Genomic DNA, 57,671 nt, shown 5'->3' with positions numbered 1-57,671 from the left:
CTACCAGATGACCACGGATATTGGCAGTAACGCGAAACTGCGCGAAGATACTACGCCTTTTTTAACACAGTTACGCCAAAGCGGGCGACGCACCATCCTGCTAACCAATGCGCATCCGCACAGTCTGGCGGTGAAGATTGAGCACACGGGTTTAGACCAGCACCTTGATTTATTGCTTTCCACCCACACATTTGGTTATCCGAAAGAAGATCAGCGCCTTTGGGCTGCCGTCCAGCAGCAAACCGGTTTTGATCCGGCGAGGACGCTTTTTGTAGACGACGGCGAACCTATTCTTGATGCAGCGAAGGCCTACGGGATCCGCTACTGTCTTGGTATAGAAAATCCCGACTCTACGATGGCGACAAAGTCATTTCAGGGTCATCCTTCAATCAGTGATTACCGCAGTCTGTTACCTTTGGGTTAACCGGCGCGGCCTCAGCAGATTATGCCCCTGCCCGAAACGGGAGGAATCATGAAGGCAAAAGCACAGCAACAGGATGATAACGCCGTTCGTCTCGACAAATGGCTGTGGGCCGCGCGTTTCTATAAAACCCGCGCCCTCGCCCGAGAGATGATTGAAGGCGGCAAGGTTCATTACAACGGCCAGCGCGGTAAGCCCAGTAAACTGGTCGAGCTTAACGCTGAGATAAAACTGCGTCAGGGCAATGACGAAAAAGTCGTGGTGGTGCTAGACGTCACCGACCAGCGACGCAGTGCAGAACAGGCTCAAACGCTTTATCAGGAAACGGAAGCCAGCGTGGCCAATCGGGAGAAAATCTCTCAGGCCCGCAAGATGAATGCTCTGACGATGCCGCATCCCGACAGGCGTCCGGACAAGAAAGAACGCCGCAGCCTGATTAAATTTAAATATAGCGATCAAGAATAACGTCCTCTGCGTTAACCGCTGCAAGGGCACGATCGCCAAAAAGAGAACGTAAACTATGTCTAATAAAGATCAATTACACCGTTACTTATTCAATCATCACGCCGTGCGCGGCGAGTTGGTATCCCTGAGCGAAACCTTTCAGCAAATCGTAGATGGCCATGATTATCCTGCTGAAGTTCGCACGCTGCTGGGCGAGCTGCTGGTTGCGACCAGTCTGCTGACCGCCACGCTGAAGTTCGACGGTGACATCACCGTGCAGGTTCAGGGCGATGGTCCTCTGAAGCTGGCGGTTATCAACGGCAACAATCTGCAAGAAATGCGTGGCGTAGCGCGTCTGCAGGGTGACATCGCCGAAGGCAGCACCCTGAAACAGATGGTCGGTAATGGGTATATGGTTATTACCATTTCCCCAACCGAAGGCGAGCGCTATCAGGGCGTGGTGGGCCTCGAAGGGGAAACCCTGGCAGAATGTCTGGAAGATTACTTCCTGCGCTCAGAGCAGCTGCCTACGCGCATCTTTATCCGCACCGGCGAGTCGGAAGGCCAGCCAGCGGCGGGCGGTATGCTGCTTCAGGTTCTGCCTGCGCAGGAAACCGATGCTGAAGAGTTCAGCCACCTGTCTCAGCTGACAACCACCATCAAGGCGGAAGAGCTTTTCACCTTGCCAGCCAACGAAGTACTGTATCGTTTGTATCACCAGGAAGAGGTGACGCTGTACGAACCACAGGACGTTTGCTTCAAGTGCACCTGCTCTCGTCAGCGTTGTGCTGACGCGTTGCTGACGCTGCCGGATGAAGAAGTTCTGGAAATGCTTGAAGAAGATGAAAAAATTGATATGCACTGCGACTATTGCGGCAGTCATTACGTGTTTGACGCGATGGACATGGTATCGATTCGCTCGGGCGCAAACAGCAGCAATGACAGCATTCACTGAGTAAATCCCGCATAAAATTCCACCTGAGGAGCAGTTTAATAGCTGCTCCTGTTACATTACTCCGTGCTCTACATCTCAAATCTACCAAAAATGTTCCAATAGCTTCAATTATTTGGTGACTCCCGTGTAAAAGGACTATTGTTCTCCCTACAATATCGCGCAGACAGACGATGTATATAAAGGAGCAGGGATATGTCTAGTACACCTTTTTCAGCTGATGAGCTGGCCCAGTACGGGATCACTCAAGCTAATGAAATCATTTATAATCCGAGTTACGAAGTGCTTTATCAGGAGGAGTTGGCTCCTGGTCTGGAAGGATTTGAACGCGGTCAATTGACCGAGCTCGGCGCTATTAACGTTGATACGGGTATCTTCACCGGCCGTTCGCCAAAGGACAAATACATCGTCCGTGACGACACGACCCGCGACACCGTTTGGTGGGCAGATCAGGGCAAAGGAAAGAATGACAACAAGCCGTTGAGTCAGGAGACCTGGCAGGAGCTGAAGCAGTTAGTTGGCCGTCAGCTTTCTGGAAAACGCCTGTTTGTTGTCGATGCTTTTTGCGGCACCAACGAGAATTCCCGTCTGAAAGTTCGCTTCGTCACTGAAGTAGCCTGGCAGGCACACTTTGTCAAAAATATGTTCATCCGTCCTACCGATGAAGAGTTGGTCGGTTTTAAGCCAGACTTCGTGGTGCTGAACGGCGCCAAGTGCAGCAATCCACACTGGAAAGAGCAGGGTCTGAACTCCGAGAACTTCATCGCGTTCAACCTGACTGAAGGCGTTCAGCTAATTGGCGGCACCTGGTACGGCGGCGAAATGAAGAAAGGCATGTTCGCCGTGATGAACTACCTGCTGCCACTCAACAACATCGCCTCTATGCACTGCTCCGCAAACGTTGGCGAGAAAGGCGACGTGGCGGTGTTCTTTGGCCTGTCAGGGACCGGTAAAACCACCCTGTCTACCGATCCTAAACGCAAGCTTATCGGCGACGACGAGCACGGCTGGGATGACGAAGGCGTGTTCAACTTTGAAGGCGGCTGCTACGCAAAAACCATTAATCTGAGCCACGAAGCCGAGCCAGACATTTTTGCCGCCATCAAGCGCGATGCGCTGTTGGAAAATGTTGCCGTCAATGAGCAGGGCATCATTGATTTCAACGACGGTGCTAAAACCGAAAATACCCGCGTGACCTACCCGATTTATCACATCGATAATATCGTCAAGCCTATTTCTAAAGCAGGTCATGCGACCAAGGTCATCTTCCTGACCGCCGACGCCTACGGCGTGCTGCCACCGGTTTCCTGCCTGACCGACAAGCAGACCGAATACTACTTCCTGTCTGGCTTCACCGCCAAACTGGCCGGTACCGAGCGCGGCGTAACCGAACCGACGCCAACCTTCTCAGCCTGCTTCGGCGCGGCCTTCCTGACGCTGCACCCTACGCAGTATGCAGAAGTGCTCGAAAAACGCATGAAGGCGTCTGGCGCGAAGGCTTATCTGGTCAACACCGGCTGGAACGGGACCGGTAAGCGCATCTCGTTGAAAAATACCCGTGCGATTATCGACTCCATCCTCAGCGGTGAAATCGACAATCAGCCAACGACTCAGCTGCCAATTTTCGACCTGGCGGTTCCACAGTCGTTGCCGGGCGTTGACACGCAGATCCTTGACCCACGCGACAGCTATTCAAGCGCAGAGCAGTGGCAGAGCAAAGCTGAAGATCTGGCCACGCTGTTTGTTGAAAACTTCAGCAAATACACTGACACCCCGGCCGGTGCCGCTCTGGTAAGCGCGGGACCTAAGCTGTAATGGCGACGCTGACGATTCGCAACCTTGATGACGAAGTCAAAGATTTGCTGCGACTCTCGGCTGCAAAAAACGGGCACTCCATGGAAGAGGAGGCCCGGATCATTCTCCGCCAGGCGCTGCAAGGCAGCCAGCCGAGCTATGGTTTAGGCAGCAGACTGCAACAGCGTTTCTCGCAGAGCGGTGGCGTTGAGTTGGCTTTACCACAAAGAAGTGAAGCATCTCGTCAAAGAGACAATGACGAATGATTGTGCTTGATACGCCGGTGATAGCGGAAATAATGCGGCCAAAACCGCACAAATATTTGCTGGAGTGGCTGAACGCGCAGGACGCGCAGCAGCTGTTCCTGACCGCTATCTCCGTCGCGGAACTGTTTGCCAGCGCGGAATGCCTGGCAGACAACCGCCAGAAAGCGCAGGTTTCGACGTTGCTCCTCGAGATGCTTAATCAAGACTTTGCCGGCAGACTGCTGGCCTTCGATGCGCCGAGCGCGTTGATTTACGCCCAGCTTTACGCTGAGAATCAGGCGTACCCTACCCCATTGAATTACAACGAATTACAGACCGCGGCGATTTGCCGACACCATCAGGCGCGACTGGCAACCTCCGAGGTTGCGCGCTTCTCGCAGACCGGCATTGCGCTGCTCAACCCATGGGAAAACCAGGGAAGCCCGCGCTGGCGCGAAGAAGCAGCCGAATACTTTATCATGAGTCGCAAATCTTAATCCCTTACGGGCTAGGTGCGGGCGATCAAATGCCCATTGAAGCTGTCGAAGCGGAGCGGAAAAGTTCCTCGGAGTCCTATGAAGCCGACCTCCGAGGCCTTTGCTTTTAAGACTCTGTCGTTGATGCCGCCATCGGCTCCCGAGTCACCCGCGGAAGATAAGCCCTAAACCGCAGCCCACCGCGCGGACTCTTGCCGATATCCAGGCTGCCGGCGTGTGCATCAATGATACGCTGCACGATAGCCAGACCCAGCCCGGTTCCACTGATGGTACGCGCACTGTCGCCGCGTACGAACGGCTGGAACAGATGTGCCAGCTGGTCAGGCTCAATGCCCGGACCATCGTCCTCGACCTGGAACCAGCTACGATTCAGCTCATGACCACTGCTGACCTTGATCCAACCATTACCGTAGCGTGCCGCATTGACAACCATGTTCACCGCTGCTCGTTTGATGGACAACGGATGCACGTTGACCAGCACGTCGCCATCGACCAGGTCAGTTTCAATCTCGCGCTCGTAGCCGCTTTCTGCTGCCACCACTTCGCCCAGAATCGAGTTAAGATCGCAAACTTCAGTCTGCATCTCCTGCCCCGTGCGCAGATAATCAATAAACTGCTCGATAATCGCGTTACTTTCTTCGATATCTTTATTGATTGATTCAGCGAGGTAACCGTCTTCACTGCTCATCATCTCGGTCGCGAGACGTATACGCGTCAGCGGCGTGCGCAGGTCGTGGCTAACGCCAGCCATCAGTAGAGTTCGGTCATCTGCCAGCTGTTTGACGCCCGCGGCCATCTGGTTAAACGCCCGGGTCACTGAACGCACCTCCGAGGCACCGTATTCGCGCAGCGGCGGCGGAATAATCCCCTTACCAACCTGCAACGCGGCGTGCTCCAGTTCAACCAAGGGTCGGTTCTGAATACGGATAAACAGCCAGGCACCGCCGATAGCCAGCAGCATAATCGCCAGCGTGTAGCGGAACAGCGGCGAGAAATCGCCCTGATGGATCTCGGTCAACGGCACGCGCACCCAGATGTCAGGCGACAACCAGGTTTTGAGCCATACGACCGGGGTATTTTTGTTTACTTCGACACGAACATCGGTGGGGCCACCAAGTTGCTGAGCCATTTGCTGGCTCAGAAACTCGTAGTGCTGCGCCCAGCGTAAACCACTCTCTTCGGCAGCAGAGTTAGTGTACAGCGAGATGCCCAGCTCTCGGTAAATCTCACGGCGAAATGCCGGAGGCACTTCCAGTAGTGTGCCGTCCTCAAGCTGCAGCTTGTCGGTCATCAGCATACGGACTTCGTAGGCCAGGACTTTATTGAACTGCTGCAAACTCGGCAGGATAGCGAAATTCAGCACCACCAGATAGGTCGTCACCAGGCTGACAAACAGCAGGGTGACGATTAAAAGCAAAGTACGGGCAAAGGAGCTACGCGGTGAAAAGCGTATTTTCCTCATGCCTTACTGCCGTCCGGTACGAACACATAGCCCAGGCCCCAAACGGTCTGGATATAACGCGGATGCGCCGGATCTTCTTCAACCATGCGGCGAAGACGCGAGATCTGTACGTCAATAGAACGTTCCATCGCACTGTACTCACGGCCGCGAGCCAAGTTCATCAGTTTGTCACGAGACAGCGGCTCACGTGGATGGCTTACCAGCGCTTTCAACACGGCAAATTCACCGCTGGTCAAAGGCATAGGCTCGTCTTCACGGAACATTTCACGCGTGCCGAGATTAAGTTTGAACTTACCAAACGAAATCACCGCTTCTTCCTGCGAAGGTGCACCCGGCAGTTCATTGGCCTGACGGCGCAACACGGCACGGATACGCGCCAACAGCTCGCGCGGGTTAAACGGTTTTGGAATGTAGTCATCGGCACCAATTTCGAGGCCAACGATACGATCGACTTCTTCACCCTTCGCGGTCACCATGATGATCGGCATTGGGTTGCTTTGGCTACGCAGGCGGCGGCAGATTGACAGGCCGTCTTCACCTGGAAGCATCAGGTCAAGCACCATCAAATGGAAGGATTCACGCGTTAATAAACGATCCATTTGTTCAGCATTGGCAACGCTTCTCACCTGGAAGCCTTGCTCGGTCAGATAACGTTCTAAAAGTGCGCGCAAACGCATGTCATCATCAACTACCAGAATCTTGTGATTCTCTTGCATTTTCTTACTCCCAAAGGCGCTAATACCTGAAGCCGGTATTGTTAAAAAAGCTGGCTATAACCAACAGCTTTTAATGGTATATATTCTAGTCGAAATTGTAACAATGCTTATGGTTTGCCCAATTTATCAATAAATTTTAGGGATTTCACGCCTTCTTGCAGCAAAAACTACGCCGCTAAGGGGTCTGTTCATATCTTTATGCTTTTTACACTTTTGGGCGCACTCTCCTTTTGCAGGCAAAAATCTCGGCAATAGAGGGTTTCCCTGATGCGTTTCGCTGAGTTATTCTGCCCTGATAGACAAAAGCCGGATAAATTCCGGTGAACACTGTTTCCACCTCCTCAGATAAAAACGAAGAAGCCGATGAAAACCAAGCTGATAACTCGCGAAGGCTACCAGAAACTCAAGCAGGAACTCGACTTTCTCTGGCGGGAAGAGCGTCCCGAAGTCACCAAAAAAGTGACCTGGGCAGCCAGCCTTGGCGACAGAAGTGAAAATGCCGATTATCAGTATAATAAGAAACGCTTACGCGAAATCGACCGCCGGGTGAGGTATCTCACCAAATGCATGGAACAGCTGCGCATTGTCGATTACTCGCCACAGCAGGACGGCAAAGTGTTCTTCGGTGCCTGGGTCGAGATTGAAAATGACGACGGCCAGACGATGCGTTTTCGTATCGTCGGCTATGATGAAATCTTTGGCCGCAAAGACTATATATCCATCGATTCACCGATGGCCCGTGCCCTGCTGAAAAAAGAGGTCGGAGACAGCACCGTCGTCACCACGCCGGTCGGCGATGCCGTCTGGTACGTCAACGAGATTGACTATACTCAAGGCGAATGACCTTCCAAGTTTCTCAAAACGCCGGTCACCACGCGTGGATGGCTGGCATTTTGGGCGTTCAAAACGTATAACTGTCCCCCTGTTTTCACGTCATCTACTTATACCCAAAGTAAGATAAAAAACTTATGAATGATCAACTGAGCCGCATTATCGCGACAGAATTGCAGGTACGTCCGGAGCAGGTTGCTTCTGTCGTCCGCTTACTGGATGAAGGTAATACCGTGCCATTTATTGCGCGGTATCGTAAGGAAGTCACCGGCGGGTTGGATGATACCCAACTGCGTCAGTTGGACACCCGCCTGGGTTATTTGCGCGAACTGGAAGACCGTCGGCAGACTATCCTCAAGTCTATCGAAGAACAGGGCAAGCTGAGCGATGACCTGGCGAAGGCCATTAATGGCACGCTGAGCAAAACCGAGCTTGAAGACCTCTATCTTCCGTTTAAACCAAAGCGCCGCACGCGTGGCCAGATTGCTATCGAAGCCGGTCTCGAACCGTTGGCCGACTTGCTGTGGCAGGACGCACAACAAGAGCCAGAGCAGGCCGCCGTCGCCTTCGTCGATGCCGATAAAGGCGTAAGCGACGTGAAGGCCGCCCTTGACGGTGCCCGCTACGTTCTGATGGAACGCTTCGCCGAAGACGCCTCTCTGCTGGCGAAAGTACGTGACTATCTGTGGAAAAATGCCCATCTGACCTCGCGTATGGTCGAGGGCAAAGAGCAGGAAGGCGCGAAATTCCGCGACTATTTCGATCATCATGAACCGATTTCTCAGGTGCCTTCACACCGTGCGCTGGCGATGTTCCGCGGCCGCAATGAAGGCGTCTTACAGCTGGGCCTGAATGCCGATCCTCAGTCTGATGAACCGCCGCGCGAGAGCTATGCCGAGCAAATCATCATCGACCACTTGGGCCTGAAGCTCAACAATGCTCCGGCTGACGTCTGGCGTCGCGCGGTTGTCAACTGGACCTGGCGTATCAAAGTGTTGATGCACCTTGAAACCGAGCTGATGAGCACCGTGCGCGAACGTGCCGAAGACGAGGCTATCAACGTATTCGCCCGCAACATGCACGACCTGCTGATGGCCGCTCCAGCGGGGATGCGCGCCACCATGGGTCTCGATCCGGGTCTGCGTACCGGCGTTAAGGTCGCCGTGGTGGATAACACCGGTAAACTGGTCGGCACCGACACCGTCTATCCCCACACCGGTCAGGCAGCGAAAGCAGCCCAACAGGTCGCTGCGCTGTGCATTAAACACAACGTCGAGCTGGTGGCTATCGGTAACGGCACTGCCTCACGCGAGACCGAACGCTTCTTCATCGAGCTGCAAAAGCAGTTCCCTGAAGTTAAAGCACAGAAAGTTATCGTTAGCGAAGCCGGAGCCTCGGTCTACTCGGCCTCTGAACTGGCGGCGCTCGAGTTCCCGGATCTCGACGTCTCTATTCGCGGCGCCGTGTCTATCGCCCGCCGCCTGCAGGACCCACTCGCCGAACTGGTGAAAATCGACCCAAAATCTATCGGCGTGGGCCAGTATCAGCACGATGTCAGCCAAAGTCTGCTGGCCAAAAAACTTGATGCCGTAGTGGAAGACTGCGTAAACGCCGTCGGCGTGGACCTCAATACCGCTTCGGTTCCTCTGTTGACGCGCGTTGCGGGACTGACCCGCATGATGGCGCAGAATATCGTGAACTGGCGCGACGAGAACGGCCAGTTCCGCAACCGTGAACAGCTGCTAAAAGTCAGCCGTCTCGGGCCTAAAGCCTTTGAACAGTGCGCGGGCTTCCTGCGTATTAACCACGGAGATAACCCGCTCGACGCCTCGACCGTTCACCCGGAAACCTATCCGGTAGTTGAGCGAATTTTGGCGGCGACTCAGCTGGCGCTGAAAGAGCTGATGGGTGACTCAAACGTACTGCGTGGGCTGAAGGTCAGCGAGTTTACCGACGACACCTTCGGTGTGCCGACCGTCACCGACATCATCAAAGAGCTCGAAAAACCGGGTCACGATCCGCGTCCTGAGTTCAAAACCGCGACCTTCGCCGAAGGCGTCGAGACCATGAACGATCTGACGCTGGGCATGGTGCTCGAAGGCACAGTGACCAACGTCACTAACTTCGGTGCTTTTGTTGATATTGGCGTACATCAAGACGGTTTGGTGCATATCTCTTCTCTGGCGAACAAGTTCGTAGAAGATCCGCATACGGTGGTGAAAACCGGCGATATCGTGAAGGTTAAAGTCATGGAAGTTGACCTGCAGCGTAAGCGTATTGCGCTGACGATGCGTCTCGACGAACAGCCGGGTGAAGGCCCAGCGCGCCGCAGCAGTGGCTCGCCTGCACCGGCCACGGCCAAAGGACGTGAAGCACCGAAACGCGGGAACGCGGCACCGGCCGGTCGTGGCAACGCCAGCGCGGGCAACAATGCGATGGCTGACGCTCTGGCTGCCGCCTTCGGTAAAAAACGCTAAACAGAATAGGGGGCAGCGATACGCCTGCTCCCTTATTTTTCCCTTATTTTGCCTTAATTTCCCCTTCTTACCCCTTTTAACCTGAGCTACATCAATAAACGCCCTTCCCCTGAGGATTAGCATACTCACGCACCGAAACTATTCTTCGCTGCCGGACTGCCTCACCCCTTCCGCAAATCAGTAATGATTATTATTAGCCTTACTGTTCAATAAGTTATGCAAACAGGATGCAAAACTTTGGTCCCAAAGGACACTACAGAGGTTCACCATGCACTTTCAGACTCAGCGCTGCTACAAAGTCATCGGCTTCTCTCGTGATATCAGCCCCGCCTACCGGCAAAAACTGCTGTCGCTCGGCATGCTGCCTGGCTCCGAATTCAACGTGCTGCGCGTCGCCCCGCTGGGTGACCCTATGCAGATAGAAACCCGACGTACCTGCCTCATCGTGCGCAAGAAAGATTTGCAGCTGCTGCATGTCGAGCTGCAGGAGCAAAGATAACGCCATGAAAGCAATGACAATAGGCCTGATTGGAAACCCTAATTCGGGTAAAACCACCCTTTTCAACCAACTTACAGGTTCACGCCAGCGGGTGGGTAATTGGGCGGGTGTGACGGTTGAGCGTAAGGAAGGCCATTTCCTGACCGGCGAGCACAGGGTAAAACTGGTTGACCTGCCCGGCACTTATTCGCTGACGACTATCTCCAGTCAGACCTCGCTCGACGAGCAGATTGCCTGCCACTACATATTAAGCAACGACGCCGACCTGCTTATAAACGTTATCGACGCCTCCAGTCTTGAAAGAAATCTTTATCTGACGCTACAAATCCTCGATCTAGGTATTCCCTGTATCGTGGCGCTCAACATGCTCGATATCGCCGAAAAACAAAACATCACTATCGATATCAAGATGCTCTCTGCACGCCTCGGTTGCCCTGTCGTCCCTCTGGTTTCAACCCGCACCGACGGAATCGCGGATTTAACAGCCGCGATAGACGGCTTCCCACAGGCGCTCCCACTCCAGCGCGTCAATTATCCTCCGGCGCTGATGCATGCCATCGTTAATTTGGCCGAAGCCATGCCTGTCGATCTGCCGCATCAAAGACGTGACTGGCTCGCGGTACAGATGCTCGAAGGCGATATCTACAGCGCGACGCACGCCGGTGATGCCAACACGCGACTGCCTGAGGTGCGGGAAACTCTCGTCGAGGCCAATGTTGCTGACCCCGCGCTGGCGATTGCCGAAGCACGCTACATCTCCATAAATGCGATAGGTGCCGCCGCCAGTAACGCGCATCTGAGCTCGCCTCATAGGCTGACGCAGGCATTGGACAAAATCATCCTCAATCGCTTTCTCGGCGTGCCCCTCTTTTTGCTGGTGATGTACCTGATGTTCGTACTGGCTATCAACATCGGCGGCGCGCTGAAGCCGCTGTTTGAAATAGGTTCAGCGACGATATTTGTCGACGGCATTCAGTGGATAGGCTATTCACTGCATTTTCCGGTCTGGCTCACGCTGTTTCTGGCGCAGGGCATTGGCGGTGGAATAAGCACCGTGATGCCGCTCATTCCACAAATTGGCATGATGTATCTGTTTCTTTCCTTTCTCGAAGACTCGGGATACATGGCCCGCGCGGCATTCGTTATGGACCGACTGATGCAGTCGCTCGGTCTGCCAGGCAAATCTTTTGTGCCGCTGATTGTCGGTTTCGGCTGTAACGTTCCGTCGATTATGGGCGCACGCACCCTCGACGCCCCGCGTGAGCGCCTGATGACCGTAATGATGGCACCGTTTATGTCTTGCGGCGCAAGGCTCGCCATCTTTGCCGTGTTTTCTGCTACCTTCTTTGGGCAACACGGTGCTTCGGCGGTCTTTTCTCTTTATCTGCTCGGAATCACCGTCGCCGTCATGACCGGTCTGGTCATGAAGCATACCCTCATGCGCGGCGAGGCTTCGCCGTTCATCATGGAGCTGCCCGTTTACCACATTCCTCAGTTGAAAAGTTTGCTGAAACAAACCTGGCAGCGCCTAAAAGGCTTCATCCTGCGTGCGGGTGGCGTTATCGTCATTGCCTGCGTATTTATTGGTGCACTAAACAGTTTCTCACTGAGCGGCAGGGCGGCCGACGGCCTTGACGACTCGGCGCTGGCAAGCGTCAGCAAGGTCCTGACGCCGGTGCTATCGCCTATAGGCGTGCATGCTGACAACTGGCAGGCCACGGTCGGCCTGGTCACCGGCGCGCTCGCCAAAGAGGTAGTTGTCGGTACCTTAAACACGCTGTATACCGCCGACAGAATGAAGTCAGAACCCTTTGATGCCAACAGCTATGACCCTGCAAGCGCGCTGCGCAATGCCGTGCGTGAAACCGGGCAGAGTCTGGTCGATACCTTTAGCCTGAGCGTACTGGCGAACCCTATCGAGGCCAGCAAAGGTGACAGTGAAATGGCCGCCAGCGCGATGGGCGTAATGAGCGCCAAATTCGGCTCCGCCATCTCGGCCTACAGCTATTTAATTTTCGTGCTGCTCTATGTGCCCTGTGTCTCGGTGATGGGCGCCATCGCCCGTGAAACCAGCCGCAGCTGGATGGCGTTCTCCATTCTCTGGGGACTTAACGTTGCCTACTCACTGGCAACGCTGTTTTATCAGGCGGCAACCCTCCCCGAACACCCTCTTCAAAGCCTGACCATTATTGGCGCAGTGATCGTCGTTAATGGTTTTATTCTTATCGGATTACGCCGTTCAAAAAGCCGGGTTTCGAACAGGGTGACAGACATCATCGCAGTGAGTAAACCGCGGGTATCAAGTGGCTGTAAAGGGTGTTCAGAAGGGAAAAAATGCGGAATATCTTAAAAAAACTCATGACATTCAGGCGTTGAAATCAGCATCAGAGTTAGGTTTATGACATGAGGGTAAAGCAAACAGCTACCCTCATGTCGATGAGGTGACGGTTATTTAAACACTTCTGCCGTCGCACTGATTTTATTATCAGTGTCAGCAGAGATGACAACAAAATATTTACCGCCCTTCTCATCGGCCAGTTTAGAAATAGCCTTTTTCGCATCCATTGGCGCCGTCTGCTCATTATCAATAGATACGGTGCCCAGACTGGTGTAGTTATTTTTCTGCGCATCTTCTCGGGTGATTTCCTTGGCCGCCATCGCGCCGGCAGAGAAAGTACCCACTAACAGAGCAGCAACAACCATTTTCTTGTAATTCATGGCATTACCTCTTTTATTAGGTGAATTATTTTTAAAAGCAGTCAAGATAACGCACGCCAGACCCTCTGCGTCGGCAGTGAACTTCCCGCCCAAATACCGCAAACTCTCCCAGAGACACAGACGCCGATAAAGCGCATACAGTCGCGTTTCATCAACCATCCGGCGTTACCTTATTGAGTATTAATCACCGTGAGAAATTATCCATAAAAGAGGTCACGACCCGCCACTTAACCTTTATTTTGTGAAGTGGCGCATTGTTTTAGAGTATGAAATTGAAACGTTACATCAGATGATTTTCGTCAAGAAAATCCGTAACTAATGCACTGAAGGCATCAGGATGTGACACAAAAGGCGCATGCGAGGCTTTTTCAACGATGGCGGAACGCGAATCTGGCCATCGGGCGTCCAGCAGAGGCACAATTTTACGCGGCACTAAACCGTCCAATGCCCCGTAAATACGCAGGAACGGCATCTCAAGTGACGCTAGCGCTAAACGCAGGTCCTCCTGGTTGAGAATATCCAACCCTCCTGCTAAAACCTCAACCGGAGGAATGGGCAAGTTCAGCACCATCGACTTCAACAGTTTGGCGTCCTGACGTGCGCTTTCACTGCCTAGCGTTTGCAGGGCCAGAAAACGTTCTACCGTGCGCTGAAAGTCTTCGCTCAGCTGCTGCTGAAAGCCATGAAGCACCTCATGACGAATGCCCGGCCACTGCTCGTCATCGCGTGCGGCAAAGCACGGTGAGGAAGAAACGGTAATCAATGCGTCAACTCGCTCTGGGGCTGTTAACGCAGCCTGACTCGCCACCAGCCCGCCAAGCGACCACCCCATCCACACCGCTTTTTTTGGTGCCTGTGCCAGCACGACCTCGGTCATTTCCGCCAGCGAAAGCGCACCGAAATCTTGACTACGGCCATAACCGGGTAAGTCCACCAGATGCAGGCGAAAATGCGGCGCCCATCGCTCAGCGATGTAACGCCACACTTCGGCGTTCAGTCCCCATCCGTGAAGCAGCACAATATCGCGCGATCCTTCACCTAAAGTCTGCCAATAGAGACGATTCATACTGTAGTGTCCATGTCTGTTGTTCGAAAATCAGCGCCGACCTGCGAGAGGCAGCTCGGCGATTTCATCAGGGATGATTTCATTATCATGGTCATGATAGCGAGTATGTTAACCATTGCCAGCCGCTGTTGGCTATGCCAGCAGCCGCTGCATATTGCCCGACATGGCCTATGCAACCTGTGTATCAGGCACTTCCCGCCCCTCCCTCTTTGCTGCCCACGCTGTGGATTACCGAGCGGAAGCGCGCTTCAATCCTGCGGCCGCTGCCTGATTAAGCCACCCGCGTGGCAGTCGCTAATTTTTGCTGGTGTCTATCTGCCGCCGCTCAGCACACTGCTGTTGCGTCTGAAATTTTCCTCTACTCCTGAGTTGGCCGAACCGCTGGCGAGGCTGCTGCTATTGCGCTGGCTGGAGCGCTGGCGAGACGGCAACGTTGTCAGGCCGAACACCATCCTCAGCGTGCCTCTGCATTTACACCGTCATCGGCAACGTGGCTACAATCAGGCAGAACTGCTGGCCCGCCCTCTTGCCCGCTGGCTCGGCTGTGAATATCTGCCCTATGCGCTTGAAAGGTGTCGCGCTACGCCTCCCCAGCAACAGCTTTCGGAAACTGAAAGGAAACTTAACCTAAAGCGCGCTTTCTGCTGCAAACAGGACCTGGAGGGAAAGCATATCGCGCTAATAGATGACGTGGTGACAACCGGTAGCACGATTAGCGAAGTCAGTAAGATACTGAATAAAAACAATATTGCCTCATTACAGGTTTGGTGCATTTGCCGCACCTTGTAGTCAGTCTGTTAAAGGGCGTATTATGACCAATTAGAGTAGTCAACTATTGAGCCAATGCTATGATCATTATTACCGATGCTGCCCAAGAGCACTTTGCCAAACTTTTGGCAAACCAGGAAGAAGGCACCCAGATCCGCGTATTCGTGATTAACCCAGGTACGCCTACTGCCGAATGCGGTGTTTCTTACTGCCCACCCGATGCCGTGGAATCCACGGATACCGAGCTAAAATTTGAAAGGCTGTCAGCCTTCGTTGATGAGCTTAGCGCACCTTATCTGCAAGAAGCAGAAATCGACTTCGTGACCGATCAGCTCGGCTCTCAGCTGACCCTGAAGGCACCTAACGCCAAAATGCGCAAGGTTTCAGACGATGCCCCTCTGATGGAACGCGTTGAATATCTCCTGCAGGCGCAGGTTAACCCGCAGCTGGCAAGCCACGGTGGCCGCGTGTCACTGATGGAAATTACCGAAGACGGTATCGCCGTTCTGCAATTCGGCGGCGGCTGTAACGGCTGTTCAATGATTGACGTGACGCTGAAAGACGGTATCGAGAAAGAACTGTTGCAGGCCTTCCCTGAGCTTAAAGGCGTTCGCGACCTGACCGAGCACCAGCGCGGCGAGCACTCTTTCTACTAAGTCATCTTGCTGCAAAACACCGTGCCTCCCGTTGGCACGGTGATTCATACCCTTCTGCGCCGCTTGTCCACATCCTTCAGCAGTAAATTAATCCTTTCATCGGCAAACATCTCCTCGAGCGACATCGTGAGCTTTCTGCGCCAATTCGGGTATTCGGAACTGGTTCCGGGCACGTTGACCGGCGTATTCATATCCAGCCAGTCTTCAGGCTGTAGCCCGAGCAAAGCACTCGCGCTTTCGGCCACGTAGCGCTGTAGCCCGCGATTCAATGCCGGACTCATCGGCATGCGTTCAGCGTGGGTTCCCAAACTTTTTGGTACACAGTGATGACGATGCAGAGCATCGAGCAACGCCTGTCGCGTTAGTGCTCGCTCGCGCCGCAGATGCGCCAGCACTGCCTCATCGGGATAAATGCCCAGCTTCTCGCCCAGGCTTAAATCGTCGTCCTGCCAATAGCCGCGCAGCGTCGGCAAGTCGTGGGTGGTGATAGTCGCCATCGCCTGTACCACATAGTCTTCAGGCGCACGGTAGTGTAAGTCTTTATCGTGCTCAAAATAGAGCACCTTGTAGGAATAGACCCCGCTGTCACGCAGGCTAGCGACTATCTCCTTGGGCACCGTGCCCAGATCTTCACCGATCACCATGCACTGGTGGCGCTGGCTTTCTAACGCCAGCACGCCAAGAAGATCGCGCAGCGGATAGCTAACGTAGGCACCAAATCCAGCGTGCTCGTCTTTTGGGATCCACCACAGCCGAAGCAGCCCCATCACGTGGTCGATACGCAGCGCACCGCAGTCGCCCATATTGCTGCGCAGCAGATCGATGAAGGGCTGGTAGGCTCTGGCACGCATCACGTGAGGGTCAAGCGGCGGTAATCCCCAGTTCTGCCCCTGCGGCCCAAGGATATCCGGTGGAGCACCGACGGTCGCGCCCATGCAATAAAGAGAACGATTACACCAGGTTTCGGCACCGCCTTCGGCCACCCCTACCGCTAAATCACGATAAAGGCCGATCGGCATCTCGAGCGCGAGGCTGGCCTCATAGCATGAGGCAAACTGCACGTGCGCCAGCCATTGCAACCAGAGATAGAACTCCACCTCATCGTAATAATGTTCAACAAATTCATGTACCCCGGGGTGATGAGGATCGCGATAAGGCTTCGGCCATACCGGCCATCCCCACTGTCCTTCTGCCGTCTGATTGAGGTGCACGTGCAGGGCGTCAAACACCGCTTGCTGCTTCAGGCTCTCTCCGCCCAGCAGGACGAAAGCGCGGAAATCACGCTTTCGCTGGCTGGCCTCGGGAATACTCCGGAACGTCTGCCACGCCAGTTCGAGCGCGGTGATTTTCAGCCGCATGACCTCGACGTAATCGACATAGTCAACGCTGCGCACCTGTTTTAGCGCATCACGGGTGGCGGTACACTGCCACCAGCTTTGGGCGCTCTCAGACTGCTGGAACTCCTCGACCGCGTTAACGTCAACGTAGACTACGTTGAGCCAGCGGCGAGAAGACGGGCTGTAAGGGCTGGCGCTGAGAGGATTCGCCGGGTAAAGCGCGTGAATCGGGTTGAGGCCCACAAAGGCTCCGCCACGCTGCCCCAATTGCTCAACCATCTGTTTCAGATCGCCAAAATCGCCTACTCCCCAGTTATTTTCAGAACGCAGGGTGTAAAGTTGCACGCAGGCGCCCCAAAGCTTCTCACCGCTTTTCAACGCCTCAGGCTCGTAGCAACGCTCCGGCGCAACAATAATCCGACACCCCCACTGCTCCTCTCCCCACTTCAAGGTGAGGTGGTGATAGCCGGTCATGTAGTCGTCGCCCAGCTCCAGAGACTCGCCAAAAATGCCGGTCCCTTCTGAGATATCGCCGTTTTCCAGCGTCAGTTGCCACCGATACTGACCTTCCCCGCGCGGGGAAAGATCGACCGGCTCACCAACGATAAACACTTTCACGTGAGAAAGGGGGCCGACGTCAGGCTCCTGCTCGTCGCGCCCCATCGCTTCTAACAATGCCTGCTTGGTCTCTGCAGAGACGGATTGCACCTCGTCAACCATATTGATAAAGCTGTCCAGAATACCAGCCCGTTTTGCTGCCAGTTCGAGTTGCTCGCCCCGCATGCTTGCTCCTTAACGTTTAGCCTGCCAAATGCGCTGCTGGTAATCGCGAATCGACCGGTCTGAACTGAACATCCCGACCCGCGCGGTGTTAAGCACCGTGCGTTTTGTCCATTCATCGCGGTCGCGGTAAAGCTTGTCGACCTTGTCCTGAGCCTCGCAGTATTCAGCGAAGTCCGCCAGCACCAGATAGGGATCGCCGCCGTCGAGCAGGCTATGCAGCAGAGGTTCGAAGGCTTTTTTGTCGCCGTTGCTGTAGAAACCGCTCGCCAGCTCATCAAGAATAGCTTTGAGTCCTTTGTCCTTTTTAAGCCACGTTTTCGGCTTGTAGCCTTTTTTCACCAGCGCCTTCACTTCATCGACCGTGTTACCGAAGATGAAGATATTTTCGTCGCCTACCTGCTCGGCGATTTCAACGTTAGCGCCATCCAGCGTGCCGACGGTCAATGCGCCATTCAGCGCCAACTTCATATTACCGGTGCCCGAAGCCTCTTTACCGGCAGTCGAAATCTGCTCTGAGACGTCCGCAGCGGGGATCATGACCTCGGCCACGGAAACCCGATAATCCGGAATGAACACCACCTTGATACGGTCAGCTACCAGGGGATCGTTATTGATCTTCTCGGCGACCTGATTGATCGCATAAATAATATTTTTCGCCAGATAGTAGCCTGGGGCTGCCTTGGCGCCGAACAAGAACACGCGGGGCACAATGTCGAGCTTCGGATTGGCGCGAATCTGGTGATAAAGATGAATGATGTGCAGCAGATTCAGGTGCTGGCGTTTGTATTCGTGCAGGCGTTTAATTTGCACGTCGAAGATGGCCTCTGGATTAAGCTCAATCCCGACATGATGTTTAACGTACTCAGCCAGACGCACCTTATTGTCGTACTTGATCTGTCGATAGCGTTTGCAGAATTTCTTGTCCTTGACGCTGGCTTCAAGCCCTTTCAACGCGTCTAAGTCCGTCACCCATTCAGTTTTCAGCGTCTCGTCAATCAGCGCTGAAAGTTCGGGATTACACTGCTTGAGCCAGCGTCTTGGGGTAATACCGTTGGTGACGTTGTGGAATTTCTCCGGCCACAGCTGGTGATATTCCGGGAACAGGTCTTTCACCACCAGATCCGAGTGAAGTGCCGCCACGCCGTTGACCGCGAAACCTGCCACCACGCAGAGGTTTGCCATACGGACCTGTTTATCGTAATGCACGGCCAGTTTGGCCCATACTGCCTCGTCTCCCGGCCAGTGTTGGTCGACCAGTTTCTTAAAGTTGGCATTTATCTGTTTGATAATCGCAAAGTGGCGCGGCAATAGGCTGCGTACCAGCCTTTCATCCCAGGTTTCCAGCGCCTCAGGCATTAACGTATGGTTGGTGTAGGCGAAGGTGCGGCTGGTGATGTGCCAGGCGTCGTTCCAGCTCATCTGGTGTTCATCGATAAGCACGCGCAGCATTTCCGGGATGCCAATGGTCGGATGGGTATCGTTGAGCTGAATGACCTCGTAATCCGGCAGTTCGTGGATATTACGGCCCAGGAAATGATGGCGGCGTAAAATATCGGCGACCGAACAGGCACACTGAAAGTACTGCTGCATCAGCCTGAGGCGTTTACCTTCCTCATGGTTATCGTTAGGATACAGCACCTTAGTCAGCTTGGCAGCGTCAATCCCCTGCTGTTCTGCCTGCAGGAATTTGCCGTCATTGAATTTTTCGAGATCGAACGGGTGAACGTGGGTCGCTTCCCAGAGGCGCAGTGGTTGAGTCACGCCATTTTTATAGCCGATGACCGGCAGGTCCCAGGCTTCGCCGCGCAGGTTAAAACCAGGCTTCCAGTAAGACTTTCCGCCTTCCCCTTTCACTATCTTGCCGCCCACGCCGACGTCAACCGCAAGCGCGCTATTGTGGCGGAACCAAGGATAATCATTGCGATGCCAGTCGTCCGGCGCTTCATGCTGTTTTCCTTCGACGAAGCTCTGGCGAAACAGGCCGTACTGGTAATTCAGGCCATAACCAATCGCCGGTTGGCCGACGGAGGCCATAGAGTCGAGATAACAGGCGGCAAGTCGCCCCAACCCGCCATTGCCTAAAGCAGGATCCACCTCTTCTTCGAGCAGATTGGTCAGATTAATATCATATTGTTCGAGCGCTTTTGCGACCTGATCGTACCAACCCAGGTTAATCAGATTATTGCCAGTCAGGCGGCCGACCAGAAACTCCATCGAGATGTAGTTCACGTGGCGCTTAACCTTACTGCTGCCTTTACCGCTGTCGGGTCGCGGCGGCAATTGCTCTGCTACGGCGGCGCTCACGGCGTGCCACCACTGGTGCTGGGTCATATCCTGGGCTGAAGTGAGTCCGAAAGCTTGCCACTGGCGAGTCAAAGCCGCCAAAAAACTGTCCTGCTTGAAAGTCGGTTTTGGCATAGGGGAATCTCTTTCCTTTACGACGAGGGAGGTAATGTGATCTCTGACACTTATATGTATAAACCCTATACGAGAAATTTGCTCATAGGTTAATCAGCTAAAACTCCTGACAGCATCATGAGTTAAGGAAATTTGAGTGGCTATTTGTCTGAGATTTTCATAATTTTTCGCATCAGCACGGGCGATTTAACGAAAGCCCGCACATTCTGTCTGGTCTTGCCGGACAAAGAATTGGTTACAATAGGACTGAATATTTCTTAATAGACGCATCCCGTCATGACGAGGCAAAAAGCAGCATGGAACAGTTTGAAGCAATCAGCGTTGAGCAGGCCCATAACCGCCTGAAAGAAGGGGGTGCAGTGATGGTTGATATCCGTGACATTCAGAGCTTTAACAACGCCCACGCACCCGGCGCTTTCCATTTAAGTAACGAAAGCATCGGCGCATTTATGCAGCAAACTGAATCCACCACGCCGGTGATGGTGATGTGCTATCACGGCATCAGCAGCCGCAGTGCCGCACAATATCTGCTGACCCAGGGATTTGATTCGGTATATAGCGTCGATGGTGGCTTTGAAGCCTGGTCGAAAACCTTCCCTCAGGACGTTGAGGTATAAGATTTTTCTCGCGGAGGAGCGACGCTGAATGGGCCGCTCCTCTCACCCCCCACGCGCTGTGGCAAAAGGGCTTCTCTGCTAGGTCTTTATTTCTGCATCGTGACCTGAATCGGTTTTTTCACGAATAGGCCGTAGCTCAACGCGCCCAACGTCAGTAGCCCCGCGCCAAGGAAGAACACGTTAGTGAACTGCCCCGTGGCGTCGAGGATGACGCCGGTAACAATCGGTGCACAGGCGGCCCCAAGAAATCCTCCAAAATTCTGGATAGCCCCCATCGAAGCCACCTGCTCTTTCGGCGCGATGTCGGAGGCCAGCGTCCAGATAACGCCCTGTGGCAGCTGTGAGAAGAAATAACCCACCGACAGCAGCCCAATACTCAGCGCGGTGCTGTGCACGAACGGAACCGGCGCAACGAAGCAGGCAGCCATGGCGGCACCGACGACAATGGGCACTTTACGTGCCGTAATGGTATTCACACCGCGACGAATTAATCGGTCTGAGATAGAGCCGCCGCACAGCACGCCCAAAATCCCCGCAAAGAACGGAATTGCCGCCAGCCAGCCGGTCTGTTTCAGGCTAAAGCCCAGTGATTTCTCGAGATAGCCCGGCAGCCAGGTCAGATAAACCCAGATGGTAAACATGATAGAGAAGTTGCCGATCACCATGAACCAGGTGGTTTTATGTTTGAACAACGCCGCCCAGCTCGCCCTGTTGTTGCCGTTAGCCTCAACGACCGACGGCTGCACTCGTTGAGCGTTGGCGTGGATCGACTGCTCTTCACGCTCGGAAGGGTTTCGATAAAACTTCAGCCACACCAGCAGCAGCGGAATGCCCGCCAGGCCGATGGCGATAAACATACCGCGCCAGCCGAGAGTCAGCAGCAGCACGGTGAGAATCGGTGGTGCTACGGCGTTTGCAATCTGCGAACCGGTGTTAATGATCGAGGTCGGCAGCGCACGCTCTTTATCCGAGAACCAGCGGTGGGTTATCTTGATGCCAGAGGTAAAGAACGGCGACTCGGAAATGCCCAGCAGCACGCGCAGCGTATAAAACATCGAATAACCGTTCACAAAACCGGCCATCACTGTAAAGGTCGACCACAGGCCGACGCCCCACGAGAACATTTTTTTCGGTCCGAAACGGTCGACCAACCATCCCGCAGGCAAGTTTGCCAGCGCGTAAGGCCACAGGAAGGCCGACAGCAGCAGGCCCATTTCAGTCTGACTAAAACCAAACTCCCTGGCGATGGTCGTATTGGCAATACTGAGATTGGCACGGTCGAGATAATTAATGACCGCCGCGATAAGCAGAATAAAAATAATACCCCAGCGCAAGCGTGAAACAGCCGGAGCCGCCTTTTTTACCAGAGGTACATTGAGGGAAGAGGTGACGTCTTTCATAATTTTAATTATCCACTAGGGGTTATTCATAAATAAGCCATCGTCAAACAGGCTCAGGTGAATTTTAATCACGGCTTTACGAATAAAAGACTCGCTATAGGTATGACAACACGGGCGATGTAAATCTTGCGGAAAGAAAACAGCAAACATGCCAGGCACTAAACGAATCAGCGATTCATTATTCGTTTCCTGATAAAATACAATATCGTGATTCTCGGCACGGTCTTCGACCACCTGATGCTGTGCCGCACCGCGCGCCACGCCGATGGTTTCTTCGCCCTGCAAGAGAAACTGGATATCGACAAACTTAAAGTGTGACTCAGCTCGCATTTCATTCGCGGGAACGGTATTCATTTCCTGTAAAAGACAAAACATCTTTCCCGGAATAATGTCTATTTTCCCTGGCGTCAGCGTTGAAAAATCGGTTTGAGTAATAAATTTGATACCTTTATTAATAATCGGATGGAGAGCAAACTTTTCACGCTCCCAATCACGCAGGCAACATACGATCATGTTGAATAATCCTTTTATATTTTTTATTCCGAAAGTCGAGGCACAGAATGGCGATAAAAATTAATTCGCCTGATGCCACTTTCAGTCTGGGATATTCAAAAAGCGGATGAGGTCGAGACTCATCCACACGTCATAGCGGCTTAAACGGCCGCGATTTTTTTCTGCCACAGCGCGGTGCCGGTGCTTATCTGGTCCAGCAACACGGTGAGCCCCCAGAATTTCTCCAGCACATTGTCTTTGTTTACCCGACAGAACTCGCTATCAAAGGTGCCCAGACGCTGATGATAAATTTTGGCGTTTTTCGGGTAACCCAGCGTTTCTGTCACCGCTCCTAACGACAGGAAAATCGCCAGCTCTTCGGCCAGTTTCGGATGCGTAGCGGCCTTGTGATACAGCCAGCCGTAAAGTTCCGGGTGGAAGTTGGTGAACACGCCGCTAAAGCCCTTCGAACCCGCCAGCATCGCCGGATAGGCGATCGCCGCATTGGCATTGATAATATTCAGTGGCGTCTGTGCCACCAGTTTCACGCGACGGGTCACGGTAGACAAATCGCAGCTCACGTCTTTAAGCACCACAAAACGCCCCGTGTTGGCGCAGTACGTCAGCTCTTCGTCGGTCAGCAGGCGGCGATACGGCGCCGGACACTCATACAGCCCCAGCGGCATGGATTCGGGTAACGCACTCAGCAACTGGTCGAGCGTGGCAAAGAAGGTCTCACTGCCCTGATTCTTCGGATCCAGGTGATTGGTCACCAGCACCAGCGCGTCCGCACCGGTTTTCGCCATCGCGGTCAGCTCGTTAATCTGCTGTTCGATATCGTCACTGATATGGCCCGAAGCAATCACCGGAATACGCCCTGCCACCTTATCGACCACAAATTTGGCCAGCGCCACGCGCTCGTCGAGGGTCAAGAACTGCATTTCGCTCGACTGACACACGGCAAACAGCGCGTCGACACCCTTCTCGAGATACCAGTCGATCAGGCGGCTGAGGCCCGGATAATCAATCTGGTTGTCTGCGCTGAAAGGCGTCAACATCACCGGCACAATGCCCTCAATACTTTTACTCATCACTACTCCTCACAGTGCCCGTAGGCATCAGACGTAATCGATTACGCGGACGCTAAAAAAGTTATTTAAGGCAGCGACCGCCACAGGAAACTCAACAGTGAACGCAGCATTTAACGCTGCGCCAGGCGCGCTAAAACTTGCGCGTTATCAGGCATGTTCGATGCACCTTCACGCTCGACCGCCAGTGAGGCAAACGCGGCCGCATAGGTTGCCGCCTGCACCAGACTCTGCCCGTTGGCTAGGCTTGAGGCCAACGCGCCGTTAAAGGCATCGCCTGCACCGGTCGTGTCGACGCTCAGCGCCGGAAAAGCCGGGATATGCTGGAACTGATGGCCGTCGAGCAACAGGGCCCCGCGTGACCCCATAGTGATGATCACCCGCTGTGCACCCTGACTCACAATCCGCTGCGCCGCCTCTTTGGCACTCGCCAGATCCTGCACGTCGATACCTGAAAGCTGCGAGGCTTCGGTCTCGTTGGGCGTGATAACATCAACGTATTCGAGGCACTCAAGCGCATGGCTGGAAGAGGGGGCAGGGTTGAGTATTACCGTTACTCCCAGCGCTTTCGCCAGCTTCATCGCGCTCAGCGTGGCGGCAAAATTATTCTCGAGCTGCACCAGCAGCACGTCGGAATCTTCGAGTTCAGGCGCAATAGCCACCACCTCGTCTTCGCTAATGGTTTTATTGGCACCGGAATAGATGGCAATCATGTTCTCGCCATTCTCCTGCGAGACATAAATAATGGCGTTGCCAGTCGGTTCTGTTTCCGATTGATAGAGCGTAAAAGAGTGGATTTCTGAAGAGGTCAGGTGCTCATAGGCAAATTGACTGAACTGGTCTTTACCCACCTTGGAAACGAAATGCACCTTGGCACCCGCACGGCTGGCCGCCGTTGCCTGGTTCGCTCCTTTACCCCCCGGTCCAAGCGTACTGCCTAACGCCAGCAGGGATTCTCCGCCCTTCGGAAAACGTTCAACCTTTGCGACAATATCGACGTTGAACGACCCCAGAATGCAGACCTTACCTTTCATGTCCTTTCCTTTATGTTGCTGCACGGCCTGCTTTCTTTTCTGAATTTGCAGGCGCTCAAGCAACACTTCGAAGTTGCCACCGGTGTCGGTAATCAGCTTTGACTGCAAACTCCGGCGAATCACCATTGCCCCACCGTGGCAGCGCTGCACCAGCCTTTCCTCAGCCAATGCGTTGAGATCGCTACGAATGGTTTCACGGGTCACCGAAAATAATGACGCCAGGACCTCAACCTTTACCCGCTCGTATTTATCCAGATAATCCAGAATTTGCTGCCGACGCTCTTCAAGAAACATAGTCATCCACCTTTTCTATTCTCAGAATAAATGCGCTCGGCCAATTAAAGAGTGATGCTGCTCATAGGTTGATTGGCAAAACGGAAGCAAACAAAAATTGCAGTTTATGATGTTGCGTCAGACACATTGCGCCGAATTTCTCTGGCATACAGCGAGGGAAGCTAACGTTATAATCGATAGCTCGAAGACTTGGCTCACCGCAGGTCATTGCCAGGAAGCAAGATAATAAATCTTTAAATCAGATAATTACGGGACCAGCAGAACACTATGATAAGAATTATCAGCCTGTCTAACCCCCGCATTGCGCAGGCGTTTGTCGACTACATGGCAACACTTGGGGTCCAGCTGCAGGTGAAACATGATGGACAGGAAGTCCAACTCTGGCTGGAGGATGAGTCACAGTTGGAAAAGGTCGAGCCTGAGCTCAACCTTTTTCTGAAAGATCCGCTGCATGCACGCTATCAGGCGGCCAGCTGGCACACTGGCAGCACCCAGGCCAACCTGCAATACGAACGTTACTCCTACTGGCAGCGGATCCGCAGCCAGGCGGGTCCGCTGACGATGACCGTGATGGTTATTTGTATTTTGGTCTATATCCTTCAGCAAATTTACGGCGACCAGACGGTGATGGAGTGGCTGGCATGGCCCGCCGACCGAAGCCAATATAGTGAACTGTGGCGCTGGTTCACCCCGGCATTCCTGCACTTTTCCATCCTGCACATCCTGTTTAACCTGATGTGGTGGTGGTATCTCGGCGGGCCGGTTGAAAAACGCCTCGGCAGCGGCAAACTGTTTACTATCGCGCTCATCTCCGCGCTGTTAAGCGGTTGGGGACAGTCCCTGTTCAGCGGCATCTATTTTGGTGGCCTCTCCGGCGTAGTTTATGCATTGATGGGCTACGTCTGGCTGACCGGCGAGCTAAAACCTGAACGTCAGCTCTCTCTGCCGCGCGGATTAATGGTGTTCGCTATTGCCTGGCTGGCGCTGGGATACTTTAATGTGATGGGTCTGGCGATTGCCAATGCAGCCCATGTATTCGGTCTGGCCGTGGGACTTATTATGGCCTTTTGCGATACGCGTACGCCGCGTAAGAAAAGCAGTTAGGGGATTTCGGTGAAACAAACACAACGTCATGACGCCATCGTCGAGTTGGTCCGCCAGCAGAGCTATGTCAGTACTGAGGAGCTGGTGGAGCATTTTGCCGTCAGCCCGCAAACTATTCGTCGCGATCTCAATGATTTAGCCGAGCAGAACAAGATTCATCGCCATCACGGTGGGGCGGCGCTGCCGTCCAGTTCGGTGAATGCTGCCTATAACGACCGCAAGATCATGTGGTCAGATCAAAAGGCACGTATTGCCGCGCGCGCGGCGAGCCATATTCCCGACGGGTCTACGCTGTTCATAGACATCGGCACCACGCCGGAGGCCGTTGCCCACGCGCTGATTAACCATTGTGACCTGCGCATCGTGACCAACAACCTCAATGTTGCCACCCTGCTGACGCCGAAAGAGGACTTCCGTATTCTGTTGGCCGGCGGTGAAGTACGCAGCCGTGACGGCGGTATCATGGGCGAGGCCACGCTCGACTTTATCTCCCAGTTCCGCCTCGACTACGGCATTTTAGGCATCAGCGGCATCGACATGGACGGTTCATTGCTCGAGTTCGACTACCATGAAGCGCGAATCAAGCGCGCAATCATCGAGAATTCGCGCAATGTGATGTTGGTTACCGACCATTCCAAATTTGGCCGCAACGCCATGGTCAACCTCGGTAACATGAGCCTTATCGACTCGATGTTTACCGACCAAAGACCGCCAGAAAGCGTAATGGCGCTGATTAACAAGTACGAAGTCCACCTCGAACTCTGCTAATACCCCGCCGGGCGATGCCTGCTTATTGCCCGGCAACCTCTCCCCACCTTCTTTCTATTTCGACCTTCGTTTTCCCTGCATCCCTGCCCAACCCTCCTCCCAAAACGCGCAATAACGAAAAATGAGGATAAAAAGTCATCTTCTCGTCATCCTTACCCGGTTAAATCGGGGTGAAAATGTTACCTCCATCACGCATGAATGTTTTTATTTGGTTAACTCTTGGCTTGTTTGTTGGTTATCGATTACAATCATGAGCGAAAACGAGCATTAAAGAGCTATTACGAACATCTGGAGGAAGATGACGTGGAAACCAAAGACTTGATCGTAATCGGTGGCGGTATTAACGGTACCGGTATCGCTGCGGATGCAGCTGGCCGTGGGCTATCCGTTCTGCTGCTTGAAGCGCAAGACTTGGCCTGCGCGACCTCTTCGGCCAGTACTAAATTGATCCACGGTGGCCTGCGCTATCTGGAACACTACGAATTTCGTCTGGTGAGCGAAGCCTTGGCCGAACGTGAAGTCCTGCTGAAGCTGGCCCCACACATTGCGTTCCCGATGCGCTTCCGCCTGCCTCACCAGCCGCACCTGCGTCCGGCCTGGATGATCCGCATCGGTCTGTTCATGTATGACCATCTTGGCAAACGTACCAGCCTGCCGGGCAGTAAAGGGTTAAAATTTGGCCAGAATTCGGTGCTGAAGCCCGAAATCACGCGCGGATTCGAATATTCAGACTGTTGGGTTGACGACGCCCGTCTGGTGGTACTCAACGCACAGGAAGTGGAAGAGCGCGGCGGCGAAGTTCGTACCCGCACTCGCGTTACGCGGGCATGGCGAGAAAACGGCCTGTGGATGGTTGAAGCACAAGAGATAGACAGCGGTAAAACCTTTACCTTCCGCGCCAAAGGCCTGGTTAACGCTGCCGGTCCGTGGGTGAAAACCTTCTTTGATAATGGGTTGAAGCTGAAATCACCTTACGGTATTCGTTTAATCAAAGGCAGCCACATCGTGGTGCCGCGCGTTCATAACGAGCCGCAGTCTTATATTTTGCAAAACGAAGACAATCGTATCGCCTTCGTGATCCCGTGGATGGACGAATTCTCGATCATCGGCACCACCGACGTTGAATATAAGGGCGACCCTAAAAACGTCAAAATCGATGATAGCGAGATCGACTATCTGCTGAAAATCTACAACGAATATTTCAAGAAACAGCTGACGCGTGAAGACATCGTCTGGACTTATTCCGGCGTGCGCCCACTGTGCGATGACGAGTCAGATTCAGCGCAAAAGATCACCCGCGATTACACGCTAGATGTGCACGACGAACAGGGTCAAGCGCCGCTGCTGTCTATCTTCGGCGGCAAACTGACCACCTATCGCAAGCTCGCCGAGCACGCGATGGAGAAACTGTCGAAGTACTATCCTGATGCCGGTCCAGCGTGGACCAAAAATGGCCTGCTGCCGGGTGGTAAGATTGGTGAAAGCCGAGAGAGCTACGAGGCAGAACTGCGTCGTCGCCACAGCTGGTTGCCAGAATCTTTGGCACGCCGTTATACCCACACTTACGGCAGCCAGACTGAGCTGATACTCGCTGGCGCGACAGCTCTGGACTCGCTGGGCGAAAACTTCGGGCATGATTTTTACGAAGCGGAGCTGCGTTATCTGGTCGAGAAAGAGTGGGTCGTCGAGCTCGATGATGCCATCTGGCGTCGCACCAAGCTCGGTATGTGGCTGACAGTACCTCAGCAGGCGCGCGTCGCCGAGTGGTTAAAAGAACACCGTCAGGCGCGTAAAGGGTTGTCTCTGGCTTCTTAAGCCTTTATCAAACATCCTCGTCCCCCGCTTTTCAGCGGGGGACATTTTATCCCCTCAAAGCTTGACCGGTTTGATATTCCAAATCTTCTCAGCGTATTCGCTAATCGTCCTGTCCGAAGAGAAATACCCCATATTGGCAATGTTAAGCAGCGCGCGACGTGACCATTCGTCCTGCTGTTTGTACAGTTCATCGACCTTATCCTGCGTATCGACATAGCTGCGATAGTCTGCCAGCAGCTGATAGTGGTCACCGAGGTTGACCAGGCTATCAAACAGGTTGTGATAGCGTTTCGGGTCACCCGGGCTAAACGTACCGGTCGCAATCTGGGTTAGTACCTTGTGCAGCTCGGCATCGTTCTCATAGTATTCATGCGGGTTATAGCCGTTGTTACGCAGCGCCTCGACCTCCGGCGTCGTGTTGCCAAAGATAAAGATATTCTCCTCACCCACGTGTTCCAGCATCTCGACGTTTGCCCCGTCCAGCGTGCCGATGGTCAATGCACCGTTGAGCGCAAATTTCATGTTACTGGTGCCGGAGGCCTCGGTCCCCGCCAGCGAGATCTGCTCGGAAAGATCCGCTGCGGGAATGATCATCTGCGCCAGACTGACGCTATAGTTGGGAATAAACACCACCTTCAATTTGTGATGCGCCCGAGGATCGTTGTTGATAACCGTGGCGACGTCATTAATCAGGTGGATTATCTGCTTCGCGGCATAGTAGGCCGACGCAGCTTTACCGGCAAAAATCACCGTGCGCGGTACCACGTTCGCATCGGGATCGTCGATAATGCGGTTATAGCGGGTTATCACGTGCAGTACGTTTAGCAACTGGCGTTTGTACTCGTGAATACGCTTGATCTGCACGTCAAACAGACTGTGCGGATCGATAACCACCTCGAGCTTTTCACCGACGTAAGCCGCCAGCCGCTTTTTGTTTTCATACTTGGCTTTTTGCAGAGCCTTGAGGAAGCTAGGATAGTCGATGTCCTGCTTCAGCTCGGCCAACTGGCTGAGATCGGTACGCCAGGTGTGACCAATCGCATCGTCGAGCAGCGCCGACAGCGGTTTGTTGGCCAGCCCCAGCCAGCGACGCGGCGTCACGCCGTTGGTCATGTTGCAGAATCTACCGGGGTAAATTTTCGCGAAGTCGGCAAACAGCGACTGCACCATCAGGTCCGAGTGCAGCGCAGACACGCCGTTGACCTTATGGCTGGCAATCACCGCCAGCCACGCCATACGCACCCGGCGGCCGTTGGTTTCGTCGATAATCGAAACCCGGCTTTTCATGGCATTGTCGCCGGGCAACAGTTCTTCGACGTAGTTAAGAAAGTGTTCGTTAATCTCAAAGATTATTTGCAGATGACGCGGCAGAATTTTGCCGAGCATGTCCACCGGCCAGGTTTCCAGCGCTTCGCTCATCAGCGTATGGTTGGTGTAGGAGAAGACGCGACTCACTGTCTCCCACGCAGAAAGCCAACTTTTTTTATGTTCATCAATCAGCAGGCGCATTAGTTCGGGAATAGACAGCACCGGGTGGGTGTCATTCAAGTGGATAGAGATTTTATCCGCAAGATTGTCGAAGGTTTTGTGGGTGCTGTAATGGCGATTGAGGATATCCTGCACCGTCGCCGAGACTAGGAAATACTCCTGGCGCAGACGCAGTTCGCGGCCCGAATAGGTCGAGTCGTCGGGATACAGTACCCGCGACACGTTTTCAGAATGGTTTTTATCTTCCACCGCCGCGAAATAGTCGCCCTGATTAAACTTACCGAGGTTGATTTCGTTACTCGCCTGCGCGCCCCAGAGCCTGAGCGTGTTGGTGGCATCCGTATCGAAACCGGGGATGACCTGATCGTAAGCGACCGCAACAACCTCTTCGGTTTCGAGCCAGCGGGTCTTCGAGCCTTCGTGCTGCAAACGTCCGCCGAAGCGCACTTTGTAGCGGGTATTGTAGCGCTGAAACTCCCACGGATTGCCGTATTCAAGCCAGTAGTCCGGCGACTCTCTCTGCTCGCCGTCGACGATGTTCTGGGTAAACATGCCATATTCATAGCGGATGCCGTAACCCCGTCCCGGCAGGGCCAGCGTAGCCAGTGAGTCAAGGAAACAGGCCGCCAGTCGCCCCAGACCGCCGTTGCCTAAACCGGGGTCATTTTCTTCACCAATCAACTCCTCGAGATCCAGCCCCATCTCGTCAAGCGCCTGCTTGATGTCGTCGTAAATGCCCATCGAAAGCAGCGCGTTCGACAGGGTGCGACCAATGAGAAACTCCATCGACAGATAGTAGACCTGCCGCACGTCCTGCGACAGCTGTGCGCGGTTGGCGCGCAACCAGCGTTCGACCATACGATCGCGCACCGCGAACAGCGTGGCGTTCAGCCAGTCGTGCTGGTTGGCAACGGAGGGATCTTTACCAAGAATAAACATCAATTTATAGGCGATGGAATGCTTTAGCGCATCAACGCTGACGGTAGGTGAGGTGTAGTTAATCGGTGAAGTCATAGCATTTCGTCCCCAATCTGGTGAGTGGTTCAAAGCCGTTGATACAGATTCTGATATGCCTGTGCAGCCACTTTCCAACCAAAATCAATGCCCATCGCGTGGTGCTGCACGTGTCGCCAATGCTTGGGGCGACTCCAGAGCACAAACGCACGTCGAATGGCGTTACTCAACGATTTACCGGTACTTTCCTCAAAAACAAATCCGCTGGCCGTGCCATCGGCCAGGTTTTCCAACGCACAGTCGACCACCGTGTCCGCAAGTCCGCCGGTGCGCCTGACCAACGGCAGCGTGCCGTACTTCAATCCATAGAGCTGCGTCAGTCCGCAAGGCTCAAAACGGCTTGGGACCATAATGACATCAGCACCGGCAATAATGCGGTGCGAGAAGGCTTCGTGATAACCGAGCTGAACGCCGACCTGCCCGGGATGTTCGGCTGCGGCGGCCAGAAACGCCTGTTGCAGCACGGCATCACCGGCACCCAGCACCGCGAGCTGACCGCCCTGCTCAAGCAGGTCTGGCAGGCCTTCGAGCACCAGGTCCAACCCTTTCTGATTAGTCAGTCGGCTCACCACGGCAAACACCAGACGCGAATCGTCTACGTCCAGCCCCATCGCCCGCTGTAGGTAAGCCTTATTGACGGCCTTAGCGCGGAGGTCCTCCGCACTGTAGCGCGCAGAGAGCAGGACGTCGGTCCTGGGTTCCCAAATCGCCTCATCTACACCGTTGAGAATGCCGGTCAGTTTACCTTCGCTCTGCCGCTCTAGCAGCAGCGCCTCCATGCCATAGCCGAACGCAGGCTGGGTTATTTCTTTGGCATAGGTTGGGCTGACGGTGGTCACGTGATCGGAATAAAATAGCCCGGCCTTGAGGAAGGAAATTTGGCCGTAGAATTCGAGGCCGTGCATCTGGAAGAACTCGGGTGGGATCTGTAGCTCCTGCAAATGCTGGGCAAAGAACAATCCCTGAAACGCCAGATTATGCACGGTGAAAACGGTCTTCGCCGGACGCCCGCGCGCGACGATATAGGCCGATGTCAGGCCAGCATGCCAGTCGTGGGAATGCACCACCTCCGGCTTCCAGTTAGGGTCAAAACCGCACGCCAGCTCGCACGCCATCCAGCTCAGCAGCCCGAAACGCAGATGATTATCGACGTAGGCGTTTGAGGCCTGATCGTGATATGGACTGCCGGGGCGGTCATATAATTTTGGTGTATCAATAAGATAGATGCCCACGCCCTGATACAGGGCATAGCGCAGCTCAACGTGTCCGGCAAACGTGTCCAGCGAGCCTACCAGATGAGTTTCCCCGATGCCTTTTTTGACATCGGGGAAAGCAGGAATCAAAACGCGAACATCATCTCCCTCGGCAATTTGCGCGGCGGGGAGCGCACCGGCGACGTCTGCCAGGCCGCCGGTTTTTAACAGAGGAAACAGCTCGGAACAAACATGTAAAACCTGCATTCTCGCTCCTGAATTTTCATCGCGCCAAACACGTCGAATTGCGCGAACCGAAATAAGTTAAAAATTCGATCTCTTCGGCAGGCTTTATAACTTCGCCAACATGCTGCGCGTTACCAGCACTATCCCGCTTTCCGATCGATAAAAACGTTTGCTGTCTTCCTCTGCATTTTCCCCGATGACCATGCCTTCCGGGATGTGGCAGGCTCTGTCTATTACGCAACGGCGCAGGCGGCAGGACCGGCCAATATTGACATCAGGTAATAGAATGCTTGAGTCGATATTGCAAAATGAATTAATGCGTACACGTGGAAAAAGCACCGAATGCACCACGACCGAACCCGACACAATACAGCCACCCGAGACCAGTGAGTTCATGGTCATGCCGTGACTGCCGGACCTGTCCTGCACAAATTTAGCGGGCGGCAGCGGCTCCATGTGGGTACGAATCGGCCAGTTGGTGTCGTACATGTCTAACTCCGGCGTCACCGATGCCAGGTCCAGATTCGCGCGCCAGTAGGCATCTATTGTGCCGACATCGCGCCAGTATGGCGGCAACTCATTGTTCGAAGTCACGCACGACAAACCGAACGGATGCGCCCACGCCACGCCCTGACGGGTAATTTTAGGAATCAGATCTTTCCCGAAATCGTGGCTGGACTCTTCGCTGGCCATGTCCTCTTCCAATAGCTGGAACAAATAGTCCGCATTGAAAATATAGACGCCCATGCTGGCCATTGCCTTATCGGGTTGACCAGGAATCGACGGCGGATCCTTCGGCTTCTCAATAAATGACTTGATCTGGTAGTCCGGGCCGATGTCCATGACGCCGAACTCGCTGGCCTCCGCCAACGGCACCTCGAGGCAGGCCACGGTGCATTGCCCGCCCTTCTCGACGTGGTCGATCAGCATGCGGGAGTAGTCCATTTTGTAAATATGATCCCCGGCAAGAATCACCACATACTCGGCACGATAACGCCGAATTATGTCCAAATTTTGATAGACCGCATCGGCGGTTCCCTTATACCAATGCTCGGTGCTCTGACGCTGCTGCGCCGGAAGCAGGTCAACGAATTCATTCATCTCTTCATTAAGGAACGACCAGCCGCGCTGAATGTGCTGCACTAACGTGTGCGACTGATACTGCGTGATCACGCCGATCCGCCGGATCCCAGAGTTGAGACAGTTCGATAATGCGAAATCGATAATGCGAAACTTACCGCCGAAATGAACTGCGGGTTTAGCACGAGTGGCGGTCAGATCTTTTAAACGCGATCCTCTGCCCCCGGCCAGGATCAGCGCTACCGACTTGAGAGGTAATTGCCTCGCCAACATCATGCGGTCATTGAATTCTAATGTAGCCATAGCTGAATCCTTCCTGTTGCCCTGCTAGCCTTGGGTCATCACGCAGAGCGTTTTTGCCGTCGCTCGCCAAGGCGAGCCTTCCCTGACGTTTTGTTGTTCATTGTCAAAAGGCGCAACACACAGCCAGCGGCCCTCTGGTAATGCCATTTCAACGTCATTAAGTGATGAATTGACCACCAGCAACCAGCGGTCAGACAAACGTATTTGCAGGCACTGCTGCCCGCTTTGCTCCCAGCTTGTTGTTGTCATCGGCTGTCCGGCGCCGTCGAGCCACTGCACGTCTTCCGGCATTCCCTGCCACCAGCTGTTCTGCGTCAACGCAGGAATTTTTTTGCGTAAAGATATAAGCGCGCTTACGTACTCGGTGAGTCCCTTGTCCCCGTCCCGCCAGTTGAGCCAGGTCAAGGCATTGTTCTGACAATACGCGTTGTTGTTGCCCTGCTGGGAGTGACCGAACTCGTCCCCCGCCAGCAGCATCGGCGTCCCCTGCGATAAAAACAGCGTGGCGAGCAGCGCTCGCTGGCTGAGGCGGCGCTGCTTTGCGACCTCTTCCGACACCTCCAGCCCCTCCTGCCCGTGATTCTGGCTGTAGTTGTTGTCGTGTCCGTCGCGGTTGTCTTCGCCGTTGGCCTGATTGTGTTTGTCATTAAAGCTGACCAGATCGCGCAGATTGAACCCATCGTGCGCGGTAAGCATATTCACAGCGGCGGAAGGCAGTCGGCCATCGTGATCGAAAATATCGGCAGATGCGGCAAAACGGGTTGCAAAATCGCCTATCGGCAGCGTTCCATAGAGCCAGAATCTGCGAATGTCATCGCGCCAGTGGTCGCTCCATTCGGCGAAAGGCGCAGGAAAATTGCCAACCTGATAGCCATCCGGTCCGATGTCCCAAGGTTCGGCAATCAGCTTGCAGTGTCCTAGTACCGGATCGGCCTTGATGGCCTTAAACAGCGCCGAATCAGCGTGAAATTCGGGTGTACGACCCAGCATAGTGCCAAGATCGAAGCGAAAGCCGTCGACGTGAAAGCTCTCTACCCAGTAGCGCAGGCTTTCCAGCGTCCAGGCGACCACCTCGTCGTCGACCAACCGCATAGCATTGCCGCAGCCGGTCAAATTGTTGTCACTGCCGTCGTCGTTCAACCAGTACCAGCTGCGGTTATCCAGGCCGCGTAGGGAAACCGTCGGCCCTTCGACGTCCAGCTCGGCGGTATGGTTGAACACGACGTCTATCAGGACCTCAATCCCGGCCTGATGCAGCGCCCTAATGGCGGTCTTGAACTCGTGAGCGGCACTGACGCCGTTTACGCCGCTGGCATAGCTAGGTTCAAGTGCACAGGGTGCCAGTACGTTGTAACCCCAGTAATTGCTCAGCCCCATGTGTTGCAGGCGAGGTTCATCGGCATGATGCTGCACCGGCAACAATTCCAGCGCGGTAATACCGAGACGCTTGAAATAATCCAGCATCACTGGATGCCCGAGCGCCGCGTAGGTCCCACGGAGAGCTTCAGGAATATCCGGATGAAGCTGCGTCAGGCCGCGAACGTGTGCCTCATAAATCACGGTTTCGCCCCACGGAACGGCCGGAGCGGCGTCATCCTGCCAGTCAAAATGATCGTGGGTGACCACCGATTTTGGCACCAGGTCGGCGCTGTCACGCGGGTCGGCAGCCTTTACACCGCCGCACAACCGAGGGTCATCGCCAAGACCGCCCTCCAGCGCATGAGCGCTGGGATCGAGCAATAATTTCTGTGCGTTGAAACGCAGCCCCTTAGCCGGATCAAAGGGGCCATGGGCGCGAAAACCGTAGCGCAGACCCACCTGAGCGCCCGGCAAATAGCCGTGCCACAGATTGCCGGTGCGCGACGGCAACGGCAGGCGCGCTTCCGCCCCCTTCTCGTCAAAAAGGCAAAGTTCAATCTTTTCAGCACCGGAGGAAAAAACGCAAAAATTGACGCCATCTCCATCGAAACTGGCACCAAACGGCGCTGGCTTACCGGGCTGAAGAGAGGCCATTAGACGTCCTCCCGCCGCAAATAAATGGTGGCCAGCGGCGGGATCACCACCGAGAGCGAGTGTTCGCGGTGATGGCTGGCATAAGGCTCGGTGTAGACGTGTCCCTGATTACCCACGTTGCTGCCGCGATAATAGTGAGAATCGGTGTTCATGATTTCGTGATAGCGGCCCGGACGACTGACACCAATGCGATAGCCATAGCGAGGAACCGGCGTAAAGTTACTGATAACAATCAGTTCGTTACCCTGCTCATCGCGGCGGGCGAAGGCGAAGATCGAGTTTTCGTAATCATCCACCACCAGCCACTCGAAGCCGCGCGGGTTGAAATCCAGCTCATACAGCGCCGACTGATCGCGATAACAGAAGTTAAGGTCGCGCACCAAATGCTGCACACCTTTGTGCCAGCCGTAAGGCTCTTCAAGCAGATGCCAGTCGAGACTGTAGTTAAAGTCCCACTCGCGTCCCTGAGCGAATTCGCAGCCCATAAACAGCAGCTTTTTACCCGGATGCGCCCACATAAAACCGTAATAGGCGCGCAGGTTAGCGAACTTCTGCCAGGCGTCACCCGGCATCTTGTCGAGCATCGAGCCCTTGCCGTGCACCACTTCATCGTGAGAGATAGGCAGGATAAAGTTTTCGCTGTAGGCATACAGCACGCCAAAGGTCAGCAGGTTGTGATGATATTTACGGTGCACCGGATCAAGCTGCATATAGCGCAGCGTGTCGTTCATCCAGCCCATGTTCCACTTGTAATGGAAACCCAGCCCGTTGGCCTCTGGCGGCATCGTCACGCCCGGATAGTCGGTAGACTCTTCGGCGAGCGTCACTGCGCCGCCCAGCTCACGACCGATGGTCTGGTTGGTATAGCGCAGGAACGAGATAGCCTCAAGGTTCTCGCGACCGCCGTAATAGTTCGGGATCCATTGCCCCTCTTTGCGACTGTAGTCGCGATAAATCATCGAGGCGACGGCATCAACGCGCAGTCCGTCGATGCCGTAACGTTCAATCCAGTAAAAACCGTTGCCCGACAGGAAGTTGCGTACCTCGTGGCGACCATAATTATAAATCAGGGTATTCCAGTCCTGATGGTAGCCTTCGCGCGGGTCGGCATATTCGTACAGCGCGGTGCCGTCAAACTGTGCCAAACCGTGGGAGTCGCTCGGGAAATGCCCCGGCACCCAATCGAGGATCACGTTCAGCCCGGCGTCGTGCACCGCGTCAATGAACGCCTTGAACTCTTCCGGCGAACCGTAGCGCCGCGTCGGCGCGTACATGCCGAGCGGCTGGTAACCCCAGCTGCCGTCAAACGGGTGCTCGTTAATCGGCATCAGTTCAATGTGGGTGAACCCCATCCATTTGACGTAGGACACCAGCTCTTGGGCCAGCTCACCGTAGCTCAGCCAATAGTTGTTGGCAGCATGACGACGCCAGGAGCCGAGGTGTACCTCATAGACGGAAATGGGCTGGTTGAATTGATTGGCCTTCCGGCGATCGTCAGAAAACGCCACCGGCGCAGGAAGTTGACGCACCACAGAGGCGGTTTCGGGGCGCATCTGCGCCTCAAAAGCGTAAGGGTCGGCGCGCAGGCTCAGGTTGCCGCGGCAGTCGATAATTTCAAATTTATAAAGCTGACCTTCGCGAACGGCGGGGATAAACAGTTCCCAAATACCGTTTTCACGGCGCAGACGCATCGGATGGCGACGTCCGTCCCAATAGTTGAAATCACCCACGACGGAAACGCGGGTCGCGTTCGGTGCCCAAACGGCAAACATCACACCTTCAACGCCGTCGAGCGTCAGCGGATGTGCGCCTAATTTTTCATAAGGCCGCAGGTGGGTGCCCTCAGCCAGCAGCCAGATATCCAGCTCCTCAAGCAAAGGACCAAAACGATAGGCGTCATCAATAACATAACGGTTGTCGCCCCAGCGCACCTCCAGCTGGTAGCTGAAAGATTTTTTCCGGCGGGGCATCAAGCCCACAAAGAATCCACGGTCGTCATAGCGCCGCAGTTCGGCAACGCGACTCTGCTTTTGGGTGTCGATAACCCAAACCTCGTCGGCATCCGGTAAAAGTGCACGCACTTCCAATCCCGCAGCGACCTCATGCATTCCTAAAAAGGAAAAAGGATCGGCGTAGCGACCGGAAAAGATTTGGTTAATGACGTGCTGGTCGGGAAGTACTGGCATGGTATTTCATCCTGTGATCAATTAATCAACAAATCCAAGAACAATCATTCTGTCGGCCCGATCGTTTTTTCCTTTAGCGTCGCGTTTTCATCCCTGAAAAGACCCATTTGCCAGATTTAACCCGAGAAAAATACTCCGCTCCTGACTCACTACTCTGCGCCGAACTAGCCGGCGAAGATTGGCTGTACTCACATTTTTAAAAAAAGCAGATAAATGCCCTACTAAATTTCCAAAATCTTCTCTACTAAGCATAGCTAAAGCTTTCTGAGAACAAGGCCTGAATTAAAAGAAATTTTTCGTAAAGATGAGAAGCGTGGGAATGGTCAAAAAACAGACTAAAAGGTGACGGTAAGACAATAAAAAAGGGATGCCAACGGGCATCCCTTAACGTTTTTTTGCTAAAGCAGATTACAGCAGGATACGCAGCATGCGGCGCAGCGGTTCAGCTGCGCCCCACAGTAGCTGGTCACCTACGGTAAAGGCCGACAGATACTCAGGCCCCATATTAAGCTTACGCAGACGACCCACCGGCGTGTTCAGCGTACCGGTTACCGCAGCGGGCGTCAGCTCACGCATCGACAGCTCGCGATCGTTCGGGATCACGCGAACCCAGTCGTTGTGCGTTGCCAGCATCTGTTCGATTTCTGGAATCGACACGTCTTTTTTCAGCTTCAGCGTAAACGCCTGGCTGTGACAGCGCAGCGCACCGATACGAACGCAGAGACCGTCGACAGGAATGACGTTGGAAGTACGCAGGATTTTGTTGGTCTCTGCCTGGCCTTTCCACTCTTCTTTGGTCTGGCCGTTGTCCAGCTGCTTGTCTATCCATGGGATCAGGCCACCGGCCAAAGGTACGCCGAAGTTGTCGGTTGGCAGCGTGCCGCTGCGGGTCAGCTCGGTGACTTTACGCTCGATGTCGAGAATGGCCGAAGCCGGATTCTGCAACTCGTGCGCCACAGAATTGTGCAGCATGCCCATCTGGGTCAACAGTTCGCGCATGTGGCGAGCACCGCCGCCGGAAGCCGCCTGATAGGTGGCAACAGACGCCCATTCGACCAGGTCGTTGGCAAATAGACCGCCGAGCGACATCAGCATCAGGCTCACGGTACAGTTACCGCCAACGAAGGTTTTGACGCCTTTGTCGATGCCTTCATGGATCACGTTCTTGTTAACCGGATCCAGAATAATAATCGCGTCGTCCTTCATTCTTAAAGAAGAGGCGGCGTCGATCCAATATCCCTGCCAGCCGCTTTCACGCAGCTTTGGATAGATTTCATTGGTATAATCTCCGCCCTGACAGGTAATAATGATGTCGAGCGCGCTAAGTGCGTCGATATCAAAGGCGTCCTGCAGCGTACCCTGATGCCCACCGAAAACCGGTGATGGCTGGCCGTGCTGCGAGGTAGAGAAGAATACCGGGCGAATGGCGTCGAAATCACGTTCTTCTGTCATGCGTTGCATGAGCACAGAACCGACCATACCGCGCCAACCGATGAAACCTACATTTTTCATAATATCTGTCCTGCCGTGAGGGTGATTACTGCAAATATTGCGCGTTTGCACCGTTTTGGCACAATTCACCCGTCAAAAATGGATAAAAGTGCGATGTACTGCCCTATGAGCGCGCGAGCCTATACCTTACAAAATGTACGCTAAGTGGCAAGTGAATTTAATCGATACCAGGCGCTTTGTTAGCAGCGCTGCTTATATATAAATAAAACCTGAGGGATTTGCGGTTATGACTGAAATGATTTCGGCTACGGTTTTGTTGTTTCTGATTATGGATCCGCTGGGCAACCTGCCGATTTTCATGTCCGTACTCAAGCATCTGGATCCCAAACGACGCCGCGTGGTGTTGATCCGAGAAATGTTGATCGCCTTGATCCTGATGCTAATTTTCCTTTACGCGGGCGAGAAGATCCTTTCGTTCCTGAATCTGCGTACCGAAACCGTCTCGATTTCCGGCGGTATTATCCTGTTCTTAATCGCTATCAAGATGATTTTCCCGTCGCATGAAAATAACAGCAGTGGGCTTCCCGCGGGCGAAGAGCCGTTTTTAGTGCCGCTAGCTATTCCGCTGGTTGCGGGCCCTTCCATTCTGGCAACGCTGATGCTGCTTTCACACCAGTATCCTAACCAGATTGGCCACCTCACGCTGGCGCTGTTCATCGCCTGGGGTATCTCGATGGGTATTCTGCTGCTGTCCAACCTGTTCCTGCGCCTGTTGGGCGACAGAGGGGTCAGCGCGCTTGAACGCCTGATGGGATTAGTGCTGGTCATGCTCTCGACGCAGATGTTCCTGGACGGCGTGCGGGCCTATTTGAAGATTTAGAACGGTGCTCCGCAGGGAGCACCGTACATTAGGCTAAATAAAATACCGACTTAAGCTCCTGACTCACCGGGCTGTTGTCCGCATTCGACGGCATCAGCTCGCACATCGACTGCCACCAACGTTGACACACCTCGGTGCTGGCCACCGCGTCCCACCGCGCCTGCGACTCAATTTCCACCACCGCGAACAGCAAATTACGTTCCGCGTCCAAAAAAATACTGTAATGGTGGGCGCCATGCGCCTTGAGCGTCTGCTCCAGTTCAGGCCAAATCGGCGAGTGTCGGCGCTGATATTCGGCGTGAGCGTCAGGATATACCTGCATCACGAAGGCTTTACGCAACATTGCGTTTGTCCAAATGCAATGCCTCCTGCCACGGATTAACGCCGAAACGCTTGCCGAGGGCGATGAGCTCCTGCGTGGTAATCGTCTGCTTCATGCCGCCCATCGAGATAACCTTCACCAGCACTTCCGAAGATTTTTCGGCAGTGTCGATCAATCCAAAGGTCTCGTCCAGCGTCGGGCCTGCGCCGAAAATACCGTGGAACGGCCACAGCACAATGCTGTGCGACTTCATCTGCTCGGCGGTCTTCTCGCCAATGCCGTCGGTGCCAGGCACCATCCACGGCACAATCCCCACGCCGTCCGGGAACACGACCAGACACTCGGTGCTGCCTTCCCAAAGCTGGCGCGTAAAGCTCGCCGCGTCCAGCTCCAGCACGTAGCTCAGCGCCATAAAGTTCGTCGCGTGACAGTGCATGATCACGCGGTCGGTGCCGTTGGTCAGCTGTTTACGCACGCTGTGCGACTGGAAATGCGACGCCAGCTCGGAGGTTGGCACACCGCCGTTCACCAGTCCCCAATGGATTTTATAAGACTTGCCGTCTTCGCTGACCTGAAGCAGCACCAGGCTGTCTGCGGGGTCAAGCTGCACATTGCGGAAAAATTTTCCGGAGCCGGTCACCAGGAACCAGTAGTTAGCCAACAGTGGCGCGGGTTGGCTTAGCTCGATATGGCGCGGTGCGGCCACAAAATCGGACTTGAATGGCGCGACCTCGTCCTCCAGCAGGCGCAGGCTGATGTTGCCGCCGTTGCGCTCGTCCCAGCCCTTCAGCCACATGTCGCTAGTTGCCTTCACCATTCCCTGCACAAACCAAGAGGAAAGAATGCTTTGCATGATAAATCCTTAACGTTGACTGAGTATTTGTTGTTCATAACGGCGCACGTCGGTAATCCAACCGGCATCGGCGGGCACGTCATTGCGCAGGCAGTAGGTTTCCCACACTGCCTGCCACGGCAGCGATTTCTGCTCCTCGAGCAGCGCCAGACGCAGCGTATAGTCGCCCTCATTTTCGGCCTTGCGCAGCTGATCGAGTGGCTCCAGCAGGGCACGCAGCAGCGCTTTCTTGGCGTTGCGGGTGCCGATAACCCAGGCGGCGATACGGTTGATGGAGGCGTCGAAGAAGTCGAGGCCGATGTGGACTTTGTCGAAGAGATCGTTGCGCACGATTTCGTTGGCGATGGCCTGCGTTTCATCGTCGAGAATGACCACGTGGTCACTGTCCCAGCGCACAGGGCGGCTTACGTGCAGCAGCAGGCGCGGCACGTACAGCATGGCGGTCGAAATTTTGTCGGAAATCACTTCGGTCGGATGGAAGTGACCGGCATCCAGCGTCAGTGCGGTTTGGCGACTGGTGGCATAGCCGAGGAAAAATTCGTTGGATCCCACGGTATAGCTCTCTGCGCCAATGCCGAACAGCTTGCTCTCGACCGCGTCAATGTGGTGCTGCGGATTCAGCTTCTCGCTGATGATTTCATCCAGTGCGGTCATCAGACGCTGGCGCGGCCCGAAGCGGTCGACGGTCAGGTCTTTCATGCCATCTGGCACCCAAATATTCATCACCGACGGTGTGCCAAGCTGCTCGCCGAATGACGCAGACACCTTGCGGCTTGCCTGACAGTGTTCAATCCAGAACTGGCGGGTCTCAGGATTTGCGCTAGAGAGCGTAAAGCCGTCGGCGCTCAGTGGATGCGAGAAGCAGGTTGGGTTGAAGTCCAGGCCAAGGCGATTCTTTTTGGCCCAGTCGACCCAGTTGCTGAAATGCTTGGGTTCAATCTCGTTACGCTCGACCGGGCTGTCGCTTTCAAGATAAATCGCGTGCAGATTCAGGCGTTTTGGACCCGGGATCAGCGAGAGGGCTTTATCCAAGTCGGCGCGCAGCTCCACGGCAGTGGTCGCACGGCCCGGGTAGTTGCCGGTTGCCTGAATACCGCCGGTCAACGCGCCCTGAGGGTTTTCAAAGCCGCGCACATCATCGCCCTGCCAGCAGTGCATGGAGACAGGCAGTTGATCGAGTTTGGCCAGTGCGGCCTCAACGTCTACGCCCACGGCGGCAAAACGCTGTTTCGCAAGGTCAAACGCCTGATCGATAAGCTTGGTCATAAGCAAAATTCCTTATTAGGTTGGCTCAGCGCCTGAAAACGTGGCCAGCTGGCCGCGATTGCGCTATTGGAATGAGGTTCAATGCGATGTAACGGGAAATGTTCTGCCACCCGCTGGCGAAACGCGCCGACGTCTTTGATGTCACCCAGCGCAATCAGCTGACAGCCGATGTTGCCGAGCGTCGACGCCTCAATCGGTCCGGCAATGACCGGCACATTGCAGGCATTGGCGCACAGCTGGTTGAGGAAATGGTTCTGACAGCCCCCCCCGACAATATGTAGCTGCGTGAAGGGTTTACCGCGCACGTTGCCCAGTTCTTCGAACACCTGGCGGTACAGCAGCGCCAGGCTGTCGAAAATACAGCGCGCAAGTTCGGCGGGGCTGTGTGGCTGCGGCATGGCGTTTTCGACGCAGGCGTCCTGAATCTCACGCACCATGCTGGCTGGGTTGATAAAACGATCGTCGTTGGGATTGATAAGCCACCGGCAGGCGGTCTGACGCGCCGCATCGTCAATCAGCGCGCACAGGTCATCGATGTGCAGCTCCTCGCAGACGCGCTGTAGCAGCCAAAGCCCCATAATATTTTTCAGCACCCGATAACGCCCTTCAACGCCGCCTTCGTTAGTGATATTGGCCTCCAACGCGGCGCGGCTGTTGTAGGGCGTCTGACTTTCGAAGCCCATAAGCGACCAGGTGCCCGAGCTGAGATAGGCGGCATCGGCGTGGGCAAGCGGCGTACCCAGCACGGCGCTGGCAGTGTCGTGCGTTGCGACGGCGATAACCGGAACACCCTTGCCGCGCGGGCTTTTCCATTCGCCTACTGTGTGGCCGGGCTGGGAAGGACGGCCAAACCACGCGGCCTTGGCGCCTGCCCAGTGCAGCAGCTTGCTGTCCCACTCGCCGCTCTCGATATTTAGCATCTGCGTCGTGGTCGCGTTGGTGTATTCCCAGCACAGCGCGCCGGTGAGGCGATAGTGCAGATAATCGGGGATTTGCAGCACGTGAGCGATGCGCTCGATTAGCTCCGGCTGGGCCTGCGTCAGCGCCCGCATTTGGTAAAGGCTGTTAAACGGCAGGAACTGAATGCCGGTCTGTTTATAAATCGCCTCGCAGGTCAGCTCACGCTGCGCCTTCGCCATCACACCGTGAGTGCGCTTATCGCGATAAGAGACAGCGGGTGCCAGACGTTGGCCGTTGGCATCCAGCAGCACAAAATCGACGCCCCAGGTATCAATGCCGAGGCTGTCCAACGCAATACCTTCATCGTCCAGCTGCTGTAAACCGGCGCTAATGGCCTGCTCCAGCGCGTCAACATCCCAGCATTCATGTTCATCGATTTGCACCAGATGATTGGAGAAACGGCTGACTTCCCGCAGGGTCAGCGTGCCCTGTTGGAGGTCGGAACGGGCCAGCATAATGCGGCCGCTGGAAGCACCGAGGTCGATAGCGACAATATGACGAATGGTCATTGGATTTCAGTCCCTGCTGATTCAATGCCTACAGTCTAAAATCACTGAAATTCGCCGCCTTTTCGTTACTGCCAGCGCCAAACGCTTGCTGGCAATTGCGCAAAGATGAGCTTGAACCAGCTCACACTTTTTTCTTTTGCCGTTTGCCCTGCAAGCTGTGACCGCTGCCGCATTTCTGAATCAATTTTGGGTCATTCTTAAAAAATCCGTCCCCCAAAAGGATTTCGCGGTCAAAAATTCAAGGTAAAGTTGTGGCGGGATTACTACCATCGGTTAAGAATTTATTAATGAGGTGTTAAAAATGACCGTGTTACACAGCGTTGATTTTTTCCCCGCCGGTGGTTTCTCCATTGCCGTTGAGCCCCGCGCGCCGCAGGGCGCCTTTCCCGAGCATCATCATGATTTTCATGAAATTGTTCTGGTAGAACAAGGCAGCGGTATTCACGTGCTCAACGGCCAGCCACAGACGCTGTGCGGAGGCTGCGTGTGCTTTATTCGCGATCACGACCGTCATCTGTATGAACAAACCGACAATCTGCATCTGACTAACGTGCTCTATCGTGGCCCCGACGCATTCCGTTTTCTCTCCGGCCTGCGCGATCTGCTGCCACAGGAAAAAGACGGCAACTATGCTGCCCTCTGGCGCATCAATAACAAGGTAATGGCGCAGGCCAAAGCGCTGATTGATCAACTGCCGCGCAGCGCGACGCAGTTTTCACTCGAGCAGCAGGCCGAGCAGGAGCTACGCTTTATGCAGCTGCTGGTGCTGCTACGCCAGGGCCGCAACACGCAGGAGGACAACGGTCAGGAGAGCCGACTGCGCCACCTGCTAGACTGGCTAAACGAACACTACAGCGAGGAGATTGACTGGGACGAACTGGCAAACCAATTCTCGCTGTCGCTGCGTACGCTGCATCGTCAGCTAAAGCAGCAAACCGGCAGCACGCCACAGCGCTACCTGAATCGCCTCAGACTCCTACAGTCAAGACACCTGCTGCGCCATAGCGATATGCGCGTCACCGATATCGCATTTCACTGCGGTTTCGGCGACAGTAACCACTTTTCGACGCTTTTTAAGCGCGAATTTGGTTATGCCCCGCGCAACGTTCGCCAGCATATGAATTAACTCAGAGGCCCTATGACACTTCGCCTGCCCAAAGCCGACTATATCCCCTCAGACCTGATGCCGGTGGCGGTCGCCGATCGGGCGCCTCAGCCCTCGTTTCCCGCGCACACGCACGAGTTTTGCGAGATTGTGATTGTCTGGCGCGGTAACGGGCTGCATGTGCTCAACGACAGGCCATGGCTGGTCACGTGCGGGGATATTTTTTATATTCGCGACACCGACTGTCACAGCTACGATGCGGTTAACTGTCTGGTACTCGACAATATTATTTACTGCCCAGAACGTTTCAAACTCGGGCTGGACTGGTCAGAAATGTTGCCGCGTGATGAGGAGGACAGCCCGACCCATTGGCGACTGACGACGCGCGGTATGGCGCTGGCGAGAGGGGTGATTTTGCAGCTGGTGCAGGAAAGCAGAAAGACCGACGTGCTGTCGTTGCAGTTAACCGAGGCGCTTTTTTTACAGCTGGCGCTGGTGCTGCGACGCCATCGTTACGCCGCTGACAGGGCCTACGCCCTGCCGGAGGGAGAACAGCTGGATCTGCTGATGTCGGCGATTCAGGTCGACGTAGGCACCCCTTTTTGCCTGACGACATTTTGTCATCAACATCAACTGGCCGAACGCGGATTGAAGCAGCTTTTTCGTCAGCAAACCGGCATGAGCATTGGACACTATCTTCGTCAGCTTCAGCTGTGTCAGGCGAAACATCTGCTTCGCAGCAGCGATCGCCTGATTGGTGAGGTCGCCGCCCGCTGCGGCTTTGACGACAGTAATTATTTCTCGGTGGTGTTTACGCGGGAGACCGGCATGACCCCCAGCGCCTGGCGTCAGCAGTTTAGGACGCCATTCCAAGACCGACAATATTCGCTGCCATCACGATAACCAAACAGCCAATGCTCAGCACGCCGACCGGACGCTGACCCACATTTTTCCACTCTTTCATGATAAGTCCGACCAACCCGCCGCACAGCACGTAGAAGCTCATGTGCAACATCCAGCTGATGAAATCGTACTGCGCAGGAATTTGTGCGTGGCCCCAGGCGTAGAAGAAGAACTGCAGATACCACATGGTGCCACCGAGCAGGGCAAACAGCACGTTTGCCACCAGCAGCGGTTTCGCAACCGAGAAGTCCGCTTTCACCGACAGCTCTTTCTTGGTCGCCAGACGGATGAAACAGTAGGCCAGATTGACGATGGCACCGCCGCCCATAATCACCACATAGCTTGGCAACGCGACGTACAGCGGATTAATGCCCAACGCCGCGGCGGCCTCATGCATCGGTTTTGCCGCGTCCATCGCAAAAGACATGCCGGCAGAGAAAATCCCGCACATCACCGCCAGCAGCAGGCCTTTCTTCAGGTTAAATTCCTGCGCCGTGACGCCCATCGCCCGCTCTTTCAACAAACCGGCACGAGAGACAATCGCGACACCTACCACGGCGACCAGCACGCCGAGCAGCGTCAGTCGTCCCCCCTCAGAGCTGAACAGTTCGACGAAGCGGCCTTGCAGCAGCGGGGTCATCAGCGTACCGACCACCAGCGTGACGCCGATGGCGATACCAATTCCCATCGACATGCCGAGATAGCGCATGGTCAAACCGTAATTAATGTTACCGACGCCCCACATTGCCCCGAACAAAAACACCGGCAACAGCGTAGAGAAACTAAACGAGCCGTAGTAGCTCCAGAAGTTCGGCAGCAGAATGGCACTGACGACCCACGGCAGGATAAGCCATGACATCACACCACCGACCGACCACATGGTTTCCCACGACCAGTGACGCACTTTCTTAAATGGGGCATAGAAACAAGCCGCACTGGTGGCGCCGATAAAGTGCCACATGATGCCTAACAGGATTGCGTTATTCATTTTTATTAATTCCTTCGTAGAGTTGAGGCGAACAGGAAATAAGCGGCTTCCTGCATACGAAGGAGTCTAAGGAGTTGTCACCGCAAACAACCTCTGTATGGTTGCCCACCCAGCGGTTTTTCTGGCTAAATCGAGGAGATTTCACCGACCGCGATCACAAATTTCTTTTCTGCCCTTAATCGGCCCTTTTTGCCTAAATCACCCACCAACCCTGCTATCACTGGCTTAATTGCAAATTTGCCGGGTGGATCCGGCCAGTACGCTCATTTTTGCCAACCTGCCCGTTTCTGTGGCAATGGCGAAAAGGTGATGCCGGGAAAACTGCGTCACGCTTGAATAATGAAACAATTTTAACCCACTTAATTAACAAATAAGTTTCATTAACAAACTTATGTGACACATCACTCGATCCCAGCGATAACGGAGAATCTGCAAATGACCATTGTTCAACAACGCATGTATATCGACGGACAGTTTGTTGAAAACCAAAGTGATAAATGGATAGACGTCATCAACCCGGCGACCGAGCAGGTTATCTCGCAGGTTCCTGAAGGCACCACGGCCGATGCCAAACGCGCCATCGATGCGGCGCAGGCCGCGCAGGACGGTTGGGAGGCTCTACCAGCGGTTGAACGCGGGGTTTGGCTGCATAAAATTGCCGCTGGCATTCGTAAGCGCGAAGCCGAGCTGACCAACACCATTATCGCGGAGGGCGGCAAGACGCGCGGGCTAGCGCAGACCGAGGTGCTGTTTACCGCCGACTATCTCGACTACGTGGCAGAATGGGCGCGTCGCTATGAGGGCGAAATCGTGCAGAGCGATCGTCCGAATGAAAATATTCTGGTGTTCAAAAAGGCTATCGGCGTCACCACGGGTATTCTGCCGTGGAACTTCCCGTTCTTCCTGATTGCACGCAAGGCGGCACCCGCACTTTTGACCGGCAATACCATCGTCATCAAGCCCAGTGAACTGACGCCGAATAACGCGATTATCTTCGCCGAAATCGTTGACGAGATTGGCCTGCCGAAAGGCGTCTTCAATCTGGTGACGGGCTATGGTCCCGTGGTCGGGCATGAGCTGGCCGCCAACCCAAAAGTCGGCATGGTCAGCCTGACCGGCAGCGTCAACGCCGGTATTCAGACCATGATTGCCGCCGCGCAGAACGTGACCAAAGTTTCGCTAGAACTCGGCGGCAAGGCTCCGGCCATCGTGATGAACGACGCCGACCTGGATTTGGCGGTCAAGGCCATCGTCAGCTCACGCGTGATCAATACTGGGCAAGTCTGTAACTGCGCAGAACGTCTTTACGTGCAGGAAGGCGTTTATGACGAATTCATGACCCGACTGAGCAAGGCGTTTGAGCAAGTCAAATTTGGCGATACCGCGGATAACAGCGACCTCGATATGGGCCCACTGATCAGTGCCGATGCCTTGAAACGCGTGGAAGAAAAGGTCGCAGCCGCGGTGCAACAGGGCGCGAAAGTGCTGCTTGGCGGTAAGCGCGCGGGCGACAAGGGTTTCTTCTTCCAGCCGACCATCCTCACCAACGTCACTCAGAAGATGGACATCATGCAGCACGAGATTTTTGGCCCGGTACTGCCGGTCACCACCTTCAAGACGCTGGACGAGGTTATCGCGTTGGCCAACGACAGCGAATATGGCCTGACCTCGGCGATTTATACCCAGAACATCAACACCGCGATGACCGCGCTGAAGAAACTCAAGTTTGGTGAAACCTACGTGAACCGCGAGAACTTCGAGGCGATGCAGGGCTTCCATGCGGGCTGGCGCAAGTCGGGGATCGGTGGAGCGGATGGACGTCACGGGCTGGAGGAATATCTGCAAACCCACGTCGCTTATCTGCAGTATCAAGGGTAACGGACTGACAGCGGGGGCGTTTTCAGAACCTTGAGTGATTGCGAAATAACGTCGTCAGACCCTATGATGACGACGGCGGACAGATTTTCCGCATCAGGCGCGAAGGCATTGCGCCACCCATGATTGATAGCAAACCACAAGGAATCAGCAATGAAGACCCCCGCTCTGCTTGCCGCGCTAGTGGCGCTGACGCTTACCGGATGTGCAGCCACGCACCCTGCGCCTCAGGCTCCCTTCCCGCCGAAGGCGGTAGAGGCGCCGACCCCGCAGCCAGCGCCGCCGATTGTCTGCAAAACCGGTAACCTGATGACTCAGACCACGCTGTACTTCGGGCTGAGCCGCCACAACGCTGCGCCAGTGAGCGCCGCCCAGTGGCAGTCCTTTGTGGATAAAGATGTGACACCGCGCTTTAAAGACGGCCTGAGTGTGTTTGACGCGAAAGGGCAATGGCTGAGAAGTGAAGGCGTTGTCATCAAGGAAAACAGCAAGGCGTTGATGCTGATTCATGCTGCCGACCCGCAGGAGCAGAAAAAAATCAGCGAGATACGCGATATCTATAAACAACGCTTCAAGCAGGACTCGGTTATGCAGGTCGATAACCCGGCGTGCGTGGATTTTTGATAAAAAAACCCGGCAACAGGCCGGGTTCTTTTTTTAAAATCTGGAAGCTTAAAGCACCAGACCGGCGAATGCCGCAGAAAGCAGACTGACCAGGGTTGAGCCATACACCAGCTTCAGCGCGTAACGCGATACCACGTTGCCCTGATTTTCGTTCAGGCCTTTAATCGCTCCGGCCACGATGCCGATAGACGCAAAGTTGGCGAACGAGACCAGGAACACCGACAGAATGCCCAATCCACGCGGCGAAAGCTCCACCGCAATCTTCTTCAGGTCAATCATCGCCACAAACTCGTTAGTCACCAGCTTGGTCGCCATGATGCTGGCAGATTTCAGCGCATCAGGCCCCGGAATGCCAATCAACCACGCAAACGGGTAGAACACGTAACCCAGAATCTGCTGGAAGCTGATCCCAAAGATAGCGGTAAACAGCGCATTCACGGCCGCAATGATGGCGATAAAACCAATCAGCATCGCCATGATAATCACCGCGACCTTGAAGCCAGCCAGAATATACTCGCCCAGCATTTCAAAGAAGCTCTGGTCTTCATGCAGCTTGTCGAGCTTGATTTCCGGCTCGTCACCCGGCGGTGTCGGGTTAATAATCGACAGGATAATAAAGGTGCTGAACATGTTCAGAATCAGCGCCGCGACCACGTACTTTGGCTCAATCATCGTCATATAGGCACCCACGATAGACAAAGACACGGTCGACATCGCCGCAGCCGCCATCGAGTAAAGTCGACGCGGGGAGATATCCGCCAGCACCCCTTTATAGGCGATAAAGTTTTCCGACTGGCCGAGGATAAGCGTGCTAACCGCGTTGAAAGACTCTAGCTTTCCCATGCCGTTCACTTTCGACAGCAAAGTCCCGACAATACGGATCAGCAGCGGCAAAATGCGCAAGTGCTGCATAATGCCGATTAACGCTGAAATAAAGATAATCGGACACAGCACACCGAGGAAGATGAAAGCCAGACCCGCCTTGCTCATTCCGCCAAAGACAAAGTCTGAACCCTGGGCCGCATAGGTCAGCAGGTTTTCAAAGAATCCTGAAACGGCAGTCACTACCGCCAGACCACTGCTGGCATGCAGGAAGAACCACGCCAGCAAGGCTTCAATCACCACCAGCTGGAGGATCACGCGCGGGCGAATTTTCTTGCGATCGTTACTGAAAATGAACGCCATAAAGAAGATGACTACGAGAGCCAGTATAAAGTGCAACACTGAGGGCATGGGGGAGTGTCCGGCAGCAAAAATTATTTGGCCGGTATTGAGCCACAATTTTGGGCGGCTTTCACTCTTCTTGAGTATTTATTTACGCAATCAGGCGAGCAGGTTCCTGCCACCGTGCGGCGCAGGAACCTGATGAGTCGAGAAACGTGGCAGAATATATTAGACGATGTGAGACAACGCCAGGCAACCGACCAAACCACAGACAGAAATAATGGTTTCCAGAACGGACCAAGATTTCATGGTCTCGCCAATGGTCAGATTGAAATACTCTTTAAACAGCCAGAAACCCGGGTCGTTGACGTGAGAGAAAATCACACTGCCTGAACCGACGGCGATAACCATCAGCTCCGGGCTGGCACCGGTGGTCGCGATAAGCGGTGCCGCGATACCGCCGGCGGTGATGGCAGCCACAGTCGCCGAACCCAGCGCGATACGCAACACGGCCGCGATAGTCCAGGCCAGCAGGATTGGAGAAAGCGTGCTGCCCTGCATGAGAGCGGCGATATATTTATCAACGCCGCTGTCTACCAGTACCTGTTTGAACGCGCCGCCACCGCCGATGATCAACAGCATCATGGCGATAATCTTGATTGAGTCGGTGATGGTCCCCATCACTTCATCCATTTTACGTCCACGGTTCAGACCAAAGGTGAAGATAGCAATCAGCACGGCGATAAGCGTCGCCATCACCGGGTCACCAAAGAACTCGGCGTAGGAGAGAATCGGGTGGCCTTTCGGCACAATCATTTCGGTAATGGCTCGGAAGGCCATCAGGATAACCGGCACCAGAGAGGTCGCAACGCTCACGCCGAAACCAGGCATCTCTTCTTCGGTAAAGGTTTTCGGGTTGAACAGGCCCTGAGGAACCGGCTTATCAATGCCTTTCAGGAAACGCGCATAGACCGGACCGGCCAAAATCACGGTCGGCACGCCTAGAATCGCGCCATACAGCAGCGTCTTGCCCATGTCAGCATGGAAAATGGTCGCGATAGCGGTTGGGCCTGGATGCGGAGGCAGGAAGCCGTGCGTCACGGACAGCGCAGCCGCCATCGGTACGCCAACGTAAAGCAGAGGTAAACGCGCAGAGGCCGCAACGGAGAACACCAACGGCAGCATCAGCACAAAGCCCACTTCGTAGAACAGCGCGAAGCCGACGATGAAACCGGTCACCACCAGCGCCCACTGAATATATTTCACACCAAACTTATCGATAAGCGTGGTGGCAATACGCTGTGCACCGCCGCAGTCAGCCAGCAGTTTTCCCAGCATTGCGCCAAAGCCCATGATTAACGCCAGGCTGCCGAGCGTGCCGCCCACGCCATTTTTAATCGAGGTAATGACTTTGTCTACTGGCATTCCCTGCATCACGCCGACAGCCAGCGCGACGAGAATCAATGCGATAAAACCGTTTAGTTTGAATCGGATCATAAGCAACAGCAGTATGGCAACGCCAACTGCAACAATGACTAATGGCATAACTTTCCCCTTCCGCCTTTTCCTGTTTGCTAAACCTTATAGAACCTCTGTGACAGGCTGGTTTATGCAGCGCAGATAAAAGTGCACGAGTGATATTTTTTTGTAAGTTTGCGAATTCAGCTCAGGCCTGTTTTTGCAGGTAGCGCTAAAATTGATAATGGTTCCTTTGTGATATTAGTCACACCTCCATTTGTTACCGGTATCATGATACCGGTAACATGCTAATATAAGGAATCACCCGCTCGGGTAAATTCTAAATATGGGACGGAGATCAAACTTATGGCAGGGCAAAGCATCATTTTGATGGGTGTGTCTGGCAGCGGTAAAACAACCGTAGGCGCAGCCGTAGCAAGAGCGATTAATGCAAAATTCATTGACGGTGACGATCTTCACCCCCGCGCCAATATTCAGAAAATGGCCAGCGGACAGCCGCTAAACGATGACGATCGCGCCCCGTGGCTCGAACGCTTGAGCGATGCGGCTTACAGCCTAAAGCACAAGAACGAAACCGGCATCATCGTCTGTTCGGCGCTGAAACGTCGCTATCGCGATGCGCTGCGTAAAGGCAACGACGGCATGATTTTCCTGTATCTGAAGGGCAGCGAAGAGGTCATTTTGCAGCGTCTTAAAGCGCGTGCCGGTCACTTCTTCTCGCCGGATATGCTGAAAAGCCAGTTCGCGGCCCTCGAAGAACCGGGCGAAGATGAAACGGACGTCGTACGCGTGAACATTGATCATCAGATTGAAGGTGTGGTGAAACGCTGCGTAACGGCCCTGGAAAACGCCAAGGTGAAGGTAGAAGCCTGACCTCCCCTGCCGCGTAAAGCGTTGACCTTCTGGTCTGTTCGTCCCCGCAGTGCGGCAGTTTAAATACTGCCGCCCGCCGAGATGGTGAAACCGACGTCAACCATCGTCGGAACAACCTCTTCGCCACGCAGCCGCGCGAGCAGACGCTCAGCGGTGATTTGCCCCATGCGCTCACGTGGTGTCAGCACGCTGGCCAGCTTCGGCTCCATCGCCTGACCCATGTTGTGCCCGTGGAAACCGGCGATCGCCATCTGTGATGGAATGTGCAGCCCCTGCCGCTGGCATTCGAAAAAGGCACCCGCCGCAAGGTCATCGTTGGTGCAGAAAATACTGTCTATCTGCGGATAATCAAGCTGCGCCTGACGAAGCAGTTCGGCACCGGCCGTGTAGCTTGATGAACGACTGGTCATCACACTGTAAGGCTGAAGCCCGGACTCACGCATTGCCTGCTCGTATCCCCGCTGCTTGATTAAGGTTCGCTCATCCTGACGCGCACCGAAATACACCACGTGACGATGGCCGTGGGCAATAATCTGCTGGGTCATCTGGCGTGCCGCTTCAAAGTTGTTAAACCCCACGGCTAAATCGACGCACGGCGAAATGCAGTCCATCATCTCGACCACCGGAATACCCGCCACCTCAATCATCTTCAGCGTGCGCGGCGAGTGATTGCGCTCAGAGAGGATGAGCCCGTCAATGTTATAGGAAAGCAATGAGGTCAGGCGTTGTTCTTCGCGTTCGGCGCTGTAGCCGTAGTGGGCAAGCATCGTCTGATAGCCATGAATATCGGTCACGCTTTCAATACCGCGCAGGACTTCGGCAAAGACCTGGTTGGTCAGGGACGGCAGCAGCACGCCAATGGCACGGCTTTTGGCGTTGGAAAGAATGTCAGGGGCACGGTTCGGGATGTAGCCCAATTCGTCCAGCGCAGCGGCGATTTTCTCTTGCAGCAGCAGAGAAACCTGTTCGGGGTTGCGCAAATAACGGCTGACCGTCATTTTGGTGACACCAACCCTGTCGGCGACGTCCTGAAGCACTGGCCTTTTTTTCTTCATTTTCAACGAACTGGCAGTAAGGGAACAAGCGTGAATTTTAGCAAAAAATGGCGGGATTTGGCACAAAAACAGCAATCCCTTCCCACACGTAGGTGAAGGAAGGGACCGATTTAGACCGGCGGCAGGTCAAACAGCAGGATTTCACTGTCTGCGTCGGCGTGTAGGCTTAACGCGGTTTCGTCCCAGATGGCTAATGCATCGCTGGTTTTCACCGCCTGACCGTTCACCGTCAGACTGCCTTTCACTACCTGAATCCAGATACGACGATCTGCCGCTATGGCGTACTCGCCGTCTTCACCCTGCTTGAAGGCCCAGCGGGAAAGCTCCATGTCCTGGAAGACTTTCAGCGAGCCGTCGCGCGCGTCCGGTGACAGCACCAGCTGGCGACCCTGCGGCGCGTCAAACATGCGCTGCTCGTAGCGCGGCTCCAGGCCTTTGGTATCGGGAATAATCCAGATCTGATAAAGGTGCAACGGACGATCGGCGTTGCCGTTGTATTCAGAATGCTTCACGCCGGTCCCGGCGCTCATAATCTGAAACTCACCCGCCTGAATCTGCTCTTTATTTCCCATGCTGTCTTTATGCTCGACCGTGCCGGACAGAACATAGGTCAGGATTTCCATATCTTTATGCGGATGGGTACCAAAACCCTGTCCCGCATCGATCACGTCTTCATTGATAACCCGCAGCGCGGAGAAGCCCATAAAATTGGGATCGTAATAATCAGCGAAAGAGAATGTGTGCCAGCTATCCAGCCAGCCGTGCGTCGCGTGGCCGCGATCCTGAGCTTTACGTAAGTAGATCATAGTCAACTCTCCTCAATGTTTTCTCTAGTCTAGCTACTGGCTCACAATAAGAAAGCGTAAAAACTTAACCCCTCTACTCAAAAAAATTGAATAAGTTTAGGGCGATAAAAACAAAGGATTTGTTGGAAACCGGCGAGAGAGGAACAGGAGGCAAAAAAAAAGCCAGCACCCGGCTGGCTAAGAAATACTGGAAGCAATGTGAGCAATGTCGTGCCTCCCAGGGACCCGTTTGGCTATGGTGAATAGCCATCCCCGGAACGCATGGCAATAATAATCATTATCATTCGCACTTGTAAAGCTTTTTTTTTCATCAATTTTTAAATTGACTATAAAATATAGGCAGATAAATTAAGAGGTTATTATTCAAGCCATGCAGGGAGCCATTATGAGTCAGATTGAAATTCGTCATGTAGAACCTGAAGATTCTCTTCAGCTTCATCAGCTTTTTTGCCATGAAGAGGTGTATAGCGACACACTCCAGCTCCCGCATCCGGCCACAAGCCTATGGCAAAAACGCACGACGGAAGAACGACCTGGCACTTATCGACTGGTGGCCTGCTTTGGCGAGCGCGTGATCGGGCAAATCACCCTGCACGTTGAACAGTCAATGCGTCGCCGCCACGTCGCCGGTTTCGGTATGGCCGTACATCCCGAATTTCAGGGGCAAGGCGTGGGCAGTCAGCTGCTGGCGGCAGTCCTGGATCTCTGCGACAACTGGCTGAACATTACGCGCGTCGAGTTGACGGTGTTTGTCGATAATCCATCCGCCATTGCGCTATACAAGAAGTTTGGTTTCGGGGTGGAGGGCACCTCACCCGCCTTTGCGATGCGCAACGGCAAGCTGGTTGATGCCCATCACATGGGAAGAGTCAAAGCCTGATAATGCCCGTTCCGCCGCCTCGGCGGGAAGGGCAAAATTTACTCTGTGACCCACGATTTTTCTTTTTTCACCCGTCTCAGCACCAGCGCCGCACTCAGGCAAACCGCAAAGGCCGACGCCAGATAGATAGAGGACACGCCCGCGTGAGTCATTAATATTCCCGCCAGCGGGCCGGTTATCCCCAGCGACAAATCCATAAATGCCGTGTAGGTCGCCAGCGCACTGCCCTGATTCTGCTGCGGTAATCGCTTGACCGCCACCACGCCCAACGCTGGAAATACCAGCGAGAACCCAGCCCCTGTCAGCATCGCACCCAATAGCGCCATCAAAGGCGCGGCGGCGCACCACACCAGCAACAGCCCCAGCGTTTCAAAGCAGAAGCAGACCATTGCCACGCGCTGGCCACCAAAACGGTTGATGCTGTTTGGAAACAGCAAACGCATGCCGACAAACGCGGTGCTGAACAACGTCAGGGCAAATGCGCCGCCGCTCCAGCCTTTGGCGGCATAGAACAGCGTAATAAAGGTCGCTATTACGCCAAACCCCGTCGAGGCCAATCCGAGTACCAGGCCATAAGGCAGAACTTTTCCCAGAACCTGACGGAAAGGGATAACCGTGCTTGTCCCCTTGGCAACGTCGGGCTTGGTCATCGCCAGCAGCAGTGCGGCCAGCGCAATACCGATAATGCAAAGTGAGAGCGACGCAAGACCGCCGAGATGCACAATCCATACCCCAAGCGGCGCGCCAATGGCCATCGCACCATAGGTGACAACTCCGCTCCAGGAAATCACCTTGCCAATATGCAGGGAGCCGACGCGGCCGATTCCCCACAGCGTTGAACCGGTTCCGGCAAAACTTTGCCCGACGCCGAGCACCAGACGGCCCACACAGAGCAGTGCCAGGCTTATTGCCGGTGAAGCGCCGAATGCAACGGCACCCAGGTAGAATACCCCGCTGAGCAGGCAGCCGAAGAGGCCAATCAGTACCACCTTTTTTGGCCCGAGCACATCGGCATAGCGGCCAGCATGGGGTCGACTGATCAGAGTGGCGAAGTATTGCATACTGATAGCCACCCCAGCCCAAAAGGCGCTAAAGCCCAGACTGTCGTGAACGTAACCCGGTAGAACGGCCAACGGCAGACCAATCGTCAAATAGTTGGCGAAGTTGAAGATCATGATGGCCAGAATCTGCACATTAATATTAACCGGCCGTGACGGTTTTGATGCGTGAGGCGACATTAAAATTAAGAGTCTCAATAGGCTACAAGAAAATTTGGCAGTCATATAACTGACAAAACCCTAATAGGGACTTTATTAGTTATGAATTATTTAAGCAATCACTCACAGGTAACGAAATTTTCACTATAAATATCAATGCATTACACAAAAAAAATCTCTTAACGGTCTTCCATCCCTTAAATACTGAAAATTTCTGATAAGAGATCACTTTCTTTTACCT

49 protein-coding genes (1 of these 49 running past the window's edge) are annotated in these 57,671 nt (G+C 54.4%); 23 read left to right on the top strand and 26 right to left on the bottom strand.

Features of this window, described 5'->3' with window-relative positions:
* From yrfG to BS640_RS11205, 6 genes are all read left to right on the top strand, one after another.
* Nucleotides 1–424: the 3' portion of a GMP/IMP nucleotidase gene (gene yrfG / locus BS640_RS11230; protein WP_017492320.1), read on the top strand. 242 nt of this gene lie to the left of the window's left edge; only the last 424 of its 666 coding nucleotides appear in the window; its start codon lies off the left edge, out of view; the stop codon is at nt 422–424.
* Nucleotides 425–472: 48 nt separating this feature from the next.
* The gene (gene hslR, locus BS640_RS11225) at nt 473–886 is read left to right on the top strand and encodes a ribosome-associated heat shock protein Hsp15 (RefSeq protein WP_017492319.1); all 414 of its coding nucleotides are present in this window, start codon (nt 473–475) and stop codon (nt 884–886) included.
* A gap of 55 nt (nt 887–941) precedes the next feature.
* Entirely contained in the window at nt 942–1,820 is an 879-nt protein-coding gene (hslO, locus tag BS640_RS11220; RefSeq protein WP_017492318.1) for an Hsp33 family molecular chaperone HslO, read from the top strand.
* 192 nt (nt 1,821–2,012) lie between these two features.
* The gene (gene pckA, locus BS640_RS11215; protein ID WP_017492317.1) at nt 2,013–3,632 is read left to right on the top strand and encodes a phosphoenolpyruvate carboxykinase (ATP); all 1,620 of its coding nucleotides are present in this window, start codon (nt 2,013–2,015) and stop codon (nt 3,630–3,632) included.
* Nucleotides 3,632–3,877 (top strand): FitA-like ribbon-helix-helix domain-containing protein, encoded by a 246-nt coding sequence (locus BS640_RS11210; protein ID WP_017492316.1) that lies wholly within the window; start codon nt 3,632–3,634, stop codon nt 3,875–3,877. The genes pckA and BS640_RS11210 overlap by 1 nt, the downstream gene beginning before the upstream one ends.
* Complete coding sequence (locus BS640_RS11205; RefSeq protein WP_017492315.1) at nt 3,874–4,353, top strand: PIN domain-containing protein; 480 nt, start codon at nt 3,874–3,876, stop codon at nt 4,351–4,353. The genes BS640_RS11210 and BS640_RS11205 overlap by 4 nt, the downstream gene beginning before the upstream one ends.
* A 106-nt stretch (nt 4,354–4,459) precedes the next feature.
* On the opposite strand, the gene envZ is transcribed toward BS640_RS11205, so the two are convergent.
* Nucleotides 4,460–5,815, bottom strand: coding sequence for a two-component system sensor histidine kinase EnvZ (gene envZ, locus BS640_RS11200; RefSeq protein WP_017492314.1), 1,356 nt, complete (start codon nt 5,813–5,815; stop codon nt 4,460–4,462).
* Nucleotides 5,812–6,531 (bottom strand): osmolarity response regulator transcription factor OmpR, encoded by a 720-nt coding sequence (ompR, locus tag BS640_RS11195; protein WP_009635740.1) that lies wholly within the window; start codon nt 6,529–6,531, stop codon nt 5,812–5,814. Before ompR ends, envZ begins: the two co-directional genes overlap by 4 nt.
* A gap of 363 nt (nt 6,532–6,894) precedes the next feature.
* Here ompR and greB point away from each other — a divergent pair, with 363 nt between their 5' ends.
* The 4 genes from greB to feoB all read left to right on the top strand — a co-directional run bounded on the left by greB (nt 6,895) and on the right by feoB (nt 12,688).
* Complete coding sequence (greB, locus tag BS640_RS11190; RefSeq protein WP_017492313.1) at nt 6,895–7,374, top strand: transcription elongation factor GreB; 480 nt, start codon at nt 6,895–6,897, stop codon at nt 7,372–7,374.
* 125 nt (nt 7,375–7,499) lie between these two features.
* Nucleotides 7,500–9,839: a Tex family protein gene (locus BS640_RS11185; RefSeq protein WP_084912585.1), complete on the top strand. Its 2,340-nt coding sequence runs from the start codon at nt 7,500–7,502 to the stop codon at nt 9,837–9,839.
* Between the two features lie 268 nt (nt 9,840–10,107).
* Entirely contained in the window at nt 10,108–10,338 is a 231-nt protein-coding gene (feoA, locus tag BS640_RS11180; protein ID WP_017492311.1) for a ferrous iron transporter A, read from the top strand.
* A 4-nt stretch (nt 10,339–10,342) separates the two neighbouring features.
* A complete protein-coding gene (gene feoB / locus BS640_RS11175) occupies nt 10,343–12,688 on the top strand; it encodes a Fe(2+) transporter permease subunit FeoB (protein ID WP_084912584.1) in 2,346 nt (781 codons plus the stop codon).
* Between the two features lie 98 nt (nt 12,689–12,786).
* Here the strand turns inward: feoB and BS640_RS11170 are convergent, their stop codons facing one another.
* Both BS640_RS11170 and bioH read right to left on the bottom strand, forming a co-directional pair.
* Nucleotides 12,787–13,056, bottom strand: coding sequence for a YdgH/BhsA/McbA-like domain containing protein (locus BS640_RS11170; RefSeq protein ID WP_017492309.1), 270 nt, complete (start codon nt 13,054–13,056; stop codon nt 12,787–12,789).
* A 280-nt stretch (nt 13,057–13,336) separates the two neighbouring features.
* Nucleotides 13,337–14,122: a pimeloyl-ACP methyl ester esterase BioH gene (bioH, locus tag BS640_RS11165; RefSeq protein WP_017492308.1), complete on the bottom strand. Its 786-nt coding sequence runs from the start codon at nt 14,120–14,122 to the stop codon at nt 13,337–13,339.
* Nucleotides 14,123–14,227: 105 nt separating this feature from the next.
* On the opposite strand from bioH, the gene gntX reads away from it, so the two are divergent.
* Complete coding sequence (gene gntX, locus BS640_RS11160) at nt 14,228–14,911, top strand: DNA utilization protein GntX (protein WP_017492307.1); 684 nt, start codon at nt 14,228–14,230, stop codon at nt 14,909–14,911.
* 59 nt (nt 14,912–14,970) lie between these two features.
* Nucleotides 14,971–15,546 carry a Fe-S biogenesis protein NfuA gene (nfuA, locus tag BS640_RS11155; RefSeq protein ID WP_017492306.1) on the top strand — a complete coding sequence of 192 codons (576 nt, stop codon included), beginning with the start codon at nt 14,971–14,973 and terminating at the stop codon, nt 15,544–15,546.
* Nucleotides 15,547–15,590: 44 nt separating this feature from the next.
* Here nfuA and malQ read toward each other — a convergent pair whose 3' ends face one another.
* Complete coding sequence (malQ, locus tag BS640_RS11150) at nt 15,591–17,666, bottom strand: 4-alpha-glucanotransferase (protein ID WP_084912583.1); 2,076 nt, start codon at nt 17,664–17,666, stop codon at nt 15,591–15,593.
* 9 nt (nt 17,667–17,675) lie between these two features.
* Entirely contained in the window at nt 17,676–20,084 is a 2,409-nt protein-coding gene (gene malP, locus BS640_RS11145; RefSeq protein WP_017493073.1) for a maltodextrin phosphorylase, read from the bottom strand.
* A gap of 296 nt (nt 20,085–20,380) precedes the next feature.
* Here malP and glpE point away from each other — a divergent pair, with 296 nt between their 5' ends.
* The gene (glpE, locus tag BS640_RS11140; protein WP_017493072.1) at nt 20,381–20,701 is read left to right on the top strand and encodes a thiosulfate sulfurtransferase GlpE; all 321 of its coding nucleotides are present in this window, start codon (nt 20,381–20,383) and stop codon (nt 20,699–20,701) included.
* 86 nt (nt 20,702–20,787) lie between these two features.
* Here the strand turns inward: glpE and BS640_RS11135 are convergent, their stop codons facing one another.
* From BS640_RS11135 to rbsK, 4 genes are all read right to left on the bottom strand, one after another.
* Entirely contained in the window at nt 20,788–22,101 is a 1,314-nt protein-coding gene (locus BS640_RS11135) for an MFS transporter (RefSeq protein ID WP_017493071.1), read from the bottom strand.
* A gap of 15 nt (nt 22,102–22,116) precedes the next feature.
* Complete coding sequence (locus tag BS640_RS11130) at nt 22,117–22,614, bottom strand: NanQ anomerase/TabA/YiaL family protein (RefSeq protein ID WP_084912582.1); 498 nt, start codon at nt 22,612–22,614, stop codon at nt 22,117–22,119.
* A 140-nt stretch (nt 22,615–22,754) separates the two neighbouring features.
* On the bottom strand, nt 22,755–23,684 hold the full coding sequence (locus BS640_RS11125; RefSeq protein ID WP_084912581.1) for a dihydrodipicolinate synthase family protein: 930 nt from the start codon (nt 23,682–23,684) through the stop codon (nt 22,755–22,757).
* A gap of 110 nt (nt 23,685–23,794) precedes the next feature.
* The gene (gene rbsK, locus BS640_RS11120) at nt 23,795–25,009 is read right to left on the bottom strand and encodes a ribokinase (RefSeq protein WP_084912580.1); all 1,215 of its coding nucleotides are present in this window, start codon (nt 25,007–25,009) and stop codon (nt 23,795–23,797) included.
* Nucleotides 25,010–25,276: 267 nt separating this feature from the next.
* Here rbsK and glpG point away from each other — a divergent pair, with 267 nt between their 5' ends.
* From glpG to glpD, 3 genes are all read left to right on the top strand, one after another.
* Nucleotides 25,277–26,113: a rhomboid family intramembrane serine protease GlpG gene (gene glpG, locus BS640_RS21920; protein ID WP_017493067.1), complete on the top strand. Its 837-nt coding sequence runs from the start codon at nt 25,277–25,279 to the stop codon at nt 26,111–26,113.
* Between the two features lie 9 nt (nt 26,114–26,122).
* Complete coding sequence (locus BS640_RS21915; protein ID WP_139802810.1) at nt 26,123–26,881, top strand: DeoR/GlpR family transcriptional regulator; 759 nt, start codon at nt 26,123–26,125, stop codon at nt 26,879–26,881.
* Between the two features lie 303 nt (nt 26,882–27,184).
* Nucleotides 27,185–28,696, top strand: a complete 1,512-nt coding sequence (gene glpD, locus BS640_RS11110) for a glycerol-3-phosphate dehydrogenase (RefSeq protein ID WP_084912579.1) — start codon at nt 27,185–27,187, stop codon at nt 28,694–28,696.
* Between the two features lie 54 nt (nt 28,697–28,750).
* Here the strand turns inward: glpD and glgP are convergent, their stop codons facing one another.
* From glgP to asd, 6 genes are all read right to left on the bottom strand, one after another.
* Nucleotides 28,751–31,198: a glycogen phosphorylase gene (gene glgP / locus BS640_RS11105; RefSeq protein ID WP_084912578.1), complete on the bottom strand. Its 2,448-nt coding sequence runs from the start codon at nt 31,196–31,198 to the stop codon at nt 28,751–28,753.
* A 29-nt stretch (nt 31,199–31,227) separates the two neighbouring features.
* Nucleotides 31,228–32,658 carry a glycogen synthase GlgA gene (gene glgA / locus BS640_RS11100; protein WP_017493064.1) on the bottom strand — a complete coding sequence of 477 codons (1,431 nt, stop codon included), beginning with the start codon at nt 32,656–32,658 and terminating at the stop codon, nt 31,228–31,230.
* A gap of 84 nt (nt 32,659–32,742) precedes the next feature.
* Nucleotides 32,743–34,020: a glucose-1-phosphate adenylyltransferase gene (glgC, locus tag BS640_RS11095; RefSeq protein ID WP_017493063.1), complete on the bottom strand. Its 1,278-nt coding sequence runs from the start codon at nt 34,018–34,020 to the stop codon at nt 32,743–32,745.
* A gap of 24 nt (nt 34,021–34,044) precedes the next feature.
* Complete coding sequence (gene glgX, locus BS640_RS11090; RefSeq protein ID WP_084912577.1) at nt 34,045–36,033, bottom strand: glycogen debranching protein GlgX; 1,989 nt, start codon at nt 36,031–36,033, stop codon at nt 34,045–34,047.
* Nucleotides 36,033–38,219 carry a 1,4-alpha-glucan branching enzyme gene (glgB, locus tag BS640_RS11085; RefSeq protein ID WP_017493061.1) on the bottom strand — a complete coding sequence of 729 codons (2,187 nt, stop codon included), beginning with the start codon at nt 38,217–38,219 and terminating at the stop codon, nt 36,033–36,035. Before glgB ends, glgX begins: the two co-directional genes overlap by 1 nt.
* Nucleotides 38,220–38,627: 408 nt before the next feature.
* Nucleotides 38,628–39,731, bottom strand: coding sequence for an aspartate-semialdehyde dehydrogenase (asd, locus tag BS640_RS11080; protein ID WP_017493060.1), 1,104 nt, complete (start codon nt 39,729–39,731; stop codon nt 38,628–38,630).
* 226 nt (nt 39,732–39,957) lie between these two features.
* Here asd and BS640_RS11075 point away from each other — a divergent pair, with 226 nt between their 5' ends.
* A complete protein-coding gene (locus BS640_RS11075) occupies nt 39,958–40,551 on the top strand; it encodes a YhgN family NAAT transporter (RefSeq protein ID WP_084912576.1) in 594 nt (197 codons plus the stop codon).
* Between the two features lie 28 nt (nt 40,552–40,579).
* Here the strand turns inward: BS640_RS11075 and rhaM are convergent, their stop codons facing one another.
* From rhaM to rhaB, 4 genes are read right to left on the bottom strand one after another with little or no spacing between them, the layout of a single operon-like run.
* Nucleotides 40,580–40,894, bottom strand: coding sequence for an L-rhamnose mutarotase (gene rhaM, locus BS640_RS11070; protein WP_017494399.1), 315 nt, complete (start codon nt 40,892–40,894; stop codon nt 40,580–40,582).
* Nucleotides 40,884–41,726 carry a rhamnulose-1-phosphate aldolase gene (rhaD, locus tag BS640_RS11065; RefSeq protein WP_084912575.1) on the bottom strand — a complete coding sequence of 281 codons (843 nt, stop codon included), beginning with the start codon at nt 41,724–41,726 and terminating at the stop codon, nt 40,884–40,886. The genes rhaM and rhaD overlap by 11 nt, the downstream gene beginning before the upstream one ends.
* Nucleotides 41,727–41,735: 9 nt before the next feature.
* Nucleotides 41,736–42,992, bottom strand: a complete 1,257-nt coding sequence (locus tag BS640_RS11060) for an L-rhamnose isomerase (protein WP_084912574.1) — start codon at nt 42,990–42,992, stop codon at nt 41,736–41,738.
* Nucleotides 42,989–44,446: a rhamnulokinase gene (gene rhaB / locus BS640_RS11055; RefSeq protein ID WP_193791218.1), complete on the bottom strand. Its 1,458-nt coding sequence runs from the start codon at nt 44,444–44,446 to the stop codon at nt 42,989–42,991. The genes BS640_RS11060 and rhaB overlap by 4 nt, the downstream gene beginning before the upstream one ends.
* Nucleotides 44,447–44,762: 316 nt before the next feature.
* Here rhaB and rhaS point away from each other — a divergent pair, with 316 nt between their 5' ends.
* Complete coding sequence (gene rhaS / locus BS640_RS11050; RefSeq protein WP_017493773.1) at nt 44,763–45,587, top strand: HTH-type transcriptional activator RhaS; 825 nt, start codon at nt 44,763–44,765, stop codon at nt 45,585–45,587.
* Between the two features lie 12 nt (nt 45,588–45,599).
* Nucleotides 45,600–46,469 carry an HTH-type transcriptional activator RhaR gene (gene rhaR / locus BS640_RS11045; protein ID WP_017493774.1) on the top strand — a complete coding sequence of 290 codons (870 nt, stop codon included), beginning with the start codon at nt 45,600–45,602 and terminating at the stop codon, nt 46,467–46,469.
* Here the strand turns inward: rhaR and rhaT are convergent.
* Nucleotides 46,423–47,457, bottom strand: coding sequence for an L-rhamnose/proton symporter RhaT (gene rhaT / locus BS640_RS11040; RefSeq protein ID WP_084912572.1), 1,035 nt, complete (start codon nt 47,455–47,457; stop codon nt 46,423–46,425). The two genes, rhaR and rhaT, sit on opposite strands and share 47 nt — an antisense overlap.
* Before the next feature lie 435 nt (nt 47,458–47,892).
* Between rhaT and aldA the strand changes: the two genes are divergently transcribed.
* A complete protein-coding gene (gene aldA / locus BS640_RS11035) occupies nt 47,893–49,335 on the top strand; it encodes an aldehyde dehydrogenase (protein ID WP_084912571.1) in 1,443 nt (480 codons plus the stop codon).
* A gap of 150 nt (nt 49,336–49,485) precedes the next feature.
* Nucleotides 49,486–49,956, top strand: a complete 471-nt coding sequence (locus BS640_RS11030) for a DUF3574 domain-containing protein (protein WP_017493777.1) — start codon at nt 49,486–49,488, stop codon at nt 49,954–49,956.
* A 48-nt stretch (nt 49,957–50,004) separates the two neighbouring features.
* On the opposite strand, the gene BS640_RS11025 is transcribed toward BS640_RS11030, so the two are convergent.
* Together BS640_RS11025 and gntT are read right to left on the bottom strand one after the other, a co-directional pair.
* On the bottom strand, nt 50,005–51,189 hold the full coding sequence (locus BS640_RS11025) for a NupC/NupG family nucleoside CNT transporter (protein WP_084912570.1): 1,185 nt from the start codon (nt 51,187–51,189) through the stop codon (nt 50,005–50,007).
* A 159-nt stretch (nt 51,190–51,348) separates the two neighbouring features.
* On the bottom strand, nt 51,349–52,665 hold the full coding sequence (gene gntT / locus BS640_RS11020; RefSeq protein WP_017493779.1) for a gluconate transporter: 1,317 nt from the start codon (nt 52,663–52,665) through the stop codon (nt 51,349–51,351).
* Between the two features lie 279 nt (nt 52,666–52,944).
* Between gntT and BS640_RS11015 the strand changes: the two genes are divergently transcribed.
* Nucleotides 52,945–53,472, top strand: coding sequence for a gluconokinase (locus BS640_RS11015; RefSeq protein WP_017493780.1), 528 nt, complete (start codon nt 52,945–52,947; stop codon nt 53,470–53,472).
* Nucleotides 53,473–53,531: 59 nt separating this feature from the next.
* Here BS640_RS11015 and gntR read toward each other — a convergent pair whose 3' ends face one another.
* Both gntR and BS640_RS11005 read right to left on the bottom strand, forming a co-directional pair.
* Nucleotides 53,532–54,527, bottom strand: coding sequence for a gluconate operon transcriptional repressor GntR (gntR, locus tag BS640_RS11010; RefSeq protein WP_026110784.1), 996 nt, complete (start codon nt 54,525–54,527; stop codon nt 53,532–53,534).
* Nucleotides 54,528–54,637: 110 nt separating this feature from the next.
* Nucleotides 54,638–55,333 carry a pirin family protein gene (locus BS640_RS11005; protein WP_084912569.1) on the bottom strand — a complete coding sequence of 232 codons (696 nt, stop codon included), beginning with the start codon at nt 55,331–55,333 and terminating at the stop codon, nt 54,638–54,640.
* A 385-nt stretch (nt 55,334–55,718) separates the two neighbouring features.
* On the opposite strand from BS640_RS11005, the gene BS640_RS11000 reads away from it, so the two are divergent.
* Nucleotides 55,719–56,213, top strand: a complete 495-nt coding sequence (locus BS640_RS11000) for a GNAT family N-acetyltransferase (RefSeq protein ID WP_017493783.1) — start codon at nt 55,719–55,721, stop codon at nt 56,211–56,213.
* Nucleotides 56,214–56,251: 38 nt separating this feature from the next.
* Here the strand turns inward: BS640_RS11000 and BS640_RS10995 are convergent, their stop codons facing one another.
* On the bottom strand, nt 56,252–57,451 hold the full coding sequence (locus BS640_RS10995; protein ID WP_017493784.1) for an MFS transporter: 1,200 nt from the start codon (nt 57,449–57,451) through the stop codon (nt 56,252–56,254).
* Nucleotides 57,452–57,671 lie beyond the last annotated feature (220 nt).

The sequence above is a fragment of the Rouxiella badensis genome, from assembly GCF_002093665.1.
Lineage (GTDB): Bacteria > Pseudomonadota > Gammaproteobacteria > Enterobacterales > Enterobacteriaceae > Rouxiella > Rouxiella badensis.
This window is presented reverse-complemented; position numbering and strand designations above follow the sequence as displayed.

Coding starts and splice junctions, on each gene's coding strand:
- BS640_RS11205 (WP_017492315.1), top strand. CDS start 3,874: ATGATTGTGCTTGATACGCCGGTGATAGCGGAAATAATGCGGCCAAAA.
- rhaM (WP_017494399.1), bottom strand. CDS start 40,894: ATGTTGCGTAAAGCCTTCGTGATGCAGGTATATCCTGACGCTCACGCC.
- BS640_RS11000 (WP_017493783.1), top strand. CDS start 55,719: ATGAGTCAGATTGAAATTCGTCATGTAGAACCTGAAGATTCTCTTCAG.
- nfuA (WP_017492306.1), top strand. CDS start 14,971: ATGATCATTATTACCGATGCTGCCCAAGAGCACTTTGCCAAACTTTTG.
- BS640_RS11210 (WP_017492316.1), top strand. CDS start 3,632: ATGGCGACGCTGACGATTCGCAACCTTGATGACGAAGTCAAAGATTTG.
- gntT (WP_017493779.1), bottom strand. CDS start 52,665: ATGCCATTAGTCATTGTTGCAGTTGGCGTTGCCATACTGCTGTTGCTT.
- asd (WP_017493060.1), bottom strand. CDS start 39,731: ATGAAAAATGTAGGTTTCATCGGTTGGCGCGGTATGGTCGGTTCTGTG.
- aldA (WP_084912571.1), top strand. CDS start 47,893: ATGACCATTGTTCAACAACGCATGTATATCGACGGACAGTTTGTTGAA.
- BS640_RS11075 (WP_084912576.1), top strand. CDS start 39,958: ATGACTGAAATGATTTCGGCTACGGTTTTGTTGTTTCTGATTATGGAT.
- BS640_RS11185 (WP_084912585.1), top strand. CDS start 7,500: ATGAATGATCAACTGAGCCGCATTATCGCGACAGAATTGCAGGTACGT.
- hslO (WP_017492318.1), top strand. CDS start 942: ATGTCTAATAAAGATCAATTACACCGTTACTTATTCAATCATCACGCC.
- BS640_RS11015 (WP_017493780.1), top strand. CDS start 52,945: ATGGCAGGGCAAAGCATCATTTTGATGGGTGTGTCTGGCAGCGGTAAA.
- glgB (WP_017493061.1), bottom strand. CDS start 38,219: ATGCCAGTACTTCCCGACCAGCACGTCATTAACCAAATCTTTTCCGGT.
- glgP (WP_084912578.1), bottom strand. CDS start 31,198: ATGACTTCACCGATTAACTACACCTCACCTACCGTCAGCGTTGATGCG.
- ompR (WP_009635740.1), bottom strand. CDS start 6,531: ATGCAAGAGAATCACAAGATTCTGGTAGTTGATGATGACATGCGTTTG.
- glpE (WP_017493072.1), top strand. CDS start 20,381: ATGGAACAGTTTGAAGCAATCAGCGTTGAGCAGGCCCATAACCGCCTG.
- greB (WP_017492313.1), top strand. CDS start 6,895: ATGAAAACCAAGCTGATAACTCGCGAAGGCTACCAGAAACTCAAGCAG.
- rhaR (WP_017493774.1), top strand. CDS start 45,600: ATGACACTTCGCCTGCCCAAAGCCGACTATATCCCCTCAGACCTGATG.
- BS640_RS11130 (WP_084912582.1), bottom strand. CDS start 22,614: ATGATCGTATGTTGCCTGCGTGATTGGGAGCGTGAAAAGTTTGCTCTC.
- hslR (WP_017492319.1), top strand. CDS start 473: ATGAAGGCAAAAGCACAGCAACAGGATGATAACGCCGTTCGTCTCGAC.
- feoB (WP_084912584.1), top strand. CDS start 10,343: ATGAAAGCAATGACAATAGGCCTGATTGGAAACCCTAATTCGGGTAAA.
- BS640_RS11030 (WP_017493777.1), top strand. CDS start 49,486: ATGAAGACCCCCGCTCTGCTTGCCGCGCTAGTGGCGCTGACGCTTACC.
- BS640_RS11135 (WP_017493071.1), bottom strand. CDS start 22,101: ATGAAAGACGTCACCTCTTCCCTCAATGTACCTCTGGTAAAAAAGGCG.
- envZ (WP_017492314.1), bottom strand. CDS start 5,815: ATGAGGAAAATACGCTTTTCACCGCGTAGCTCCTTTGCCCGTACTTTG.
- malQ (WP_084912583.1), bottom strand. CDS start 17,666: ATGCGGGGCGAGCAACTCGAACTGGCAGCAAAACGGGCTGGTATTCTG.
- glgA (WP_017493064.1), bottom strand. CDS start 32,658: ATGCAGGTTTTACATGTTTGTTCCGAGCTGTTTCCTCTGTTAAAAACC.
- pckA (WP_017492317.1), top strand. CDS start 2,013: ATGTCTAGTACACCTTTTTCAGCTGATGAGCTGGCCCAGTACGGGATC.
- glpG (WP_017493067.1), top strand. CDS start 25,277: ATGATAAGAATTATCAGCCTGTCTAACCCCCGCATTGCGCAGGCGTTT.
- rbsK (WP_084912580.1), bottom strand. CDS start 25,009: ATGTTTCTTGAAGAGCGTCGGCAGCAAATTCTGGATTATCTGGATAAA.
- rhaT (WP_084912572.1), bottom strand. CDS start 47,457: ATGAATAACGCAATCCTGTTAGGCATCATGTGGCACTTTATCGGCGCC.
- gntX (WP_017492307.1), top strand. CDS start 14,228: ATGTTAACCATTGCCAGCCGCTGTTGGCTATGCCAGCAGCCGCTGCAT.
- rhaS (WP_017493773.1), top strand. CDS start 44,763: ATGACCGTGTTACACAGCGTTGATTTTTTCCCCGCCGGTGGTTTCTCC.
- rhaD (WP_084912575.1), bottom strand. CDS start 41,726: ATGCAAAGCATTCTTTCCTCTTGGTTTGTGCAGGGAATGGTGAAGGCA.
- glgC (WP_017493063.1), bottom strand. CDS start 34,020: ATGGCTACATTAGAATTCAATGACCGCATGATGTTGGCGAGGCAATTA.
- BS640_RS11060 (WP_084912574.1), bottom strand. CDS start 42,992: ATGACCAAGCTTATCGATCAGGCGTTTGACCTTGCGAAACAGCGTTTT.
- bioH (WP_017492308.1), bottom strand. CDS start 14,122: ATGAATCGTCTCTATTGGCAGACTTTAGGTGAAGGATCGCGCGATATT.
- gntR (WP_026110784.1), bottom strand. CDS start 54,527: ATGAAGAAAAAAAGGCCAGTGCTTCAGGACGTCGCCGACAGGGTTGGT.
- BS640_RS11025 (WP_084912570.1), bottom strand. CDS start 51,189: ATGCCCTCAGTGTTGCACTTTATACTGGCTCTCGTAGTCATCTTCTTT.
- BS640_RS11170 (WP_017492309.1), bottom strand. CDS start 13,056: ATGAATTACAAGAAAATGGTTGTTGCTGCTCTGTTAGTGGGTACTTTC.
- BS640_RS11005 (WP_084912569.1), bottom strand. CDS start 55,333: ATGATCTACTTACGTAAAGCTCAGGATCGCGGCCACGCGACGCACGGC.
- BS640_RS10995 (WP_017493784.1), bottom strand. CDS start 57,451: ATGTCGCCTCACGCATCAAAACCGTCACGGCCGGTTAATATTAATGTG.
- malP (WP_017493073.1), bottom strand. CDS start 20,084: ATGCCAAAACCGACTTTCAAGCAGGACAGTTTTTTGGCGGCTTTGACT.
- BS640_RS11125 (WP_084912581.1), bottom strand. CDS start 23,684: ATGAGTAAAAGTATTGAGGGCATTGTGCCGGTGATGTTGACGCCTTTC.
- glgX (WP_084912577.1), bottom strand. CDS start 36,033: ATGGCCTCTCTTCAGCCCGGTAAGCCAGCGCCGTTTGGTGCCAGTTTC.
- feoA (WP_017492311.1), top strand. CDS start 10,108: ATGCACTTTCAGACTCAGCGCTGCTACAAAGTCATCGGCTTCTCTCGT.